This window comes from Mesorhizobium sp. LNJC405B00, from assembly GCF_000502615.1.
Taxonomy (GTDB): Bacteria; Pseudomonadota; Alphaproteobacteria; order Rhizobiales; family Rhizobiaceae; genus Mesorhizobium.
In genome coordinates, this window is sequence record NZ_AYWC01000006.1 from 55881 (window position 1) to 110036 (window position 54156).

Annotated in this window: 65 protein-coding genes and 1 tRNA gene (2 of these 66 running past the window's edge); 33 read left to right on the forward strand and 33 right to left on the reverse strand. The window is 61.9% G+C overall.

Translation table 11 applies throughout. From position 1 onward, the window contains the following. Positions 1–84, reverse strand: the beginning of a protein-coding gene (locus X756_RS152195) for a CBS domain-containing protein (protein ID WP_023667498.1). It extends 348 nt beyond the left edge of the window; the window shows 84 of its 432 coding nt (coding positions 1–84); it begins with the start codon at positions 82–84; the stop codon falls past the left edge of the window. Between the two features lie 138 nt (positions 85–222). Continuing rightward, complete coding sequence (locus X756_RS152190; RefSeq protein ID WP_023706620.1) at positions 223–990, reverse strand: rhomboid family intramembrane serine protease; 768 nt, start codon at positions 988–990, stop codon at positions 223–225. 400 nt (positions 991–1390) lie between these two features. Between X756_RS152190 and X756_RS152185 the strand changes: the two genes are divergently transcribed. From X756_RS152185 to X756_RS152175, 3 genes are all read left to right on the forward strand, one after another. Beyond that, positions 1391–2026, forward strand: coding sequence for a PAS domain-containing protein (locus X756_RS152185; protein ID WP_023729810.1), 636 nt, complete (start codon positions 1391–1393; stop codon positions 2024–2026). Between the two features lie 124 nt (positions 2027–2150). Further along, entirely contained in the window at positions 2151–2768 is a 618-nt protein-coding gene (locus tag X756_RS152180; protein ID WP_023667501.1) for a PilZ domain-containing protein, read from the forward strand. Between the two features lie 288 nt (positions 2769–3056). Next, positions 3057–3665, forward strand: a complete 609-nt coding sequence (locus tag X756_RS152175) for a transglutaminase-like cysteine peptidase (RefSeq protein ID WP_023729811.1) — start codon at positions 3057–3059, stop codon at positions 3663–3665. A 244-nt stretch (positions 3666–3909) separates the two neighbouring features. Here X756_RS152175 and X756_RS152170 read toward each other — a convergent pair whose 3' ends face one another. Next, positions 3910–4437 (reverse strand): gamma carbonic anhydrase family protein, encoded by a 528-nt coding sequence (locus tag X756_RS152170; protein ID WP_023667503.1) that lies wholly within the window; start codon positions 4435–4437, stop codon positions 3910–3912. 165 nt (positions 4438–4602) lie between these two features. Further along, positions 4603–4890: a hypothetical protein gene (locus X756_RS01000000165465; RefSeq protein WP_050589252.1), complete on the reverse strand. Its 288-nt coding sequence runs from the start codon at positions 4888–4890 to the stop codon at positions 4603–4605. Between the two features lie 110 nt (positions 4891–5000). On the opposite strand from X756_RS01000000165465, the gene X756_RS152165 reads away from it, so the two are divergent. Next, positions 5001–5726, forward strand: a complete 726-nt coding sequence (locus tag X756_RS152165; protein WP_023729812.1) for a hypothetical protein — start codon at positions 5001–5003, stop codon at positions 5724–5726. A gap of 255 nt (positions 5727–5981) precedes the next feature. Here X756_RS152165 and X756_RS152160 read toward each other — a convergent pair whose 3' ends face one another. Then, a complete protein-coding gene (locus tag X756_RS152160) occupies positions 5982–6185 on the reverse strand; it encodes a DUF3126 family protein (RefSeq protein WP_006200852.1) in 204 nt (67 codons plus the stop codon). A gap of 255 nt (positions 6186–6440) precedes the next feature. Further along, positions 6441–7289, reverse strand: coding sequence for a serine O-acetyltransferase (gene cysE / locus X756_RS152155; protein WP_023695384.1), 849 nt, complete (start codon positions 7287–7289; stop codon positions 6441–6443). Between the two features lie 133 nt (positions 7290–7422). Here cysE and X756_RS152150 point away from each other — a divergent pair, with 133 nt between their 5' ends. Next, complete coding sequence (locus X756_RS152150) at positions 7423–8037, forward strand: hypothetical protein (protein ID WP_023695385.1); 615 nt, start codon at positions 7423–7425, stop codon at positions 8035–8037. Here the strand turns inward: X756_RS152150 and X756_RS152145 are convergent. The 4 genes from X756_RS152145 to X756_RS0134255 all read right to left on the reverse strand — a co-directional run bounded on the left by X756_RS152145 (position 8034) and on the right by X756_RS0134255 (position 11437). Continuing rightward, positions 8034–8510, reverse strand: coding sequence for a GNAT family N-acetyltransferase (locus tag X756_RS152145; protein ID WP_023710586.1), 477 nt, complete (start codon positions 8508–8510; stop codon positions 8034–8036). The two genes, X756_RS152150 and X756_RS152145, sit on opposite strands and share 4 nt — an antisense overlap. Positions 8511–9380: 870 nt before the next feature. Further along, positions 9381–10148: an alpha/beta hydrolase gene (locus X756_RS152135; RefSeq protein ID WP_023729814.1), complete on the reverse strand. Its 768-nt coding sequence runs from the start codon at positions 10146–10148 to the stop codon at positions 9381–9383. 10 nt (positions 10149–10158) lie between these two features. Next, the gene (locus X756_RS152130; RefSeq protein ID WP_023691205.1) at positions 10159–10731 is read right to left on the reverse strand and encodes a DUF192 domain-containing protein; all 573 of its coding nucleotides are present in this window, start codon (positions 10729–10731) and stop codon (positions 10159–10161) included. A 109-nt stretch (positions 10732–10840) separates the two neighbouring features. Beyond that, a complete protein-coding gene (locus tag X756_RS0134255; protein WP_031238544.1) occupies positions 10841–11437 on the reverse strand; it encodes a cold-shock protein in 597 nt (198 codons plus the stop codon). A gap of 356 nt (positions 11438–11793) precedes the next feature. Here X756_RS0134255 and X756_RS152125 point away from each other — a divergent pair, with 356 nt between their 5' ends. Then, positions 11794–12234, forward strand: a complete 441-nt coding sequence (locus X756_RS152125) for a VOC family protein (RefSeq protein WP_023667513.1) — start codon at positions 11794–11796, stop codon at positions 12232–12234. A gap of 132 nt (positions 12235–12366) precedes the next feature. Continuing rightward, positions 12367–12660 carry a DUF2218 domain-containing protein gene (locus X756_RS152120; protein ID WP_023702485.1) on the forward strand — a complete coding sequence of 98 codons (294 nt, stop codon included), beginning with the start codon at positions 12367–12369 and terminating at the stop codon, positions 12658–12660. A 111-nt stretch (positions 12661–12771) separates the two neighbouring features. Here the strand turns inward: X756_RS152120 and X756_RS152115 are convergent, their stop codons facing one another. From X756_RS152115 to ilvA, 3 genes are all read right to left on the reverse strand, one after another. Continuing rightward, complete coding sequence (locus X756_RS152115) at positions 12772–13470, reverse strand: outer membrane protein (RefSeq protein WP_023702486.1); 699 nt, start codon at positions 13468–13470, stop codon at positions 12772–12774. A 150-nt stretch (positions 13471–13620) separates the two neighbouring features. Further along, positions 13621–14199, reverse strand: a complete 579-nt coding sequence (locus X756_RS152110; RefSeq protein WP_050589253.1) for a DUF1697 domain-containing protein — start codon at positions 14197–14199, stop codon at positions 13621–13623. After that, positions 14196–15452 (reverse strand): threonine ammonia-lyase IlvA, encoded by a 1257-nt coding sequence (gene ilvA, locus X756_RS152105; RefSeq protein ID WP_023729816.1) that lies wholly within the window; start codon positions 15450–15452, stop codon positions 14196–14198. The genes X756_RS152110 and ilvA overlap by 4 nt, the downstream gene beginning before the upstream one ends. Before the next feature lie 123 nt (positions 15453–15575). Between ilvA and X756_RS152100 the strand changes: the two genes are divergently transcribed. From X756_RS152100 to X756_RS152090, 3 genes are all read left to right on the forward strand, one after another. Next, on the forward strand, positions 15576–16979 hold the full coding sequence (locus tag X756_RS152100; protein WP_023729818.1) for an aminopeptidase P family N-terminal domain-containing protein: 1404 nt from the start codon (positions 15576–15578) through the stop codon (positions 16977–16979). 100 nt (positions 16980–17079) lie between these two features. Continuing rightward, on the forward strand, positions 17080–18153 hold the full coding sequence (locus X756_RS152095) for an alpha/beta hydrolase (RefSeq protein WP_023706608.1): 1074 nt from the start codon (positions 17080–17082) through the stop codon (positions 18151–18153). 133 nt (positions 18154–18286) lie between these two features. Further along, on the forward strand, positions 18287–19450 hold the full coding sequence (locus X756_RS152090) for an alpha/beta hydrolase (RefSeq protein ID WP_031238546.1): 1164 nt from the start codon (positions 18287–18289) through the stop codon (positions 19448–19450). 22 nt (positions 19451–19472) lie between these two features. On the opposite strand, the gene ade is transcribed toward X756_RS152090, so the two are convergent. Then, positions 19473–21284, reverse strand: a complete 1812-nt coding sequence (gene ade, locus X756_RS152085) for an adenine deaminase (RefSeq protein ID WP_023729820.1) — start codon at positions 21282–21284, stop codon at positions 19473–19475. A gap of 263 nt (positions 21285–21547) precedes the next feature. On the opposite strand from ade, the gene X756_RS152080 reads away from it, so the two are divergent. The 5 genes from X756_RS152080 (at position 21548) to X756_RS152060 (ending at position 25841) form a co-directional block, all read left to right on the forward strand. Continuing rightward, on the forward strand, positions 21548–22399 hold the full coding sequence (locus X756_RS152080; RefSeq protein WP_023729821.1) for an alpha/beta hydrolase: 852 nt from the start codon (positions 21548–21550) through the stop codon (positions 22397–22399). Positions 22400–22527: 128 nt separating this feature from the next. Next, on the forward strand, positions 22528–23190 hold the full coding sequence (locus tag X756_RS152075) for an outer membrane protein (RefSeq protein WP_023729822.1): 663 nt from the start codon (positions 22528–22530) through the stop codon (positions 23188–23190). A gap of 128 nt (positions 23191–23318) precedes the next feature. Beyond that, positions 23319–23404: transfer RNA gene (locus X756_RS152070), tRNA-Leu, on the forward strand. A gap of 1097 nt (positions 23405–24501) precedes the next feature. Further along, a complete protein-coding gene (locus X756_RS152065; protein WP_023667524.1) occupies positions 24502–24693 on the forward strand; it encodes a hypothetical protein in 192 nt (63 codons plus the stop codon). An 899-nt stretch (positions 24694–25592) separates the two neighbouring features. Then, positions 25593–25841, forward strand: a complete 249-nt coding sequence (locus tag X756_RS152060) for a hypothetical protein (protein ID WP_023729824.1) — start codon at positions 25593–25595, stop codon at positions 25839–25841. Here the strand turns inward: X756_RS152060 and X756_RS152055 are convergent. After that, a complete protein-coding gene (locus tag X756_RS152055; protein ID WP_023667527.1) occupies positions 25838–26701 on the reverse strand; it encodes an ATP-dependent DNA ligase in 864 nt (287 codons plus the stop codon). The two genes, X756_RS152060 and X756_RS152055, sit on opposite strands and share 4 nt — an antisense overlap. Before the next feature lie 86 nt (positions 26702–26787). On the opposite strand from X756_RS152055, the gene X756_RS152050 reads away from it, so the two are divergent. Next, positions 26788–27009 (forward strand): hypothetical protein, encoded by a 222-nt coding sequence (locus X756_RS152050; protein WP_023681532.1) that lies wholly within the window; start codon positions 26788–26790, stop codon positions 27007–27009. Between the two features lie 723 nt (positions 27010–27732). Further along, positions 27733–27921: a hypothetical protein gene (locus X756_RS152045; protein ID WP_023688348.1), complete on the forward strand. Its 189-nt coding sequence runs from the start codon at positions 27733–27735 to the stop codon at positions 27919–27921. 372 nt (positions 27922–28293) lie between these two features. Here X756_RS152045 and X756_RS152040 read toward each other — a convergent pair whose 3' ends face one another. Beyond that, the gene (locus tag X756_RS152040; protein ID WP_023729826.1) at positions 28294–29265 is read right to left on the reverse strand and encodes an ATP-grasp fold amidoligase family protein; all 972 of its coding nucleotides are present in this window, start codon (positions 29263–29265) and stop codon (positions 28294–28296) included. Positions 29266–29354: 89 nt separating this feature from the next. Further along, on the reverse strand, positions 29355–29933 hold the full coding sequence (locus tag X756_RS152035; RefSeq protein ID WP_023729827.1) for an NUDIX domain-containing protein: 579 nt from the start codon (positions 29931–29933) through the stop codon (positions 29355–29357). A 144-nt stretch (positions 29934–30077) separates the two neighbouring features. On the opposite strand from X756_RS152035, the gene X756_RS152030 reads away from it, so the two are divergent. The 4 genes from X756_RS152030 (at position 30078) to X756_RS152015 (ending at position 32129) form a co-directional block, all read left to right on the forward strand. Continuing rightward, positions 30078–31175, forward strand: a complete 1098-nt coding sequence (locus tag X756_RS152030) for an NADH:flavin oxidoreductase/NADH oxidase (RefSeq protein ID WP_023729828.1) — start codon at positions 30078–30080, stop codon at positions 31173–31175. Positions 31176–31191: 16 nt separating this feature from the next. After that, positions 31192–31467 carry an SH3 domain-containing protein gene (locus X756_RS152025; RefSeq protein WP_023688344.1) on the forward strand — a complete coding sequence of 92 codons (276 nt, stop codon included), beginning with the start codon at positions 31192–31194 and terminating at the stop codon, positions 31465–31467. An 84-nt stretch (positions 31468–31551) separates the two neighbouring features. Beyond that, positions 31552–31830: a DUF982 domain-containing protein gene (locus tag X756_RS152020; RefSeq protein WP_032891817.1), complete on the forward strand. Its 279-nt coding sequence runs from the start codon at positions 31552–31554 to the stop codon at positions 31828–31830. 59 nt (positions 31831–31889) lie between these two features. After that, positions 31890–32129 carry a DUF2188 domain-containing protein gene (locus X756_RS152015; protein ID WP_023729829.1) on the forward strand — a complete coding sequence of 80 codons (240 nt, stop codon included), beginning with the start codon at positions 31890–31892 and terminating at the stop codon, positions 32127–32129. A gap of 119 nt (positions 32130–32248) precedes the next feature. Here X756_RS152015 and X756_RS152010 read toward each other — a convergent pair whose 3' ends face one another. Beyond that, complete coding sequence (locus X756_RS152010; RefSeq protein ID WP_023688343.1) at positions 32249–32521, reverse strand: hypothetical protein; 273 nt, start codon at positions 32519–32521, stop codon at positions 32249–32251. Between the two features lie 65 nt (positions 32522–32586). After that, on the reverse strand, positions 32587–33588 hold the full coding sequence (locus tag X756_RS15885; protein WP_050589254.1) for an alpha/beta hydrolase: 1002 nt from the start codon (positions 33586–33588) through the stop codon (positions 32587–32589). 175 nt (positions 33589–33763) lie between these two features. Between X756_RS15885 and X756_RS152005 the strand changes: the two genes are divergently transcribed. The 4 genes from X756_RS152005 to X756_RS151990 all read left to right on the forward strand — a co-directional run bounded on the left by X756_RS152005 (position 33764) and on the right by X756_RS151990 (position 36728). Next, a complete protein-coding gene (locus tag X756_RS152005; protein ID WP_023667538.1) occupies positions 33764–34504 on the forward strand; it encodes a competence/damage-inducible protein A in 741 nt (246 codons plus the stop codon). A gap of 98 nt (positions 34505–34602) precedes the next feature. Then, positions 34603–35436, forward strand: a complete 834-nt coding sequence (locus X756_RS152000; protein WP_023729831.1) for a universal stress protein — start codon at positions 34603–34605, stop codon at positions 35434–35436. An 87-nt stretch (positions 35437–35523) separates the two neighbouring features. Beyond that, positions 35524–36024 (forward strand): xanthine phosphoribosyltransferase, encoded by a 501-nt coding sequence (gpt, locus tag X756_RS151995; protein WP_023667540.1) that lies wholly within the window; start codon positions 35524–35526, stop codon positions 36022–36024. A 206-nt stretch (positions 36025–36230) separates the two neighbouring features. Next, on the forward strand, positions 36231–36728 hold the full coding sequence (locus X756_RS151990) for an NUDIX hydrolase (protein WP_023667541.1): 498 nt from the start codon (positions 36231–36233) through the stop codon (positions 36726–36728). A 133-nt stretch (positions 36729–36861) separates the two neighbouring features. Here X756_RS151990 and X756_RS151985 read toward each other — a convergent pair whose 3' ends face one another. Next, positions 36862–37452, reverse strand: a complete 591-nt coding sequence (locus X756_RS151985; RefSeq protein ID WP_023805291.1) for a flavodoxin family protein — start codon at positions 37450–37452, stop codon at positions 36862–36864. 339 nt (positions 37453–37791) lie between these two features. Here X756_RS151985 and X756_RS151980 point away from each other — a divergent pair, with 339 nt between their 5' ends. From X756_RS151980 to X756_RS151970, 3 genes are read left to right on the forward strand one after another with little or no spacing between them, the layout of a single operon-like run. Beyond that, a complete protein-coding gene (locus X756_RS151980; protein ID WP_023688340.1) occupies positions 37792–38112 on the forward strand; it encodes a helix-turn-helix domain-containing protein in 321 nt (106 codons plus the stop codon). Continuing rightward, entirely contained in the window at positions 38109–38573 is a 465-nt protein-coding gene (locus tag X756_RS151975; protein WP_023688339.1) for an SRPBCC family protein, read from the forward strand. Before X756_RS151980 ends, X756_RS151975 begins: the two co-directional genes overlap by 4 nt. A gap of 19 nt (positions 38574–38592) precedes the next feature. Beyond that, complete coding sequence (locus X756_RS151970) at positions 38593–39006, forward strand: GFA family protein (protein ID WP_023729833.1); 414 nt, start codon at positions 38593–38595, stop codon at positions 39004–39006. A gap of 43 nt (positions 39007–39049) precedes the next feature. Here X756_RS151970 and X756_RS151965 read toward each other — a convergent pair whose 3' ends face one another. From X756_RS151965 to X756_RS151940, 6 genes are all read right to left on the reverse strand, one after another. Beyond that, a complete protein-coding gene (locus tag X756_RS151965; protein WP_023729834.1) occupies positions 39050–40855 on the reverse strand; it encodes an ABC transporter ATP-binding protein in 1806 nt (601 codons plus the stop codon). A gap of 388 nt (positions 40856–41243) precedes the next feature. Continuing rightward, positions 41244–41654, reverse strand: coding sequence for a GNAT family N-acetyltransferase (locus tag X756_RS151960; RefSeq protein ID WP_023729835.1), 411 nt, complete (start codon positions 41652–41654; stop codon positions 41244–41246). 70 nt (positions 41655–41724) lie between these two features. Next, positions 41725–42675 (reverse strand): sugar kinase, encoded by a 951-nt coding sequence (locus X756_RS151955; protein ID WP_023729836.1) that lies wholly within the window; start codon positions 42673–42675, stop codon positions 41725–41727. Between the two features lie 13 nt (positions 42676–42688). Continuing rightward, the gene (locus X756_RS151950) at positions 42689–43573 is read right to left on the reverse strand and encodes an SPFH domain-containing protein (protein ID WP_023729837.1); all 885 of its coding nucleotides are present in this window, start codon (positions 43571–43573) and stop codon (positions 42689–42691) included. Between the two features lie 34 nt (positions 43574–43607). Next, a complete protein-coding gene (locus tag X756_RS151945) occupies positions 43608–45323 on the reverse strand; it encodes an NAD+ synthase (protein WP_023729838.1) in 1716 nt (571 codons plus the stop codon). A 62-nt stretch (positions 45324–45385) separates the two neighbouring features. Continuing rightward, a complete protein-coding gene (locus X756_RS151940; protein ID WP_023729839.1) occupies positions 45386–46102 on the reverse strand; it encodes a DNA-3-methyladenine glycosylase I in 717 nt (238 codons plus the stop codon). A gap of 91 nt (positions 46103–46193) precedes the next feature. Here X756_RS151940 and X756_RS151935 point away from each other — a divergent pair, with 91 nt between their 5' ends. Then, positions 46194–46757, forward strand: coding sequence for a DUF1003 domain-containing protein (locus X756_RS151935; RefSeq protein WP_023729840.1), 564 nt, complete (start codon positions 46194–46196; stop codon positions 46755–46757). Continuing rightward, complete coding sequence (locus X756_RS151930; RefSeq protein ID WP_023729841.1) at positions 46754–47362, forward strand: DedA family protein; 609 nt, start codon at positions 46754–46756, stop codon at positions 47360–47362. Before X756_RS151935 ends, X756_RS151930 begins: the two co-directional genes overlap by 4 nt. Before the next feature lie 260 nt (positions 47363–47622). Here the strand turns inward: X756_RS151930 and X756_RS1000000170550 are convergent, their stop codons facing one another. The 3 genes from X756_RS1000000170550 to X756_RS151920 all read right to left on the reverse strand — a co-directional run bounded on the left by X756_RS1000000170550 (position 47623) and on the right by X756_RS151920 (position 48850). Then, positions 47623–47952: a hypothetical protein gene (locus X756_RS1000000170550; RefSeq protein ID WP_348529824.1), complete on the reverse strand. Its 330-nt coding sequence runs from the start codon at positions 47950–47952 to the stop codon at positions 47623–47625. A gap of 43 nt (positions 47953–47995) precedes the next feature. Continuing rightward, positions 47996–48355, reverse strand: coding sequence for a diacylglycerol kinase (locus tag X756_RS151925; RefSeq protein WP_023681553.1), 360 nt, complete (start codon positions 48353–48355; stop codon positions 47996–47998). A 75-nt stretch (positions 48356–48430) separates the two neighbouring features. Beyond that, positions 48431–48850, reverse strand: a complete 420-nt coding sequence (locus tag X756_RS151920; protein WP_023667555.1) for a GFA family protein — start codon at positions 48848–48850, stop codon at positions 48431–48433. 338 nt (positions 48851–49188) lie between these two features. On the opposite strand from X756_RS151920, the gene X756_RS151915 reads away from it, so the two are divergent. The 3 genes from X756_RS151915 to X756_RS151905 all read left to right on the forward strand — a co-directional run bounded on the left by X756_RS151915 (position 49189) and on the right by X756_RS151905 (position 51490). Next, complete coding sequence (locus X756_RS151915) at positions 49189–50259, forward strand: GGDEF domain-containing protein (protein ID WP_023681555.1); 1071 nt, start codon at positions 49189–49191, stop codon at positions 50257–50259. Between the two features lie 105 nt (positions 50260–50364). Further along, positions 50365–50760 (forward strand): MbcA/ParS/Xre antitoxin family protein, encoded by a 396-nt coding sequence (locus X756_RS151910; RefSeq protein ID WP_023667557.1) that lies wholly within the window; start codon positions 50365–50367, stop codon positions 50758–50760. Then, on the forward strand, positions 50720–51490 hold the full coding sequence (locus tag X756_RS151905) for an RES family NAD+ phosphorylase (RefSeq protein WP_023729842.1): 771 nt from the start codon (positions 50720–50722) through the stop codon (positions 51488–51490). Before X756_RS151910 ends, X756_RS151905 begins: the two co-directional genes overlap by 41 nt. 62 nt (positions 51491–51552) lie before the next feature. On the opposite strand, the gene X756_RS151900 is transcribed toward X756_RS151905, so the two are convergent. From X756_RS151900 to mfd, 4 genes are all read right to left on the reverse strand, one after another. Beyond that, positions 51553–52926 carry a 3-deoxy-7-phosphoheptulonate synthase class II gene (locus X756_RS151900; RefSeq protein WP_023729843.1) on the reverse strand — a complete coding sequence of 458 codons (1374 nt, stop codon included), beginning with the start codon at positions 52924–52926 and terminating at the stop codon, positions 51553–51555. 136 nt (positions 52927–53062) lie between these two features. Next, a complete protein-coding gene (locus X756_RS0134275; RefSeq protein WP_050589255.1) occupies positions 53063–53497 on the reverse strand; it encodes a DUF3995 domain-containing protein in 435 nt (144 codons plus the stop codon). A gap of 1 nt (position 53498) precedes the next feature. Beyond that, entirely contained in the window at positions 53499–53831 is a 333-nt protein-coding gene (locus X756_RS151895) for a DUF962 domain-containing protein (RefSeq protein WP_023729845.1), read from the reverse strand. Positions 53832–53966: 135 nt separating this feature from the next. Continuing rightward, a protein-coding gene (gene mfd / locus X756_RS151890; protein WP_023729846.1) for a transcription-repair coupling factor crosses the window boundary here: on the reverse strand, positions 53967–54156 show its final stretch. The gene runs 3308 nt beyond the window's last position; 190 of the gene's 3498 nt are visible here — the last part of the coding sequence; the start codon falls outside the window, past its right edge; its stop codon occupies positions 53967–53969.

The window sequence follows — 54156 nt, forward strand, 5'->3', positions numbered from 1 at the left end:
TCGAATGGCCTCGCTGAGCTTTACATTCGGCCCGAGCGTGAACACGTCATGGCCTTTTCTCTCGAGAATTGCCTTAACCGTCATGGCGTCCTCCTCCTCCTGCTTGGCTAGCCAGCTCCCGCCCTGACCGGCTTCACATAAGAGTGAACATCGTGCGCCGTGATCGGTTGCTTTTCAAGTGTGCCAGTGGGGTGTGCCAGTGGGGTGCGCCAATAGAGTGCGCTAGTGGGGGGTGCGCTGGTCGTCGGGGATCTCCCATTCAGGCGCCCGCCAGCGCCGGTCGAACCAGCGCAATCCGAAGAAGCCTGCGACGAGGCCGCCAATGTGCGCTTCCCAGGCGATCTGGCCGGGTTCTCCGAGCCCGAGACCGTAAAGGCCGGTGGCGAGATTGATGACCATCCAGGCGCCGAGAAAATTGACGACGCCGCGCATGCGCAAAACGACTGCGATCGGCAGCACGGGACCGGCAAAGGCCGCCCTGCCGGAGGAGCGGTCGGTACGGAACCCGAAGCGAGCCGCCGCACCCATCATGCCCGATATCGCCCCGGAAGCGCCGACCAGCGGTGCTTCGCCGTATGGATGGACCGCCCAGAACAGCACCACCGCGGCCAGCCCGGTGGCGGCGAAAAACAAGGCGAACCAGAACCAGCCGAGACGGTTGGCCAGCGGCGACCCGAAGGCGGCCAGCGCAACCATGTTGATGGCAATGTGGGCAACGCCACCATGCATGAAGGCATAGGTGAAAGGACGGGTGAAAAGGAACCAGTCGAAACCGTATTGGCCGGTGTAGAGGACCGGAATGAAGGCGCCGTCGGTGAGCAATGTTATCTGCTGCTCTTCGGTCAGCACATATTGCTGCAGCAGGAAGACGGCAACGCAGATGCCGATCACCGCCAGCACCGCCGGTGGCAGGTTGAACACCGGCTCGCGGCGCGGCGGCGGCGCCTCCGCGGTCTGTTCGGTCTCCAGGGGGCCGGCCGGTTCGCTCATATGCTCTGATCCAGGGATTTGCGTGTCGCGAGCATCTAGGCCATGCCCGGACAAATCACAAACTACGAATCACAAAGCGCGAATCACAAACCGCGAATCAAAAAGAAGCCGTCCAAGGTTTCCCTTGAACGGCTGGTCGAGCCCCCTGCTCCCCTAAAACTATTGACCGAAGTGCTGTTGGTCGTCGCGAAACGACCGCTTCTGGAGTGGTTTTGGTGTGCCATGGCAAGCCTGCGCGCGCAACGTAAACCACTTGTTAACCTTAACGCCCCCGACCCGTGAACAAGTCTTAACGACGCTGGCACGCATCCTGCTCCGGAACGCATGTAGGTCATCGGAGGGCGCCCTTTCTGTTCACCGATGGGACCATCAGACGGCAGAATGCGCGGAGTTTAATAGCATGAACCAGAACGGATCAATCGCGCTGTTCCATTATTGGAATCGCCTGCGTCATGGACGTCCTGCCCCAAAGCGTTCGGAAGTCGAACCGGCCGACATCAAGGCGCTTTTGGCCGACACCTTCATCCTGGAAAGGGATACGCGCGGCGAAGCGGTGTTCCGGCTCGCCGGCACCAGGCTTTGCGCCGGCTACGGCCGCGAGCTCAAGGGATTTTCGTTCCCCTCGCTTTGGCGTGACAAGGACCAGCGGCTGGTGTCGCGCCTCATTCATGGCGTTTTCGAGCAGAAATCCGTTGTGCTGATCACTTACGAGGGGTTCAGCCGCAACGGCCGTTCCAACCACTTCGAACTGCTTGCGCTGCCGCTCGATGGCGGCGTCGAGAACCCGCGCTGCCTCGGCGTCATCAGCGCCGTGGAAAAGCCGTTCTGGCTGGGCGCCGACCCGATCACCGACGCGCTGATCGATGCCATCCGCGTCATCGATCCCGACAAGGACCCGATGTTCCTGAAAAACCGGCCGGAAATATCCGTTCCGTCGTTGGCTCCCGAACTCGAAGCGCCGGAGACCATCTCGGCGCTCGGTCGGTCGCGCCGTATCCGCCACCTCGTCGTGTTCGACGGCGGGCGCGAGCAATAGTCTCCAAGCCGGCGCTAATCTTAACTATCGGGGGCCCACTTTTCCCCTTTGTTAACCTGCTTGGCTGTAGTTTTTGCCGAGATTCCACGCACGACGCGGGAATGCCAACGGGGTGTAGGCAGTCATGAGGTCAGCGGCGGTCGAATACGCACCGTCCCGCGCCGAAAGGCGTAATTTTCAGCGCGTCCGGGTCAAGATCTACGGGCGCTTCATGCTGGAGGACCGCACCGAGCACCCCTGCCAGGTCGTCGATATGTCGCCGGGCAATGTCGCGTTGCGCACCGAGCGCGTCGGCATGCCGGGCGAAAAAATCATTGCCTATATCGATCATATCGGCCGCATCGAGGGCGTGGTGACGCGCACCTCGCAGGACGGCTTCGCCATGACCGTCATTGCTTCGGATCGCAAGAAGGACAAGCTTGCCGCGCAGTTGACCTGGCTCGCCAACAAGCATGAACTCGACCTGCCGGAAGACCGCCGCCACGAACGCGTGGCGCCGCGCAATCCGACAAGCGTGCTGCAGCTCACCGACGGGCGCCAGTATCAGTGCCGCATCATCGACCTGTCGCTGTCGGGCGCGGCGGTCGAGATCGACGTCAAGCCGGCGCTCGGCATCCAGGTGATGCTGGGCACCATGCGTGGCCAGGTGGTGCGTCATTTCGAGGATGGCGTCGCCATCGAATTCGCCGTCATCCAGCGCCCGGAAACGCTCGATTCCGAGTTCAACGCCCCGCGCGCCTGAACGATCGGCAACAGGCAGCAAAAACGAACCGGCCCTGCGCGGCCGGTTTTTTGTTGCCGGCGTTCCGCCTGCCTCTCCAGCTTGTAGCGGCACGCAGCAAATCCACGGCTCCACCCGGAAATCCGCGCCCCGACACCGCGGTTTTACGCCGAGACCTGAACGATTTTATTTTAAAATAGGTCAAATTTTACGCGTATTCTATTGAGCTTTTACTCAATGTCTACTTCGGGTTTTTGCGTCAAATAAATCCAGCGCTGTCATTGTCTCCTCAAACGGGGAGACTGACCAATGGCGAAGATTTGGGGCAAGCTGTTGCTCTTGGCAATGGCGATGCAGCTTTCCGCTTGGGGAACGGCGCAAGCAGCAGGACCGGCCTACATGCACACTGGCGGCCGCACGACACAGCCGGTCGGTCACTACGAATTCTGCCAGAAGCTGCCGCAGGAGTGCGCTCAGCGCACGCCGAAGCAGGCACCGGTCGAACTGACCCGCAAGCTGTGGGCGGCGATCGTCGACGTCAACAATTCGGTCAACACCCGGATCGTGCCGCGCACCGATATGGAAATGTGGGGTAAGGAAGAGGTCTGGTCCTATCCCGACAGCGGCTTCGGCGACTGCGAGGACTATGCGCTGGAGAAGCGCCGCGAATTGATGGCGCTCGGCGTTCCCGCCGGCAATCTCTTGATGACCGTGGCGCGCCAACAAAATGGCGACGGCCACGCGGTGCTGACCGTGCGCACCAGCCTCGGCGAGTTCATCCTCGACAATCTGGACTCCAAGGTGCTGTCCTGGACCGACACCGACTACACCTACCTGAAGCGCCAGTCCGACCAGAATTCCGGCGTGTGGGTGACGATCAATGACGGTCGCGCCGACGCGGTTGCCAGCGTCCGCTAGGACGCCATCACAGAGGTCAAGCACATCGAATAATGCGACGTGCCTAACGAGAAAGCCCGGTCGAGTCCCCACCCTCCCCGTCCCCAACGACCGGGTTTTAAGGAGCCGGCCCCGTCCCCGGGCCGGCTCCACCATTTCAGACCATGATCCCGAACCGAAGGACCGCGGCAGCGAAAAGTGAGAACCGGTTTTTGCTGCGCTGACCCGCCGTTCGGAAAAGATCATCGCCAAACAGGAATAGAGTTCAGGCCTTCTTCAGCCCCGCCTTGAAGCGCTTGCCGTTGGCGACGTAGTGCGCGGCCGAGGCGCGCAGCCTGGCGACCGCGGCGTCGTCCAGCGTCCTGATCACCCGCGCGGGCGAGCCGACGATCAGGCAATTGTCGGGGAACTCCTTGCCTTCGGTGACCAGCGCGCCGGCGCCGACCAGACAATTCTTGCCGATCCTGGCGCCGTTGAGGACTATGACGCCCATGCCGATCAGGCTGTTGTCGCCGATCGTGCAGCCATGCAGCAAGGCGCGGTGGCCGATCGTGCAGCCCTGCCCGATCGTCAGGGAAAAACCGGGATCGGTGTGCATCACCGTGTGTTCCTGGACATTGCTGTCGGCGCCGATGACGATCGCCTCGTTGTCGCCGCGGATGACCACGCCAAACCAGAAGCCGGCATTGCGGCCGACGCTGATGTCGCCGATCAACGTAGCGTCCGGCGCGATCCAGTTGCTGTCGGCATCCTCGAAACGGGGCGCTTTTCCGTCGATTGCGTAGGTCGGCATTTGCAGTCTCCGATTCGTCGCAGGCCGGGACAAACCCTAGAACAATCCGAGGAAAACCGCGTGCCGGTTTTCTCCCGCATTTGCCTCAAGGCAAATACCGCGCCAGCGATTCCACCAAAAGCAGAAGCGCACCAGGAGAGCTGATGCCCCAGGAGGCAATGGCGATCAGCACGATGCCCAGCACAGCGCCCAGGCGATCACCGTGCAGCCGCAGGACATCAGCATGAGCGTGGAAATGCGGCCTTCGCGCCGCGCATCGAGCGCATCGTTGGCGAGCATGAACGGCCCGGCGCAAGCGGTCGTGGCCAGCGAGCGCAGGATGTACGCCGGCGACACATAAGGCTCGGCAAAGGCAAGCCGGCGGCCCGCCGCCAGTTCCATCACGGACCCAGCGAGCCCGCAGGCGGTGAGCGCGACGGCAAAAGCGAAGAGAACGGGTAGCAGCAGGCTCATCTTTACCTTCCGTTTACCATGAAATCGCACAGTCGCGTCCAGCGCAGCAAGAGCCATGCCGCGGCATGTGTGCCGCCTAGGGACAGAGGGCGGCGACTATGGGGATTGCGATGAAGCAGGCAGCGACCGCAGAAGAGTTCAACGTCGTCGATTCCGTGCTGATGAAGCGGGTGTTCTATGCTTTTGCCGCACTGGCGCTGCTGTCGCTGGCGATCAGCCTTGGCGGAAAATGGTTCGGCCGCTCGATCGCCATGGCCGGCTACACCGACGACATCACGGTCCACAGGGTAGTGATCGGCAACAATGTCATTGCCGTACCGGCCAACGCCATCCGCTTCCTGCAGGCGCGCCGCGACGGCATCGCTTCGCGGCTCGACCTCTATCTGCGCTATCCCGAAATGGACGGCTACAGCGAAGCCGCCCGCGACGATTTCAACCACACGGGGGCCGCCAAAAACATCATCTTCCTGTCGTTCGAGCCGCAGATGATGTCGCGCGACATGAGCGGCCGTTTCGCACCGATCTACAGCGCGCTCATCAGCCAGCCCGGCGTGCCCGGCCCCGGCGGCACGACGATTTACGGTTTTACGGAAAAATCAGGCTATCTCAACGAGGTGCTTGCGGTCGCCGGCCGGCCCGGCAAGGACCCGTTCGTCGCCCGCTGCCTGAGCGGACCGAGCGCTGAGGAATCGCTGGCGCCCTGCGAGCGCGACATCCAGGTCGGCGACAGCCTCAGCCTGACCTACCGCTTTCCCCGGGAGTTGCTGGGCAACTGGCCGGCGCTTGACGCCGCTATCGTCGCCGAGGCCACGCGCGTCTTAAAGACCGCACGGTAGCGGCCCTCTGCTTTTGTCATACACGGGCGCGAAGCCGCGCGGACCCGAGGATCCGTTCCATGCCCTTGAGGCAGCGAAGCGGTGCAGAATTACTGTTGGGAAGCAGCAGAGGCAGTTCTGGACCGCCACATTCCTGAGCCGAGGGCCGGAATGTATCCCAGCGTCTCAGCGACGCCGCTGTGCGGCTGCTTCTCCCCGGGATGACGATGGCGCAGCTGGCTGCCGCCAATCGCCGAAGTCCGTAGCCGTCTGGGCTCAGGCCAGATCGATGTCGAGGATCGCCATCGAGAAATTATAGTCGCCGTCGTCCTCGTCCTTGAAGACGATGCCGAGGAACTCGTCGCCGACATAGACCTCGGCCGAATCTTCCTTGCGCGGCCGCGCCTTCACCTCGAGTTTGGGATTCTGGAAGACGCGCTTGAAATAGGCGTCCAGCTTTCTGATTTCGTCCGGCTTCAAAAGTCTTCTCCGATCGTCGGGCTTGCTCGTTGGAACGCGCTTCTGGCACGTCGACAATGGCGATGTAAAGGCAAGCCGGTTGGATAGAACGCGAACCCTGGAGCCGGATGATTTCAGGTCGAATCCAAATCCGCCTCTAAATCAAGGAGGTAGAGCATGATGTCGTCCGAAAACCGCTTCACACTTTTCGGCATCATGCTCCAGAGGCAACGGCGCCGGCAACCGGACTCAGTCCGGCACGCCGGGTGTTGCAAATCAGATGTCGAAGCTGACGACCTGGTCCATCGACTGCGACGGCAAAAGCTGGTCCATCTGCCGCGAAGGCTGGTCGCAGCCGGTCTCGCCGACGACGCGGGCCGGTACGCCGGCAACCGTCTTGTTGTGCGGCACCGGCGACAGCACGACCGAGCCTGCCGCGATCTTCGAGCAATGGCCGATCTCGATATTGCCGAGAATCTTGGCGCCGGCGCCGATCAGCACGCCGTAACGGATCTTGGGGTGACGGTCGCCGCCGGCTTTGCCGGTGCCGCCCAGCGTCACGCCGTGCAGGATCGACACATCGTCCTCGATCACCGCCGTCTCGCCGACGACGAGGCCGGTGGCGTGGTCGATGAAGATGCCCTTGCCGATGCGGGCGGCCGGGTTGATGTCGGTCTGGAACACCGAGGACGAGCGGCTCTGCAGATAGAGCGCGAAATCCTTGCGGCCCTGATTCCACAGCCAATGTGCCAGCCTGTGCGTCTGGATGGCATGGAAACCCTTGAAATAGAGCACTGGCATGATGAAGCGGTCGCAGGCCGGATCGCGGTCGTAATAGGCCTGGATGTCGACACGAACGATCGACGACCATTCCTTGTCGTCGGCCAGCATCGACTTGAACGTCTGGCGGATGAGGTCGGAGCCGATGTCCTGATGCGCGAGCCGCTCGGCGAGCCGATGGATGACAGCTTCCTCCAGGCTCTCCTGGTTGAGGATGGTCGAATAGAGGAACGCCGCCAGAAGCGGGTCGCGGTTGACCGCTTCCATCGCCTCGTCGCGGACCGAACGCCAGATCGGATCGACCGGCTGCACCTTTGTGGGGCGGGAAATGCTGATGCTGTTCATCGACGTCTTGTCCTGCGTCCTGGCCGCTTGCCTATTCTCCGGCGGCACATATAAGCCAGATCATAGCACGATTGAACTCAATTTTCCTTAGTGCTCGGTGAAATGGATTTGGTTCACGGAAATTCAAGCCGCCATGGAAAACGAACCCTTGATCGACGCCCCGCTGAAACGCGCGCTTTGCCGGCTCTATCAAGCTCCGGATCGCCACTATCACAACCTCGCCCATATAGAGGCGTTGCTGGCGCTGGCGGACGAATATCGAGCATCGCTGCATGATTCCGGCGCCGTCGAAGCCGCAATCTGGTTCCATGACGCCATCTATGACAGCCGCGCCAAAGACAACGAGGCCAGGAGTGCGGCACTTGCTCAGGACAAACTTGGCGCCCGCACCGATCCGGAGCGCCTCGGCCGCATAGCGGCGATGATCGTCGCCACCGCCACGCATGAGCTGCCCAGCCTTCAACCACGGGGCCTTGCCGATGAGAACGCCCTCCGCGACGCAGCGCTTTTCCTCGACATGGACCTGGCGATCCTGGGTGCGTCACCCGACGCTTTCGACGCCTACGAACAAGCGGTCCGCCGCGAATATGGCTGGGTCGAGGAGCCGATGTGGCGCGCCGGCCGCGGCGTGATTCTCAAGACTTTCCTCGCGCGCCAGCATATTTTTCACTCGCAGGAATTCCGCCAGAGGTTCGAGCCCCAAGCCAGGCAAAACATGGCGCGGTCGCTCGAAACGCTCAAACCCTAATCCGGAAAGGTCTCCATGCGCTGCGCATAGGCTTTGAAACCGGCGCGCCGGTAAACCGCTTGCGCGCCAGGGTGATCGAAGGTGTCGGTGTGAAGCCAGACCCTTTGCGGCGCATGCAACCAGACGGCGCGAAGCGGCTGGTCGAGCAGGAATGGCCCAAACCTGCGGCGGTGGAAGACGGGGATCAGCCCGAAATGAACCAGCTCGACCTCAGGCTGGCCGACGCCGTTGAATTCGCACAGGCCAGCGGCCACGCCCTCGACGCGCAGCACGTGGATATGTGTCGAGGGCAGCGCCAGCAGGCGCTCGAGGTCTTCCGCCGGCATGCGCAGCCGCTGGTCCCATTGCACGGGCTCGCCGACCGCGTGGTAGAGGCTGATATAGTCGGCCACATCAAGTGTTTCACGCGCCACCGTGGCGCCCGATAGCGGGCAGTCGAAAGCCGGCGCCGAATTCGGTTCGCGCATGTCCATATAGGTGACAAAAGCGGCACCGCCTCCGGCTGCAAGCCAGACGAAGATCGATCACCTGAAGGCGCCAACGGACTTGGTGGCCGCCCAAACAAAGAACAGGCCGATCACCAACGACAGCCCGTTGAGGATGATACCAACGATGCCGAGGACACGATTGTCGTTTGAACGTCCCAGTGCCATCAAGCCAAAAACCACGCCGGTGATGTGCGCCAGCGGCGCCGCAACGAGAAACACCACCAGAAAAACCCCGCCGAGGACGTTTTGAGCGGCCAGCGACGCCTCGCCTGGCATCAACGCCAGCGTGACCACCGCCGCAAAATCCATTGCGAACGCCAGCAGGGCCAGGATCACCGAGCGTTTGCCCAAGCTGCTCCGCCCCGCCACGCCGGGCATTGCTATCGTGCTTCTTCCCCATCCGGCCATTACTCGTCCCCGATCAGGTGAAAGCGCCGATCGTCGATGCCATTGCCACAAGCAGCAGGAANGGAAGCCAACCGCCAGGGAGCCGCCGTTGAGCAGGATGCCGACGACCCCAAGCACGCGGCTATCGTTCGAACGCACCAGCGCCATCAGCCCGAAAATCAATCCGGCAATATGCGCCAACGGCCCTGCCAGCAGGAAAACCGCCATGAAGAAAGCCGTGGCGATGTTCTGGGCACGCTCGGATGCGTGGGCCGGCAGCGCCACCATTGTGGTCAGCGCTATCACACCGGCACCGAAGGCGAGCAGCGCCAGGATGACGGAACGCTTGCCGAACATGCTTGTCACGACGGCGCCCGGCAGAGCGTCGGCGCTTCTTCCCCATTGAGCCATTGTTTGCCACCCCTCGCCGGCCGCCCAATCCATATCGCCCGAAAAATCGCTTACCGGTTAAAGCGGATTTTCGGCATAAAACTCCAAAACCCGCTGCTTGAAGGTCTTGTCGCCCACAGCCAGCATATGGTCGCGGCCGTCTATGTGAAACACCTTGGCGTTCGGCATCAGCGCGGCGAGCTCGTCGGGCGAGCCGCCGATATCGTCTGTCGTCCCGACCGCAATCAGCGTCGGTTGGGCGATGCGCGTCATGTCGTGTTCGCTGAGCAGTTCGCGCGACGTGGCGATGCAGGCAGCCAATGCCCGGCGGTCGCTGCGCGTCTGATCGGCAAAGGCGCGAAAGGAGCGACCGCGCGGATGGCTGGTGGCGGCCGGATCGTCGGCCAGCAGCGCCTCGGCGATCGGATCCCAGTCGCCGACGCCGTCGACCATGCCGATGCCGAGGCCGCCGAAGACCAGCGTCGCCACCTTGTCGGGATCGGACAGCGCCAGGAACGCCGCGATGCGCGCGCCCATCGAATAGCCCATGACATGCGCGCGGCCGATGCCGAGATGGTCGAGCAGGGCCGCCGCGTCCGAAGCCATTTTGGCCGGGGTGTAGTCGGCCTCGTCATAGCTTTTCGACGACGAGCCGTGGCCGCGATTGTCGAAGGCGATGGCGCGATAGCCGGCATCGTTCAGCGTCTTGAACCAGCCGGGCGATACCCAGTTGACATAGTGGCTGGAGGCAAAGCCGTGGATCATCAGCACCGGATCGCCCGCCCCCGACGCCGGCCGGCGGTCGAGGAAGGCGAAGTCGAACCCGTCATGGGAGAAGAATTGCATCGGGAGCGGCTCAGCCGGCGCCGGGCGTGGGCGCGTTGCCCTTGTCCGATGGCGGCATGCCGGGGCCGGACACCGTGCCGACGGCCGGATGGCGCAGCAGATCGCCATGGTCGATGCCGTTTTTGGCGGCGGTGCCGGCCTTGAGCTCCAGCACGAAGCGCACTGGCACACCCGGCGAGATGACTGCATCGGACAATGGAGTGCCGTGCTTGACGGCCCGCACCTTGCCGTCCTGTCCAACAAAGATCAGGTCGAGCGGCATCGGCGTGTTGTGCATCCAGAAGCCGACCTGCTTCTGCATCTCGAAGACGAACAGCATGCCATGATTGTCGGCCATATCCTGGCGATACATCAGGCCGGCCTCGCGTTCCGAGTCGGTGTCGGCGACTTCGATCGAAAAGGATTTATCGCCCCCTTTCGTCGCCACGACCAAGGGTGTCGGATCGACGGGAAGGATCATCGCCTGACCGCCGGCGATCGTCTGCTGGGATGCGGTCGGCTGCCCGGAATAGAAGTAAGCGCCTGCGGCTACCGCAACGATGACGCAGAGCGCGCCCGCTGTCAGCCAGTTCCTGTACGCCATTGGAAATCCTCGACCAAAGAGATCCCTAAAAGTGGTCTCAGGTATTCGGATAAGATCGTGGTGAAACCAAGAAAAACGCCGTCCTGACTTCCTCAGGAAGGCTCGCGTCCTAATGCGCGACCGGCAAGGTGCCCATATCGGGGTGAATCTCGGCAGCCATGAGGCCCTTGTCACCGCGTCCGAATCGCACCAGCACGACCTGTCCGGGCCTGAGCTCGGTGATGCCATAGCGGCGCAGCGTCTCCATATGGACGAAGATATCCTCGGTGCCCTCGCCGCGCGTCAGAAAGCCGAAGCCCTTGGTGCGGTTGAACCACTTGACCAGCGCCCGCTCGAGCCCGCTTTCCGGCGTCACCGCCACATGGGTGCGCTGTTCCTGCATCTCGGCCGGATGGACCGCCGTAGTGGTGTCCATGGACAGCACCCGGAACGCCTGCAAACCACGGTCGCCGTGCTTGACAAGGCACACGACACGCGCGCCCTCCAATGCAGTATGAAAACCGTCCTTTCGAAGGCAGGTGACATGGAGGAGGATGTCGCCCGAAGAACCGTCATCGGGAAGTATGAAACCGTAGCCCTTGGCCACGTCGAACCATTTGATGGCGCCGGCGATTTCGACAAGGTCGGCGCTATCGCCGCCACTGTCACTCTTCAGGGCGTCGTCAAGGTTCTCATCCCGCCTCGTGAAAGAGGCCTTATCCCCCATAAGAACGCCCCCTTTTTTTCAAGAAAACCGCAAGTGATTCTTGACATTAGATTAACACCGCCGCTTCCGGGGTGTGCAAGACCTGCCGTGCCTTTTTTCGCGGTTGAATACAGGAATAGCTGACTTGTTGTTTGCCGGCGTCGCTGCCGACAGCAATGACGATCCATCAAGGCGGTCAACCGGTCGGCAATTTGCAAGGGATTTCGCCGAAATCGGCAACCACTTGTGTCCGGCGCTTTTGTCAGAGCCATCTGATTTTTCCAAAACCGGTGACCACTTTCAGTCCGATGCTCGTTGCCCTTCGGCGGGGTGGACCTTATGTTGCCTCGCAACCCAAACATCCCCGAGGAAATCCCATGCGCTACCTCCACACAATGGTCCGTGTCGCCGACGTCGATGTCTCGCTCGATTTCTACTGCAACAAGCTCGGCCTTAAGGAAGTGCGCCGCTACGAAAACGAGCAGGGCCGATTCACGCTGATCTTCCTCGCCGCCTCCGAGGATGTAGAAAGCGGCATCACTGAGAAGGCGCCGCTGATCGAACTGACCTACAATTGGGACCCGGAGGAGTACAAGGGCGGACGCAATTTCGGCCACCTCGCCTATGAGGTCGACGACATCTACGCCACCTGTCAGCATCTGATGGACAATGGCGTCATCATCAACCGGCCGCCGCGCGACGGCAACATGGCCTTCGTCAAGTCGCCGGACGGCATCTCCTTCGAACTGCTGCAGAAGGGCCCGGCCAAGCCCAAGGCTGAGCCGTGGGCATCGATGCCGAACACCGGCACCTGGTAGCGATCACGCCATCTTGAGCGAGGCGGCCGCGCCGACAAGCCGGCCCCTTTGCCATTTCGAGCAACGGCACCTATTTACCTGCCTGTCGCGCCAGCCAAGCAAAGCCAGTGCCTCACCCAGGAGAATTCATTTATGCCGACCAGCCGTGCCGATGTCTCCACCGCGTATGCCAGCCGCTATTTGCAGCAGTTGTGCAAGCACTGGGCGCACAAATTTCCCGTCGAGTTCGATCCGAACCACGGCACCATCGATCTGTCACTCGGCCGCACGGTTCTCGATGCCGATGCGGCAGCGCTGCATATCACGGTGTCGACGGATGAAAGCGGATCGCTGGAGCGCATGGAGAGCGTCGTTGCCGATCACATCAAGCGCTTCGCCTTCCGCGAGGAGCTGACTTTCGAGTGGAAGCAGGCTCCGGCGACCTGATCTGCGGTCAGCCGCAACGCCGAACGCCGGAAGCTGCCAGCCCCAGATCCAAATAAAGCTATGGCGTCGCATGGTAGCGACGCCATCTGAACTTTCGGAGCGGCCGATCGATCAGAACTTGTAATTTAGGCCGATCTTGATCGTATGGGCGTCGATCTTCACTTTCGCCTTGTCGCCATCGTTGTCGGTCAGACCAACCTTGCCGAAATCGAAGTACTGATATTCCAGCTTGGTGGTCCATTTATCGGAAAAGGCCCATTCGACACCGCCGCCGATCGTGTACCCGACACGACCGCCGCTTTTCGATGCATTGCTGTCTGGGTCAATATCACCGCCGTCGAGGTCGCCGTAGCTCAATTTGTAGTGGGTCGCCGCGACACCGCCTTTGGCATAGATCAGCAGGCTGTCGGTCGCAAAGCCCAGGCGTGCGGTCAGATCGCCGTAGACGCCCAGTTTCGTCGATCCGAAGTTATCGGGGTCCTCAACGACAAAGTTGTCACCTTTGACCCCGAGATAGCCCAAATCCGCTTCAACGCCATAGACGAATGCACCGGACTGCCAGTTGTAACCAGCCTGGACGCCACCCAGAAACCCGTCAGTATCGACGTCCAACGTCTGGCCGGCATCTTCTTCGAAGAAATCGCCGGTCGGGTCGACGGCGTTCCCGCGTCCCCAGCCGTAGCCGGCGTTGATGCCGACATAGCCGCCGGACCAGACAAATCCCGCTGGTGCTGTCTCGATCACGTCGGCGGCGAAAGTCCCGCCGCAGGCTGCCGCCAGAAAAGTCGATGCAAGAAGCAGTCGTTTCATGAAATTTCCCCGAAATGCCCGTACCTGTCTTGAGCTACCAACGGGGCGAGAGATAGATCAATAGAAAATGTTGAAACCACCACAACAGGGCAGCCAAAAATCAGATCGTTGTTGCAAAACGGCGACATCCACCAGCACGGGGGAGAAAGATTAAGGGTTCTGCATCATCTGCAGCAGCGCCAGCACCGACCGCCAGTTGCGCGCGGTGCCCGGCACTTTCAGCATGCGCGGGATCAGCCCGGCGAACACCGATTTGCCGAGCCCGTCCGGCGCCTTGAGGTAAAGCACGTCGCCCTTGACCTCAAAGCTTTCCGGGCCGGTGCATTTTTCGGCAAGCCTGGCGATCTCGTCCGCCGTCGGCTGGCGCTCCAGCGTGTAGGCGTGAAGCTTGGTCGGATCGCTGGCGACTTCCGGATACGGATTCTCCTTCACCAACCGTTCGAACCAGGAGAGATCGCGCACCATGATGCGCGAATGAAAGCCCCATTTCTTCTCGAAAGCGGCTTCGATCTGTTTCGTCAGCGTGGCGGCGTCGCCCTTCCTGGCCCGGAACACGACATTGCCGCTCTGTACATAGCTGGCGACGTCCGAGAAACCGAACTCTTCGAAAAACGCTCGCAACTCCGCCATCTTGACGATGCGGTTGCCGCCGACGTTGATGCCGGAAAACAGCGCGACGAAGACCACCCTTCGCTCTTCGAGCTTCGGGTGGCAGGCTGTACCGCTCATATGATGAACCCGGCCAGGGTCTCGTTGTCGGTGATGTCCTGATAGTGCACGCCCTCGGCCTCGAAATTTGCCCTCAGCAGATCGAAGTTACGCCGGTCTTTGGTTTCGATGCCGATAAGCACAGAGCCGAAATTGCGTGCCGATTTCTTCAGATATTCGAAGCGGGCGATATCATCGTCGGGACCGAGCAGTTCGAGGAAGTCGCGCAGCGCGCCCGGCCGCTGCGGAAAGCGGATGATGAAGTATTTCTTCAGCCCCTCGAAGCGCAGCGCCCGCTCCTTCACGTCGGGCAGCCGCTCGAAATCGAAATTGCCGCCCGACACCACCGCGACGATGGTCTTGCCGCGGATTTCCTTGCGCGAAAAATCCTTCAACGCGTCGATCGCCAAGGCACCGGCCGGCTCCAGCACCACACCTTCGATGTTGAGCATCTCGATCATGGTGGCGCAGAGCCGGTTCTCAGGGATCAGCCGCACCGCCTGAGCGGCGAACTCCTTGAGGTGGCGCAACGGCTCGCGGCCGATCTCGGCCACCGCCGCGCCGTCGACGAAATTGTCGACATTGGCGAGCCGGACGCGCTTGCCGCTGGCGAGGCTCTGATGCAGGCTCGGCGCACCGGCCGGTTCGCAAAAGACGTAGCGCGCGTCACGTTGCTGATCGGCGAAATAGTGCGTCACCCCCGCGGCCAGGCCACCGCCGCCGACCGGCAGCATGATGATGTCGGGCATGCGCGCGCCTGGCATCTGGTCGGCGATCTCATAGGCGACCGTCGCCTGCCCCTCGATAATATCCTTGTGGTCGAAGGGCGGCACCATATGCGCGCCGGAACTTTCGGTGAATTCGAAGGCGGCGCGGTAGCAGTCGTCGAAGAAGTCGCCGACCAGCCTGATCTCGACGAAATCGCCGCCGAACAGCCGCGTCTTGTCTATCTTTTGCTGCGGCGTCGTCACCGGCATGAAGACCACGCCCCTTTTGCCGAAATGGCGGCAGACGAAGGCAAAGCCTTGCGCATGGTTGCCGGCCGAGGCGCAGACGAACAGCTCGGCCTCGTTGCCGGCGGCAAGCGCCTTGCGGAAAAAGTTGAAGGCGCCGCGGATCTTGTAGGAGCGCACCGGCGAAAGATCCTCGCGCTTCAACAGCACCCGAGCCCCCGTCTTCTTCGACAGATAGTCGTTTTCCTGCAGCGGCGTTTCGGGAAAGATCTCGCGGATCGCGGCTGCGGCGGTGGCGACACGGGAGGAGAAACTGTTCATGGCGCCGTCACCTCTGGATCGAATGGTTCGAAGGCGAAGCCTATTGCACAATTCGCCGTTTGCAGCCACCGATGCGGCGCGGCCGCTTTGACGCGCCAGCAGGAATCCATTGGAGCCATCTTCATGCCTGTTTCGGCTGTCGCCCTGAAGACCGTAGACCTTCCTGAATTCGGCGAACCAACAGTGATGCCGCTAGTTCAGCGGCGGACCTACGAAGCGCGCATCGAGGCTCTGCTGGCGCGCGGCGCCGAGGCCGGGCTCGACGCCTTTGCCGTCTATGGCGACCGCGAGCACGCGGCCAATGTCGCCTATCTCAGTGGTTACGATCCGCGTTTCGAGGAGACGCTGCTGGTCATCGTTCCCGGCAGCCAGCCAAAACTTCTCGTCGGCAATGAGGGTTGGGGCTATGCCGAAATCTGCGACGGGCCTTACGAGCGCGTCCTCTACCAGACCTTCTCGCTGCCGGCGCAGCCACGCGACCGCTCGGCCTCTCTATCCGACACGCTTGCCGCCTGCGGCCTGAAAGCCGGCCAGAAGATCGGCGCCATCGGCTGGAAGCCGTTCGGGCCCGGCGATGGCGGCTTTGGCGAGACGACGCTCGACCTGCCGTCCTTCATCGCCGATACGCTGCGCACACTGGCCGGCGACAGAGGCGCGGTGGTCAACGCCGCCAACCTGTTGATGAACCCATCCGACGGCCTACGCGCCATCAACGAGGCAGACCAATTGGCGTCCTTCGAATTCGCCGCGACCTTTTCCTCGCAGGGCCTGCGCAACGTGCTTGGGAATATTGAGCCCGGCATGAGCGAATTGCAGGCCGCGCGGCTGATGGGGATCAACGGCCTGCCCCTGTGCTGCCACCCGATGCTGTCCGCCGGCAGGCGTGCGCCCTACGGCTTGCCTAGCCCGCGCCTCGACATCATCAAGCGCGGCGATCCCGTCACCATGGCCTATGGCGTCCAGGGCTCGCTCAACGCCCGCGCCGGCTTCCTTGTCGAGAGCGCCGCGGAACTGCCGCGCGAGATAAGCGACTATGTCGAACAGCTGGTAGCGCCCTATTTCGCCGCCGTCGTCGACTGGTACGAGACCATCGGCATAGGCGTTGCCGGCGGAGCGCTTTGGAAAGCCGTGCATGACCGCATAGGCGACCCGTTCTTCGGCGTCTCGCTCAATCCCGGCCATCTCGTCCATATCGACGAATGGATGCATTCGCCGGTGTTTTCCGGCTCGGACATCAAGCTGCAATCGGGCATGGCGCTGCAGGTCGACATCATTCCGGCGACCGGAACCAGCTATTTCACCACCAACATCGAAGACGGTATCGCGCTTGCCGATGAGTCCCTGCGCGAGGAGATCGCGGCCCGCTATCCCGAGGCATGGCGCCGCATCGAGGCGCGCCGCGCCTTCATGGGCGATGTGCTCGGCATCAGGCTCAAGCCCGAGGTATTGCCCTTCTCCAACATCCCTGCGTTCCTGCCGCCATTCTGGCTTTCGCGCAACAGTGCGATGACCGTGGCTCGACGCTGACCACATTTCGGCTGGACACGACTTACTTCTGCCGCACTCTCACTGTCCGGGAGGTGCCGCGGGGGTATATGGGCCTTTTGGCCGGAGTGGAATTTTTGACGTGCGTTTGAAGACGATTTGCATTCTTGCACTTGCCCTGTTGATCGCCGGCTGCGGCGGCCGCAAAACCGAGGAACTGCTCGGCAGCGCCGTCATGTCCACGCCGGTGACCGAAATCTCGGGCAATCACTCGATCTTCATTGCCACCACACGCAAGAAATCCGACGATCCCAACAAAGTTTTCGACGGCGAACGCTCGGCGACGCTGAACTACGCCCGCGTCACCGTCACCGTTCCCGGCATCCACCAGACCGGCCAGATCGAGCGCCGCTCGCGCGGCAGGTCCAACGACCCAGCGAAGTACTTCATGGCCTCCGAGGTCGTCGGCTACGATGCGCAGCCGAAATTCTCCAGTGCGCTCAATGCCGACATTGCCGCGCGCGGCGGCCGCGTCATGGTCTTCGTGCATGGCTACAACACCGGCTTCGACGACGCGGTCTACCGCCTGACCCAGATCGTCCACGATTCCGGCTATCCCGGCACGCCGGTGCTGTTTTCCTGGGCATCCGGCGCCAGAACCACCGACTATGTCTATGACAAGGAAAGCGCCAGCGCCGCCCGCGATCAGCTGGAGGTGACATTGCGCATGCTGCAGCAGTCCGGCGCGCGGCGCATCGACATCGTCGCCCACTCGCTCGGAACCTGGGTGACCATGGAAACGCTGCGCCAGATGGCCATCACCGGCGACCGCGATCTCGGCGGCAAGCTCGGCGATGTCGTGCTGGCCTCTCCGGACATCGACGTCGACGTCTTCAAGAGCCAGATGCGCCGCTACGGCAAGCCGGACAAGCCGTTCATCCTGCTGCTCTCCGACGACGACCGTGCGCTGCGGCTCTCAGGCCTGATTGCCGGCTCGCGGCCACGCGTCGGCGACTACAAGGATGCCGCCGACCTCGCCGCTTATGGCGTCACCGTGGTCGACCTCTCCAAGGTCAAGGGAGGCGACAGCTTCAACCACACCAAGTTCGCCGACAATCCCGAACTGGTGAAGATGATCGGCCAGCGGCTGCGCGAGGATGACGGCTTTGCCAGCGACCAGACGGTGACCGACCGCATCAGCGCGCTCGGACAATAAGGCTGTTGCCTTGCGGCGACCGTCGCCGCGTGAGGTCGCGAATGCCGCTCGGCCCGATCACTTTCAACTGGACCGGGCCGGTCTCTGCCTCTACGACATTGAAATCGGCGCCAATGCGCCAGCGGGAGCCCGCGTGAACGAGCGTTGGAAGACTGTCCTGGTCCTTGCGTTCGCGCTCGCTGCCGCCGGCTGCGCCGGCCCGAACACCCATGACCTGTTGAACAAGACGACGGTTTCGGTGCCTGCCTCCGACATCGCGGCCACCCACGAAATCTTCGTCGCCACCACCCGCAAGCAGGCGACCAAGGACCCACGCCAGGTGTTCGATGGCGATCGCTCGCTGACCACCAGCTACGCCCGTGTCGACGTCACCGTGCCGAAGGTCCACCAGGTCGGCGCCATCGAGCGCGCCAAGGGCTCGGCCAATTCGAACCCGGCCAAGCAATTCACCGTCACCGATGTCGTCCACTATGGCGACGCCTCGCAATTCGCCAAGGCCGTCGGCGCCAACATCACCATGAATGGCGACCGCGCGCTGGTCTTCGTCCACGGCTTCAACAACGGCTTCGACGATGGGGTCTACCGGCTGACGCAGATCGCCCACGACACCGAATATCCCGGCACGCCGATCTTGTTTTCGTGGGCTTCGAGCGGCAAGACCACGGGCTATATCTACGACAAGGACAGTGCCAACGCCGCGCGCGACGACCTCGAGGCGACGCTCAGGATGCTCGCCAAGACAAAGGTCAAGAGCATCGACATCATCGCGCATTCGATGGGAACCTGGGTGACGATGGAAGCGCTGCGCCAGCTCGCCATCACCGGCGACCGCGATCTCGACGGCAAGCTCGGCCGTGTTGTCCTGGCATCGCCCGATATCGATGTCGACGTCTTCAAGAAGCAGATGATCCGCTACGGCAAGCCCGACAGGCCGTTCGTCATCCTGCTTTCCGCCGACGACCGTGCTCTGAGACTGTCCAGCCTGCTATCCGGCGACAAGCCGCGCGTCGGCGACTACGGCAACGCCGCCGACATTGCCAGTTACGGCGTCGTTGTGGCCGACCTCAGCCAGATCAAGGGCGGCGACCGCCTGAACCACGCCAAATTCGCCGACAACCCGTTCCTGGTGCAATTGCTCGGCGACCGTCTGCGCGCTCCAGCCGGCCTGGCATCGGACGAACCCACGCAGGGCCAGATCGACAATCTCGGCCGAGGCCTCGGCAAGGCAGTCGGATCCGTCGCCGAGATCATCATCACCACGCCATTCAAGGTGCTGACCATCGCCACCGGCGGATGAGAGCCAAGCACCGGGGCTGATCTCAGATAAACAAACCTACCTTCTGGAACGTCGTCACGTCGATCAGGCCGACATCGGAAATCCTGAGTTCCGGGATGACGACCAGCGCCAGCAGCGAGTGCTGCATGTAGGCGTTGTTGAGCGAGCAGCCCATCTTGCGCATCGCCTCGGTCAGTTTCTCCGCCTTGGCCGCCACGATTTCCGCCCGCTCGTCCGACATCAGCCCGGCGATCGGCATTTCGACCAGCGCAAGCTCCTTGCCCTTCGAAAACAGCACCACGCCCCCGCCGACCTCGCCCAGCCGGTTGACGGCCAGGGCCATGTCTTCCTTGTTGGTGCCGACGCAGATGATGTGGTGGGCATCATGTGCGACGCTCGACGCCATGGCGCAGTCGCCCATATAGCCGAAGCCTGAGACGAAGGCATTGGTGACGCCGCCGGTGCCGCGGTGGCGCTCGACCAGCGCGATCTGGCAGATGTCGTTGCGGCGGTCCATGGCGACCAGCCCGTCCTCGACCGGCAGGTCGGCCTCCAGCGCCCGCGTCGGCGCCTGGTTTTCGATCACGCCGATGACCCGCACCCGCACCTCGTTGGCGCCCTTGGGCGCCGCAATGTCGAAGTCGCCTGGCTTCAGCTTCTTGCCGAGCTTGACGGTGTTCTTCGCCGATTTGGGGTAATCATAGGCCGGAATGTCGATCTCGAGCTTGCCGCCCTTGGCCAGCCTGACGCCGCGGCCATAGACCTCGTCGATGGTCATGGCGGCGAGATCGGAGACGATCAGCAGATCGGCCAGCCGTCCCGGCGCGATCGAGCCGATCTCGCGCTCCAGCTTGAAATGCTGGGCGGTATTCAGCGTCGCCATCTGGATCGCCGTCACCGGCTTCAATCCCTGTTGGATGGCGTGGCGCACCACCCGGTCCATATGGCCTTCATGCACCAGCGTGCCGGAATGGCTGTCGTCGGTGCACAGGATGAAGTTGCGCGGGTCGAGCCCGCTCTCGGTCACCGCCTTGATCTGCGAGGCAACATCGTACCAGGCCGAGCCCAGCCGCAGCATTGCCTTCATACCCTGGCGCACACGGGCGATTGCGTCCTCGGCGCGTGTGCCTTCATGGTCGTCCTCCGGCCCGCCGGCGACATAGCCATGGAACGGCAGGCCGAGATCGCGCGACGCATAGTGGCCGCCGACCGTCTTGCCCGCTCGCACCGTGGCGGCGATCTCGCCCGACATCACCGTATCGTTGGCCACGACACCGGGAAAATTCATCACTTCGCCGAGCCCGATGATGTTTTCCCAGGTCATCGCCTCGGTGACATCGGCGACCGTCAGTTCGGCCCCGGCATGCTCCAGACCCGGCGCCGACGGCACGCAGGACGGCATCTGAACGTGCACGTTGATCGGCATGGCGACGGCCTCGTCATGCATCAGCCGCACGCCGGGCAGGCCCAGCACGTTGGCGATCTCATGCGGATCGATGAACATCGAGGTGGTGCCGTGCGGGATGACGGCGCGACAGAACTCGGTGACGGTCACCATGCCGCTCTCGACATGCATGTGCGCGTCGCACAGGCCGGGCACGAGATAGCGGCCGCCGGCGTCGACCACCTTGGTGCCCTGGCCGATGGCATGACTGGCATTCGGCCCGCAATAGGCGAAGCGGCCGCCGGCAACGGCGATGTCGGTGCCGGCTATGATTTCGCCGGAGTGCACGTTCACCCAGCGGCCGTTGCGAATGACGAGATCGGCAGGCTTGCGCCCCGTCGCGACGTCGACCAGATGCGTCGCCATCTCGGTCCAGGGCTTGGGTTTCGTCGCCGACGGCTGCTTGGCCATGAAAGACTCCTGTTTGCCCGACTGTGCCAAGCCGGCAACGTTTTGACCAGCGATTGCGGACGAAATCCGGTCGATGAGAACTCGCCCGGGCGGATGCGCCGCACCTGCTCACCCCCGAGGGCAGGCATCAGCGGTGCGGTCATTCAGTTTGGCTTGTGCCGCCACTTATGCTACCATTCTGGCTATGGTGCTGATTTGCGCCGACGACCCGCCGCGAGGCGGGTTTTTGTTGTGATGAGCCCGAAACCTCCTGAGGTGAAGTCATGATCCGGTTCCTGAAAGCACTCGCCTTCGTCACCCTGTTCCTGATCTCGGCCGGCTTTGTATCCGCCGAGGAACGTTGGCAGACCTTGCCGGAGCCGGCGGCGATGCCCAAACCGGATCAGAGCGGATATGCGCCGGTCAACGGCATTCAGATGTACTATGCCGTTTTCGGCGCCGGTGATCCGATTCTCCTGATTCATGGCGGCCTTGGCCATGGCGACATCTGGGCAAGCCAGGTGGCGACCATGTCCAAGACGCACAAGGTTATCATCGCCGACAGCCGCGGCCATGGCCGCTCTGCCCGCACCGAGCAGCCTTACGGCTATGACCTCATGGCGTCGGACTATCTTGCGCTGCTCGACTATCTCAAGATCGACAAGACCGCTCTTGTCGGCTGGAGCGACGGCGGCATTATCGGCATCGACATCGCGCTGCATCATCCGGAGCGGCTGACACGGCTCTTTGCGCAGGCCGCCAACGTCACCACCGATGGCGTCGATCCGGGTGTGCTGACCAACAAGACCTTTGCCGCCTATATCGACCGCTCGGGCCGCGACTACAAGAAACTGTCGAAGACTCCCGACCAGTACGATGCCTTCGTGGCGCAGATCAGCCACATGTGGGAGTCGGAGCCGGCCTGGACCAAGGAACAGCTCGGCAAGATAACCACGCCGACCGCGATCGTTGCCGGCGACCATGACGAGGCGATCAAGCGCGAACACACCGAATACATGGCCTCCGTCATTCCGGGCGCCAAGCTCATCATCCTGCCCAACGCCAGTCATTTCGCCATGCTGCAGGCGCCGGACGAATATAGTCAGGCGGCGCTGGACTTCATTGACGCCAAATAGCGCCCCCAGCTAGAGCACCCAGCGCAGCAACGGGTGCATTCCGATTGTTGAACAATGGGTTCCGTTTTGCGGCGAATAGGATTACCTTCCGACAAGGCGCCTTCTGAACCGCCTTTTCGGAGAACTCGATGCGCTGTCTGACGATTGCCAGTGCCGGATTTCTGATTGCTCTGGCCGCGCCGGCATTCGCCGCCGACCCGATGGCGGTGCCGATGACCGAACCAGGCTTCGACTGGACCGGCTACTATGCCGGCCTGCAGGCCGGCTACGGCTGGGGCCAGTCCGACATATCAGTGACGGAAGGCGCGCCGTTTTCCATCTCGCCCGACATTGACGGCGGTTTCGTCGGGGCCCATGTCGCCGGCCTGTGGCAGTTCGACCAGGCAGTGCTCGGCGCCGAGGCGGAGCTCAATTATTCCGCCGTCGACGGTACGGCCGTATCAGGCCTTGGAAGCACATTCCGCACGGACATCAAGTGGTTCGGATCTGTCGACGCCAAAGCGGGCTTCGCCATGGACCGCGTGCTGGTCTACGGCGTCGGCGGCGTCGCCTTTGCCGGCATCGAAACTTCGCAAGTCTCGGGCGCGTCGTTCGCCGGCACACGCACCAATGTCGGCTGGACCTTGGGTGCCGGCGTCGACTACGCGCTGACCGACAAATTCATCGTCGGCGCGCAATATCGCTATTACGATTTCGGCTCCGAGCACTATGACGTGGCGGAACCCTTCAACGATCGCGATCAGGATGTGAAGCTGAACGCGGTCGGTATCAATCTCAGCTACAAATTCTGAGCGTTCTCGGCGACTGAGATTTTCGCCACAACCAATTGTTTTGAAATCACGAACCACCTTTCATGAGTTCGACACTCGGCAAAAGATGGCTTGACGGGTTTTCGCTGGCGTCTGAAAAGGGCTGGCCTGCGGACGTGGCGGAATTGGTAGACGCAAGGGACTTAAAATCCCTCGATCTCTGATCGTACGGGTTCGATTCCCGTCGTCCGCACCAAATTGAAATGCTTAGGATTCGTTCTGTAAGAACTCACTGGCTACCACAGAAAAGGCTGACGCGGGTAGCCGTAGAGCCGGGATACAAAGCCGGGAACTGCCATGCTGGAGTTTTGGTGTTCGGTATTGGCTGCCGTAAGAACAGTGACGGGGCTGACGGCGCAACTGCGCTTGAGCCAAATCCCGAACCTGTAGCCCCTTCGGTCGTAAGCTCGGCAGTTGGGGATCTACTGCATCCGAAAAACGACGGTATCCGTGTCGCTGGATTTGCATCGAATGCCGACCAAAACGCCGAGTTCATAGTCATCGACGTGCCACGGTCGGAACGTCGACCACATCGCAGCGATCAAAAGCAATATTACAAGCGTGCTGGTAGCTCTTCATACCTATGGAGCATGTCGACATCGAGGATGCCTTCCGAAGTACCGGAACTTACAATGAAGGCCGACATGAGAAATACCCGTCGTCCGGCCTTGACGGTCATTATGAGATCAGGATGTGGCCGCAGAACGGGAGCCGGCTGGGGCCGCAGCGGCCTCAACCCGGTGGGCATGCCCCGTCGCGATTTTAAGAAGAGTTGCAGCCGTTTCCTGTGGCGTCCAACCTTGCGCTTCTGACGCAGTCACCAAGGCCGCAAACGCGGCTTCTAATGCGACTTCACAGTTCACCTCACGGTCTGGGCTATCCTCTGGCAATATCGGGGGTTCGACGGATTGGGACATCGTGACTTCTTTCAAAGGGGAAAAACCCGCCGCCCCAGCCTTTTGCCACTCAAACATTTCAGCAAAGGATCATTCCAGCTATCAGCAGCGTGATTAGAACTGACAACGGCACGGCCAGAAGACCGACCAACTCAACATTTCTTGTGTTTTGTCGCTTGTCCATCTTCGTCGCCCGCATGTCGTTGGCTTTGGCATCTTGCCGTCAACGTGCAGCTGTTGGAACCAACCACAAGTGCCGCTGATCGGAGATTCAGTCGGTGCTGCATATTAGCAACACATTGTGGAACGATCGGGCGGCATCAGCCAATTGCTTTTGAATGCCCTTGCACTTGCTTCGTACGATTCCGTACAGTTTCCCCCATTGGGGGAGCTGCCGATGGACCATGACGAGGAAGGCTACAGCATTGACGCCTTCGATTTCGATGTGGTGTGCGAGACCTTCAGGAGATCCGTTCGGGAGCTGAACCTGGCTGAAGAGCATTGGGTAGACCACGCGAAGGCGCTCCTACGGGAATTCACCGACAGCGCACCTGACGACGACATGATTAGCCGGATCGTCGGGCGCTAGTGGCCTATACAGCCCTAGTTGGTTAGAATCGTACCCCGGTCCTGCCACGGAAACCTTTTCCAAGGTTTGCCGCGTCATAGAGGCATCACAGAAGCTCTCGGAACAGATTGCCCAGCGCGGAGGCCTATTAACGAAAAAGCTCGCCACCTTGAGGCAACGGGCATCGCCAATGCCCTCAGAGAGCCCTGCCTGGACGTGTGGCGTCCTGTCCGGCCCTCGCCATTGATTTCGTCGGCAAGCTTGTCTTTGGCCTCGTGATAGGTCTTGAAGTTGGCATCGGGATCGCAATCGCCGGCTGCCAAGGATGCCGGGCCGCTGGCCGACCTATCAGTCAGGCGTCCGAAGCCAGAGCGTTATAAAGCAGCAAACACGCCAGGATAGAAACGGCGCTGCCTAGCAGCTGGTCTGCCGTCAGGCCGGAAAAATAGACAAGATGAAACGTCACCATCGCTCTACCAATCACGGTTCGGAACACTGCCGAATTAACCGTTAGCCGACGCTAATGTTCCGCTCTGGACTCACTACCGCTTTGGAAGAATCCTGCCGCAGCGATCAGCGCCCCGCCCGACCTTGATCTCAACGTCGGTGCCACAAGGCTTTCCTTCGTTCGCATGGTTCGCAGAGATTAGCACGATCGCATACTCTCATCTCATCCGGCGTCGTCTCCCTCACAAAGCAGCGCCGGTAAGGCTCGGCGACCTTCTTGTTTGTCCCGTGTGCCAAAGGAGGTCGCCGGGCCTGCCGTTGCTCATCTTTGCTGGTGGTTGCTCCTGATGGCTGCGCTTGACGCCGTCGCCCTACTGCTACCTGCGGGGTAAGGCCGGCGAGCCCTCTTGTCAGGCAGTCCGGCATGTAGGATTATAGTCCTCGTTGCGGCGACCCCTCAATGGAGAGCGCCAATGGCCAGAACCAAACCTTCGGAACAACTTTCCCGGGCTGAAATCGAGCGCTTCCTGGCGGCAGCCGAAGCGCTGCACAAGAGCATCGTCGGGCCGCTCCTGGCGTACCACGGCGAGCACTACCAAGCTCTACGTAAGGTCCATGGACCCCTGTTGAAGTCGATCGAGACCATCACCGGCCAGAAGGCGAGGTTCATCCAGTGGAACGGGACAGGACCGGCACAGCCCCGGGACAAGCCTCCGGGCTAAGTCTCCTCCCGGAAATCCAGCAGCTTGGCATGGCGAAGCTTCTCCTCGCCCTTTAGGAACCGCACGCGGCCGACCAGGCCCGGCTTTAGCCATTCGGCCTTGTCACTCTTGAGCCCTTTCGGCGCCGGCCCGCCAATCTTGCCTTGCACGCGGTCCCATAGGCGCTGGCGCTTGTCCGCCTTGAAGGTGACGAAGGCGCCGCCGGCATAGTGGCCTTTGTCGGCCATCAGCACCATGGCAGGCTTGCCGGCCTCGCGCTGCACGCCGATGATGTCCATCTCCTTTTCGGCATAGCACTTGATCTTGCGCCAGTTCGTCGTCGGACCCGACCGATACTTGCTGCCCTTCCGCTTTGAAACGATACCTTCAAGCCCAGCCTGGTCGACCAGATGAAAGACGGCGTCGCCAGTGCCCGGCATCGCTTCGCTGAACTGGATTCGGCCGCCGTCCGGGATCAACGCCCGGAGGATCTCGCGACGGTCTTCCACCGGCGTGTTCCGCAAGTCATGCCCGTTCAGATGCAAGAGGTCGAATGCTAGCAGATACAGATCGCGCGACGGCTTGCGGCTGGTCGCGGCTGATTGATGCGCATGGAAGTCGGATAGGCCAGCCTCATTGATCGTAATGGTCTCGCCGTCGATGATGAAGTCTTTCGCCTCGATCGCTTCCGCCTCACCGGCAAGTTGGATGTAGCGGCCCGTCCAATCATAACCGTTCTTGGTGATCAGCCGAATCCCGTCATCATCCTTGATGACCTGGGTGCGGTAGCCATCGAATTTGATCTCATGAATCCAATCATCGCCCATCGGCGGCGTGTCGACCAGTTCGGGTTCCATAGGCTTGATGAATTTCAGACGCATGCACTGACTCGCAGAACCACGACTTCAATTAGCTATCGCTAAATTAGTTCCGGAACATTTTAGACGAATTGGATGTTTGAAGGGCTATGAAGATCGAAGCCGACCAATGCCGGGCAGCGCTGACGCTCATCCGGCGCACAATGGAAGAGCACTGTCCTCCTGGCGTGCTGCCGAGCGAAGAGATGGTCAATGGGCTCTATGGTCCGGAACTGATCCATGAGGCGGAAGCCATTGCCGCCGGCATCGTCGCAACCATTGACCAGCTGCAATTGCCCGTGATGAAACCGCCCTCCCCTAGTATCAAATAGAGACCGACACAGGGAAGGTCGCTTGGCCGCGCGATCGTGGGCTCGCAACGACCGGCGAGGCGATGCCGGCCTCACCAAGGGTTACAGCCCCTCGACCAGCAGCGAAGGCGGCTCGCGGCAGTGCAACGCCCGAAGTGTTTCGAGACGACGATGTCCACCGAGCGTAGCCAGCGCGCGTCGTGCTGCACAAGGACCGAGGCAGCGGCACGGCCGCCCGGGTTACTCCAAAGGCGGCTCTTCGCTCTGTGGAGCCAAAACGGTGATATCCATCCTGGCGATTGTCGATGCGGCGCGCCCCTGGGCGCCAGAATCCGTGTCGCCACTTTCTGCCGCCATTGCCTTGGCGCGATGTCCTACGCTGTCTGCGCTTTTGCCTGGCGCAAATCCTTCGCCCGGTTCTGTCTTTGCGGGTTTCGGTCGAGTTTCAGCTGCCTGCCGATGTTGGTTTCCAATCGCCGAGACCATTGATACCTCCCCTTGATGAGGCCGCGACTGTACCTGTCAAGGCTGTAGCGAGGCTGATCACTAAGTGGTCGGGTTGCGCCCGCTCGTAGTGGCCCTCCGATTACTGGGCTCTCGATGCCTTGGCGCTCGCGGACGTCTGGTCGGGTGGGAAGTTCAAACTCAGCCGCCCTTTGCGGCACCGGCTTCGCCCGACAACTAGGAACGATTTCGGCCGCCATGTGTTACGCAATCATGAATCTCGCGGATCCCGGATCAACAATGGCAACCGATCTTTTCACGATGCAACTCGCTGATGCTCAGCAGCGCATCAAACAGACCGAGTTCGCGCTGGTACTCAGCGAGAAAATGGTGGCTGAGAACCTCGCTTTATCCAGCAGGATACGATCGGCGAGGCGGCGTGTCCTGAAGGCCGGAAGGCCTCTGGCGACAGTCGACTCAACAAGCTGAAAGAGTTCTTCAAATGATCTCGACCCAGTCCGGACGTGGGAGAGCTTGCCGGTAACCTTAGCGGTAATCGGCCGAGTCGCAGCAGGAAGCGCGCTGAAAACTTGCTCGATGAAGACTGCGGCGTCGCTATGAATCTCGCCTTGTGTTGCCGAATCCGATCTGCGCAAAGGCGCGTGGTCGAGACCAGGCAGCGGCTCACGAAGATTGATCCCAGCAGGGCAAATTGACCGCTACGGCTCAGTTGAGGCAGCACTTCGAAATCACGGCTATTGACCTGCTGAGCTATCAGTTTCCCTCGATCTCTAATCGTATGGGTTCTCCGCACCACCCTTCGCTCTTCGAGCTTCGGGGTGGCAGGCCACCGAGTAGCCGTCAAACGTCGAGATAGCCGGCGGCGACCAGCGTTGCCTTATATCGCCGGGCAAATCGGCTGGGCAAACGACTGAGGTAAGCTGACGCGCCAATATCCCAATGCGCGCCCAGTTCGCGGTCGAAGGCAGCCGGGTCGAATTGCAGCAAGCCGCTGCGTGGGTAGACCGTGAATTCTCCGAAGATCGGCTCCCCCTCCTCCTCGTAGAAATCGACACGCACCATGTCGAACTCGCTGCCGAGCGCCTCGGCTGCCTCGATCATCCGCGCCAGGCTCTTGGGACGGGGAATTTCCAGGCTCGAGTCGATCGCGCCCTGGACGATGTTCAGCGGGCGCCAATCGCGATCCAGGTGGGCGGTATTCTTGACCGTGGAACGGAAGGCAACGACGACAATGTAGGTGACGCGGCCAGCCAGCACACAGAATTTGTAGTCGACCGGGTCATAATCCTGGTCCTTGCCCACAAGTGCTTCGACGAAAACCCGCCGCTCTATGTGCGCATAGCTGCGCTCCAGCTTGCGGGCGCCATAGGTTTGGCCAAGGTATTCCGTCATCTCGGCAATGATCGCCTCCCGGTCGGCGTTGGCCGGATCGCGAACGATGACATTCATGGCGCAACCGTGGTTGCATTTGACGGCGTAGGGGATTTTCAGGTCATCGAAGGGGATCTGGCGCGGATCGTCGCCCTGCCACAGTACCTCAGGGATGGCGAGCCCGGGAAGCCGCTCCCTGACGATTTCCTTGGACTTGAGCTTGTCGAGAAGACCGGTAAAGCGAGGATCGTCATCGAAAATCTTGCGCCAGTGGATCTTTTCCGTGAACGTCACCGGGGCTGCAAAATTCGGCAGATGCCGCATCCGCTCAAGGAAACGCTGGGTCAACCGGCGGTAGCGGACAAGCAGCGCGGCGTTCAGCAACAGGAGAGATGCCCGCGCGCTGTTTCGCTTCAGCCATGCCTTTGCGCCACGCGCCATTCCGGTGTCCTTGCAACCTGCGCAACTTCATCCGCGAAGTGGACGTGCCACCCTGCCCGCAGCAGTGAGGCACGTCGAGCTTCGCCGAGCTAGCCCTTCATCGGGTACAGTTTCAAATGCTGGATCAGGATGATCGTCTTGGCGTCGATGATGCGGCCGTCTGAAATGCCGGCCAGCGCTTCATCAAGAGGCATTTCCAGAACATCGATGTCCTCGCCCTCGTCGGCCGCGCCGCCGCCGGCCGAGATGCGGTCGGCGGGTGAATAGCGCGCCACGAAGAACCACAGCCGTTCGGTGACGCTGCCTGGGCTCATATAGGGGGAAAACAGCCGCTCGATGTTCTGTAAGCGATAGCCGAGCTCTTCCTCGGCCTCCTTGAGGATGGCGGTTTCGGGATCGTTTTTGTCGAGCAGGCCGGCGCAGGCCTCGATCAGCGGTTCGCGGTGGCCGGTGACGTAGGCGGGGTAGCGGAACTGCCGCACCAGAAGCACCGTCTGACGCTCGGGATCGAAAGGCAGGATCACCGCGCCGTCGCCACGATCGTAGGTCTGGCGAATCTGCGTCTCCCACTGCCCGTCGCGCCGGCGGTAATCGAGGACGGTCTTCTTCAGAACCGCCCAGTCGTCGGACAGGACTTCCTCCGAGCGGATGCGGATACGATCTTCCATGATGAGCTCCAAGCTGTCGGCGCCATGGCGTAACCGCGAACGGTTTTGCGCGCAACCGAAACGGCGAAGCTTTCACCGCCTCGTGTCTGGTGCCGGCAACTGCCATCGCCTAAATAGCTGCAGTCCCTCTCCGGAGTTTTTTTGATGACCGCAGCGCTTTTCCAGCCGATCGCCCTCGATGGCCTGACCTTTCCGAATCGTATCGCGGTGGCGCCGATGTGCCAGTATTCCGCCGAAGACGGCTCGGCCAGCGACTGGCATCTCTATCACTGGATGAACCTGGCGATGTCGGGCGCCGGCATGGTCACCGTCGAGATGACCGACGTCGAACGGCGCGGCCGCATCACCCATGGCTGCCTCGGCCTCTATTCCGACGACAACGAGGCGGCCGCCCGGCGCACGCTGGATGCAGCGAGGCGCGTGGCCGCGCCGGAAACGAAATTCGGCATTCAGCTTGCTCATGCGGGCCGCAAGGCCTCCAACCGAAAGCCCTGGGAAGGTGGCGGCCCATTGCAGCCGGGCGAGGATCCCTGGCAGACCGTCTCGGCCTCGGCCATCGCCTATGACACCGGCTGGAATGTGCCGCATGCGCTGGAGGAGGATGAAATCCTGCAGCTCATCGAGCGCTTCACTCAAGCCGCAAGGCGGGCCGAGCGCGCCGGCTTCGACTTCCTCGAACTGCACGCCGCGCACGGCTATCTGATCTTCCAGTTCCTGTCGCCGCTTTCCAACCAGCGCACCGACAGCTGGGGCGGCTCGCTGGAAAACCGCATGCGTTTCCTCATCGAGATCGCCAAATCGGTGAGGAAGGCAGTTCCAAACCTGATGCTTGGCGCCCGCCTCTCGGTGAAGGACTGGGTCGATGGCGGCTTCGAGGTCGACGAGGCGATCGAGGTGGCCAAAGCCTTGAAGGCGCTTAATGTTGCCTATATCTGCTGTTCGAGCGGCGGCAATTCGCCGTTGCAGAAGCTGCCGACCGGCGCCGGCTATCAGGTGCATCTGGCCGAAGCGGTGCGCAAGGGCGCCGGCATCCCGACACGGGCTGTCGGCCTGATCGACGATCCCTCGCAGGCAGAGGCGATCGTCGCCGACGGCCGCGCCGACATGGTCGCGCTGGCCCGCGCCTTCCTCGCCGATCCGCGCTGGGGCTGGCGCGCCGCCGCCACCTTCAGCGAGAAAATCCATCCCGCGCCACAGCTCGCCCGCTCGGTGACCACGATGCAGCACTGGATGAGGGGCTGAACAGGCTGCGCCGACGGTGGTTGCGCTGTCGTTCGCCGCGTCGTCTCCGGTCGGCGCGCAATATTGCGAAGGCACGGTGCACGGCCTGTCCAGGCACTACGATCTCGATACCGGCAGCGGGTTTCTCGCCGTGCGGGCGCGGCCGAACTCGTCGTCGCGCATGATCGGGCAATTGTTCAATGGCGACCACACCGAGATTTTCGACCGCCGGGGCAACTGGTACCAGGTCGAAATCGGCGGACGGACCGGCTGGGCCAACGCCCACTGGCTGCGCAACGACTGCGGTTACTGAGACCAACGATTGCGGTTGGTGAGACGTTTGGGCGCAGGCTGACGGCCATTTTTGCAACCATATTGGCTGCTTTGCGTTGCGGCCATCATGGATAACAAACCTTTTGAAACCCCGGTCGTGGTCGAACTCGGCCATGTCGGCAAATATCGCCAGATCCGCAGCACCCAGGAAGCGGCAGAGTGCCTGATGACGGTGTGGCCGCTCAATCGCGGCCCGCGCCATCGTGATGCTCTCGACACTTGCCTCAAAGTGCTGGAAGGTTATCGTTCGACGGCCGATGCACGCAGGGCTTTGATCGAAGCGGCCAAGGAATCGGAAGTGCTGGTTCCCGAAGACCGGCTGCCAGACGCCAAGTTGCATTGAAGCCCAGATGGCATTGAATAACGGGCCGCATTGAGCGGACGGACGAACCGGAGGATTTCATGGCGAAGCTGACTTACAAGATCGTCGAGCATGACGGGGGCTGGGCCTACAAGGTCGGTTCGACATTCTCGGAGACATTCCCGACCCACCAGGATGCGCTGCGCGCCGCCGAGATCGCCTCGGCCGAACAGCAGATCGCCGGCGCCACGGACGGCATCCAGTATGAGGATGCCGAAGGCAAGTGGCACGACGAACTGGCCGACGGCCGCGACCGGCCGCAGACCAAAGTTTCCGACTGATCCTTGCCCCTCAGCTTTCGCTGCCGGCCATGGATGCTCGCCTAAGCAATTCCCTTGGGAATTGCGTGTCAAAACAAACAGGCGGGACATCCTGCCGGTCAGTCGAAGCCGCGGCTTGATCACTTGCCGCAATATTGATCGTTCACGTTGGGCCTCACATTTCCATAGGGTCCTGACGGGTCGGAGGCGCACGGCCCCGTAGCGCCGCCATAGCCTTGGCTGCCGTCGGCATTGATGCTGCCGGTGGTGCTCTGGTCGACGGTCGATGACTGCTCGTTCCCGAACGGCCACCAGCTGTGATGGTTGGAATACGTGCTGTCCGATGACTGGGCCATCGCCGATGTGGCAAGACCGATCGTCAGCACGGATGCTGCAAAAACTTTCCTGTACATTGAATTACTCCGTATCCGCCGCCTTGGGTGCGACACGGGGTAAAACCGGATATCAGCCGAATGGTTCAGTGAAATTGTTGTGAGGCTGTGGTGAGGTCTTGGCCGGCGAATGTCCGCTCGGCAATGCGCTTGATGAAGGCGATGACGCGGTCCGGCTCGACGAATTGCGGCATGTGGCCGAGGCCTTCGACCGTCTCGAAATCGAGCCCTTCGATCCTGTCCTTCATCGGCTCCCCATGTATGCGCATGGCGATGACGCGATCGGCTGTCCCGAAGAAAATGCCGGCCGGCATGGCGATCTCTTCATAGCGCTCTTCGATGCGGCCAAGATCCTGTTCGACCGCTACGAAATCGGTGGAGGTTGCATGGAAATGGCTTGGCCTCAGCCCGAGCCATCCGCCGCCATCGATCATGTAGTCGGCGGGAACGGCCTGCGGCGCGAAGATGAACTCCAGTGTCTGCCGCGCATATCTGAGGCTTGTCGGTATCGCGACGGTGTAGGCCATGATCCAGCGCCAAAGCCGCGAACGGATATAGAGCAGGCCCGCTTTCTCGCGGGCGCCGGCTTCCAGATGCGTCAGCGGCGCCAGCAAAGCGATGCCGGAAATCGCGCCGGGATGCTCCAAGGCCAGGGTCAGCGCGACGGCGCCCCCCAGCGAGTGCCCGACCACGAGCGGCCTTTCCAGCCCGAGCGTTTCGATGAAGCGCCTGATGATCTCGACCTGTTCAGGCAGACCGCCGGTGGCTCCTCGCGCGCGAACAGAATAGCCCGATCCCGGCCGGTCGAGTGCAATGAGGCGGTAGCCAGGGCCAAAGCGCTCAAACAGCGTGTGGCGAAACTGGTGGAGCTGCGCGCCAAGTCCGTGCACGAACAGGATCGGCCGTCCCTCGCCCGTTTCGACATAATGGATGCGGCTGCCGTCGATCTCGACGAAGTTTCCGCTGGCCGGCACCAGCCTTTCGGCCTTGGCGGCAATCCAGAGCGTAGCGGCCACCAGACAGGCCACGATGACGAGAGCCAGCACGGACAGGCCGGCGACAAGCCAAAGCAGAATCGATACCAGCATGTTTTCACCCGGGAAGCGGACCGGCGCGCACCATCACCCACTGACGAACGCTCGGCAAGGCAGATGGCGGCTTGTGTCGGCATTGCCGCCAGTTCGATGGCGCGCTATCTCAGGCGACCTTCTTTCTGCCTCAGGCGACCTTGTCTGCCAACGGGCCTGTTTGCCGGAGCCTTCCATGCCTGAAATCGTCACTGCCGCCATGCTTGTCATCGGCGACGAGATTCTGTCCGGCCGCACCAAGGATAAAAATATCGGCCACCTCGCCGACATCATGACGGCCATCGGCATCGACCTGAAGGAAGTGCGCATCGTTCCCGACGAGGAGGACGAGATTGTCGCTGCGGTGAATGCCGTACGCGCCCGCTACACCTATGTCTTTACCACCGGTGGCATCGGCCCAACGCATGACGACATCACCGCCGATTCCATTTCCAAGGCTTTTGGGGTGCCCTGCGAATACGACGCCAAGGCCTATGCCATGCTGGGCGAGAGCTATGCCGCGCGCGGCATCGAATACACCGAGGCCCGCAAGCGCATGTCGCGCATGCCGCGCGGCGCCGACCATATCGACAATCCGGTCTCCGTCGCGCCCGGATTTCGCATCGGCAACGTCCATGTCATGGCCGGCGTGCCGGCGATTTTCCAGGCCATGCTCGACAATGTCGTGCCGACGCTGAAGGCCGGCACAAAAATGCTGTCGGCCACCGTCCATTGCCCGTTCGGTGAAGGTCTGATCGGCGGTCCCCTGGGCGACATCCAGAAGGCGCATCCCGATACCATCATCGGCTCGTATCCGAAATATGGCGACGGCAAGTTCTGGACGGAGCTGGTGGTCCGCGCCCGCAGCCAGGAGGCGCTGGATTCGGCACGCAAGGACGTCGAGGCGATGGTGGCCGGCTTCACCGCCGCCAATTGACCCTGGGTTCGCGGCCCATCGCCGGGCCGGAACCAAGCACCGCACTCCCACGTTTTCCCTCGGGCGCAGCACGCGCCGGCAGATTTGAGGGATTTCGCATGCGCTTCAAGACCATCGTCGCCATATTGCAGAACGAACAGGACGCCGAACGCGTGCTCGACTGCGCCATCCCGCTTGCCGACCGGTTCGAGAGCCATCTCATCGGCATCCATGCCGAAGCGCTGCCCGTTCCCTACACCTCGGCAACCGGCTTCCCCGACACCGAGTTCCTGCAGGTCTCGGCCGACATGAACCGCGAGCGCGCCGAGAAATTGCAGGCGCTTTTCGTTCGGCAGATCGAGAATTCCGGCCTTTCCTTCGAATGGCGCAGCCTCGAGAGCTTTTCCGGCGACAGCGCGCTGACGGGTATTTCCAGCGTGCGCGCCGCCGACCTGATCATTGCCGCGCAGCGCGAGACCGGGGGCGACACGAGCGCCGATGTCGACACGCTGGTTTACGATGCCGGCCGGCCAGTGCTGGTGGTGCCGCATGAGGGGCCGTTGGTCACCACATTCAAACATGTGCTGCTGGCCTGGAACGGCAGCAAGGAGGCGGCGCGTGCCGCCTTCGACGCGCTGCCCTTCATCATCGAGGCCGAGAAGACCGACATTCTGGTCATCGATCCGCCGGATACGCTGGATGACAACCCGGAAGCCGCCGGCGCCGAGATCGCCGCGGCACTCTCCAGGCATGGCGCAACGGTCAGCGTGTCGGTGCAGAAATCGGGCAACGCCTCGGTCGATGACGTCATCCAGACCCGGATCGCCGAGACCGGAGCCGACCTTCTGGTGCTCGGCGCCTACAGCCATTCCTGGCTGCGTCAGCTTTTGTTCGGCGGCGTCACGCGCACCGTGTTGCGCAGCGTGCCGGTTGCGGCCTTTTTGTCGCGGTAACTCCACAGACTGGCCCCGCCCTTGCCAATGCCCTGACTTTCCAGTTAATTCCGCGCGCATTCCACAATGTTGCGCGCGGAGTGCAGAATGTCCCTTCCCGAAAAAGCCTTTCCGGTCTCCTGGGACCAGTTCCACCGCGATGCCCGGGCGCTCGCCTGGCGGCTTGCCGGCGCCAACAAGGGTCAGTGGAAGGCCATCGTCTGCATCACCCGTGGCGGCCTGGTTCCCGCTGCCATCATCTCGCGCGAACTCGGCATACGCGTCATCGAGACGGTCTGCGTCGCCTCCTATCACGACTACACCAGCCAGGGGCAGTTGCAGGTGCTGAAGGAGATCACGCCGGCGCTGCTCGCCGATGATGGCGCGGGCGTGCTGATCATCGACGACCTCACCGACACCGGCAAGACGGCAGGCATCGTGCGCGCCATGATGCCCAAGGCGCATTTCGCCACCGTCTACGCCAAGCCGAAAGGCCGGCCGCTGGTCGACACCTTCATCACCGAAGTCAGCCAGGACACCTGGATCTACTTTCCCTGGGACATGGGTTTCACCTACCAGAAGCCGATCGCCGACGATCACGCCGGCTGATTCGCGCCAGCCCCATTTCTGCCCAGACGGCCAAACCCGCCCCGTCTGCTATGAAAACAGACACTGGAAGGCACATTATTCTGTCGAATCGACGCCTGTTGGCGGATTGGACGGTTGGTGTGATGTTTTTTACTTTTAAGACTTACACTTGTCGGTAAGATTCATACGGCGGCTAACGATTCTGAGGGCTGGGGTAGCTTTCACTGATGCTGACGACACCGGCGACACACGACCATCTGGCTGAAAGGGTCCGCAAGCTCTTCGGCACTTCGCCTTGTCGCCTGCAGGTTGCCGCTTTGCCATGGCGCAATAACGAAGACGGCGTCGAGATCATGCTGATCACCAGCCGAGACACCGGGCGTTGGGTGCTGCCGAAGGGCTGGCCCGAGGCCAGGGAGCCGCTCTGCGAGGCAGCGGCGCGCGAGGCGGGCGAGGAAGCCGGATTGCGTGGCAAGATTTCGCTTTTCGAGGCCGGTCGTTACTTCTACGCCAAGGCCCTCGCGTCCGGCGAGGAAGTCCCTTGCGAAGTGCTGGTGTTTCCGCTGCAGGTCGAGCACGTTGCCGACCGCTGGAAGGAAAAGCGCGCGCGCACCCGCAAATGGGTCAATGGGGCCGAGGCCGTACGCATGGTCAACGAGCCGGACCTCTGCCAGATCATCGCCCATTTCTGCGCCGATCCCGACAAGTTCGTCGTTAGAGCCTAGTCACAACTCCGCAGCGACCGCGCCACATTCCCATGCGCCCGCAGGTCTTGCCCATCAATACCATTCGACGTATCGCCCGCAGCGCCCATTGATCCGACTCCATCCGACATCGACGACAAGAGATGTGCCGGTATCACCTGCCCCCGACCCACTGCCGGATCTCGTCAGCCAATTGCTCGAGAACGCCTGCCGTCCCGGCGGGGAGCGGGTCCGGAAACCGTTGCTCGGGATACGCGAGCGTTCCCCCCAAATGGACCGGCTGGACACAAGGCATCTCGTGCTGTTCGAAAAGCTTGACCATGTTGTCCGCGCATTGGCGCACACTCGGATCGTCCGCGGGATCGCTGGCGCCGTTGACGATGACCGCTCCGAGTTTTCCTTTGAGCTGTTGTCCGTCGCGCCACAGGGGATCGGATCTGTCGAGCAAGACGACGCCCAGGGCCGGCGGCATTCCGAAGCAGGTGGGAGTAGCCATCAGAATCACGTCCGACTCTTTCATGAGTGACAGAACACGATCGATCCCGTCGCAGTGGTATCCGAACGTTTGATAACACTGCTCGCACCCGAGACAGTCGATACGCTCATCGGCCAGGCGCACCTGTTCCACGACCTTCACCCGCCGCTCTCTCTCCAGCGAGCGAAGAACCTCGCCGAGCATCCGCCCTGAGTTACTGGACGCGCGCGGGCTGCAGTCTATTCCAATGATGGTCGTCGCTTTGTCCATGTGAGAATCCCTAGTAAGGCGTGTCAGCTCGATGCCGAACGGCACGGGCGAAGTTTTGAGTATCCCCAACGATGGCTTCAAAGTCGACGATACTGCTCTTTACGGCTGAATTCTCCGGATCACTCCCGATACGTGACACCAAAGCCATCCCCAAATCCCCAGCCATGGCCCTTTACCCCAAACGAAATGAGCTCTTGGGCAGAGTCTAACGGAAGCAGCCGTTGAAGTTCGCGACTTGTCGTACAATCGGACAGACCCTCCCCTTTCAGGTTACGATTGGTTGCGGCTTGACATGCAGGTATTTACCTGCATATTGTGTCTTCAAGATGAGTGAGACCGATGGACGCCGACAAGGTTTTCAAAGCGCTGGGCGACCCGACCCGGAGAAGGCTGCTCGATCTTCTGTGTGAGAAGAACGGCCAGACGCTCGGCGAGCTTTGCCAAAACCTCGACATGGCAAGGCAATCCGCGACCCAGCACATCGATCTTCTGGAGGCGGCCAATCTGATCAGCACGGTCAAGCGTGGCCGAGAGAAGCTGCATTTCATCAACCCCGTGCCGCTGCACGAAGTCTACGAGCGGTGGGTGCGAAAATTCGAACGGCAGCGGCTGAGCCTGCTGCACGACCTGAAACAAGAACTCGAAGGAGACGACCAATGACCCGGGAAACTACCAGTTTTGTCTACGTGACCTACATCAGATCGACGCCACAAAAGGTGTTCGAAGCCATCACCAGGCCCGATATCGCCAAGCGCTACTGGGGCCACGAAAACGTCTCCGACTGGAAGCCCGGCTCGAAATGGGAACACATCCGCGCCAATGACGAACGGACCGTCGAACTCGTTGGCAAGGTCGTCGAAATCTCGCCGCCAACCCGGCTGGTCATGAGCTGGGCCAACGCCTCGCAGGCCGACGATCCGACCAAGCACAGCCAGGTGACGTTCGCCATCGAGGAATACGACACCATGGTCAAGCTGACCGTCAGCCATGACGAGCTCGAAGCCGGGAGCGGCATGGCCAAGGGCATCAGCCAGGGTTGGCCGGCCGTGCTGTCCAGCATGAAATCCTTCCTCGAAACCGGCACAGGCATCGACCTGTTCGCCAAGCCGAAATCGGCCTGAAGCACCGCGGAGAACGATGATGACCAAGCACTTTACCGGCGGCTGCGCCTGCGGCGCGATCCGCTATGAGGCCAGCGGCGAGCCGATCTTTCAGAACCACTGCCAATGCCTCGATTGCCAAAAGCGCAGCGGTACTGGCCATTGTTCCTATGTGACCTTCGGCCGGCGCGCTGACGTAACGATCACCGGCGAGCCGAGCACATGGCGGATGATCGCCGACAGCGGCAATGAAAAAGCCCAGGCCTTTTGCCCGACCTGCGGCACGCCGGTCTACGTAACGTTCGTCGCCATGCCGGAGGTGACGGCGATCCAGGCCACGAGCCTCGACGATCCCGGCCAGTTCGACCCGCAGGCGGTCACCTACACCGTGCGCGGCCACGTCTGGGACACGATCGACCCAGCGCTTCAGCCATTCGAGCGAATGCCTGGATGAACCAGGCAGAGCCCTATCCCTCGGATAGGGCTCTGCGTTCAGCTCAGATCACCAGGCCCTTGGTCAGTTCCAGCGCCTGCCGCTCGAACAGGCGGCGGTAGATGCCGCCCTTCAGCCGGATCAGCTCGTCATGCGAGCCTTCCTCGACGATCTTGCCACGGTCGAACACGAGCAGCCTGTCCAGCGCCCGCACCGTCGACAGACGGTGCGCGATGACCAGCGTCGTGCGGCCAACCATCAGCCGCTCCATCGCCTGCTGGATCAGCACTTCCGATTCCGAATCGAGGCTCGATGTCGCCTCGTCCAGGATCAGGATGCGCACATCCGCCAGGAAGGCGCGCGCGATCGCCACCCGCTGGCGCTCGCCGCCCGACAGTTTCACGCCGCGTTCACCGACCAGCGTGCCGTAGCCCTTCGGCAGGCTGGTGATGAAGTCGTGCGCGCTGGCGAGCTTGGCGGCATGCTCGATCTCGGCCTGCGTGGCGTCCGGACGGGCATAGGCGATGTTTTCCGCCAGCGAGCGGTGGAACAGGATGGGCTCCTGCTGGACGATGGCAATCTGCGCGCGCAGCGACGCCTGTGCAACCTGGGAGATGTCTTGGCCATCGATCAGGATCCTGCCGCCGCTGACATCATAGAGACGCTGGATCAGCTTCACGAAGGTCGTCTTGCCCGAGCCGGAATGGCCGACCAGTCCGACCCGCTCGCCCGCCGCTATCTCCACCGAAAAGTCGCGGTAGAGCGGCAAGCGATGGCTGCCATAGTGGAAGGTGACGTTATCGAAGGCGATGTGGCCATGCGTGATCCGGATCGGCTTGGCGCCGGGCCGGTCCTCGACGCCGAGCGGTTGCGACTGGAAATCGACCAGTTCCTCCATGTCGTTGACCGAACGCTGCAAATTGCGGATATGCGTGCCGATGTCCCTGAGGTAGCCCTGCAGCACGAAGAACGAGGTCAGCACGAAGGCGACATCGCCCGCACTTGCCTGGCCCCAGGCCCACAGCATCAGCGACAGGCCGATTACTGCCGTCCGCAGCACCAGCAGCATGGCGCCTTGCGTCGTGCCGTTGATGGTGCCGCGCACCCAGGTGCGGCTGGTCCGCGCGCGCCATTTGGCGACGACCTTGGCAAGCCGCGTTTCCTCGCGCGTCTCGGCGCCGAAACCCTTGACCACGGCATTGCAGCTCACCGCATCGGCTAGCGAGCCGCCAAGCCGCGTATCCCAGCTGTTGGCGAGCCGTGCCGCGGGCGCGACATAGCCGAGCGACAGCAGCGCCGTCACCGTGATGAACAGCAGCGAGCCGACTGCCACGACCAGCCCCATCAGCGGCCAGAACCAGCCGAGCAGCAACGTCGAGCCGACCAGCATGGCGACCGACGGTAACAACGCAATCAGGATGGTGTCATTGAGCAGGTCGAGAGCCCACATGCCGCGCGTAACCTTGCGCACCGTCGATCCGGCAAAGCTGTTGGCGTGCCAGTCGGTTGAGAAGCGCTGCACGCGATGGAACGCGTCGGCGGCGATGTCGGCCATCATCTTCAGCGTCAGCTCGACAATGCCCATGAAAGCCAGGTTGCGCAGCACCACGCCGGTCAGCGCCAAAGCGATGAGCGCGAAGAACGCCGCCATTGCCGCATTCCACGCGACATCGTCAGCCAAGGCACTGCTGGCGACGGCGTCGACCAGCCGGCCGGAATAGAGCGGCGTCAAGACGTCGGCCAGGGTCGACAGCAGGAAGCTGCCCATGATCAGCGATAGCCGCCACGGCTGGCGCCGCCAGTGGCTGAGCGTGAAGCCAAGAACGCTGCGAAAGGCGCTTGCACGCAGATCGATTCGAAAACGAGCCATCATGTCATCCGGGCGCAAATCTGCCCGGTCCCGGTAAGGTCTGAAAATTGAAAACCGCGTTGGGCAATTCGCCCGAGGCTGCGGAGGTTCGGCATAGGTGGCGGCGCGCCCCGGTTTGTCGGGTGGCGACCGGCATCGGCAGAAGTCTGCACTCGACCCGGCATCGGCGAAGGACAAACCTTCGCCGGACGCCAGGTGAGACCTAGGCTTCGCGGCCTCGCATTACCATGTGAAATACTGCCATTCGGACCTCCCGCAAGACACTTGCGGAGCGGTCCTTATAGAGACGCCATGAAGGATCGCCAAGGCCGGGCACGTGGCAAAGCATAACTGGTCCAACCAGTGAGGTTATTTTGCAACAACAGCCGGCCAACCCCTCGCCTGTGCCTCATTCCGGATTGCGATCGAGGCGCATGTAGCGGCCGTCGATCGATGCCTTGAAGCCCAGCTTCTCATAAAGGCCATGCGCGTCACTGGTCGACAGGCTCCAGTGCGAGACCGTGCTGAGTTCAGGGTGGTCGATGAGCGCCCGCACCAGTTGCGTGCCAATGCCTTGGCCGCGATGCTGCGGCCAGATGATGATGTCGGCGAGATAGGCAAACACCGTACGGTCGGTGATAGCCCGGCCAAAACCGACTTGGTTCCTGTCGATATAGGCCGCGGTGCAGAACGAGTTGGCAAAGGCGCGGCGATGAAAGTCATCGCTGCGGCCGGCGCCCCAATAACTCGCCATCAACAGATCGGAGGTCGCCCGGAAATCGATCCGTGACATGTCGAAGCTGATTTCACAGTCGGGCATGGTGCCTCGCAAAGAATGGAGGGCGGCCGAATTCAGTCCGGCCGGTGATTTGGCTGCCCACGTGGCGCGCTTATGGCACCACGAGATAGGCCTTCTGGTCGGCGATCGCGATGGTCACGTCGGTGCCGGAATTGAACTCGACGAAATCGAGCTCCATCCCGTCGCTGAAGATGACGCCGCCCTTGCTCTGCCGCGAAGAAACCACCAGCGGCCGGTCGCGGGTGATGACGCCATGCACAAGCGACACGCCGGTCGTGTTGCTCGGAAACGGTTCGCGCACCGAAAAGAACAGCTGTTCGCCTTCGCGGTCATAGCCTTGCGGCGGCACGGTCGGCACGGAGTTGTCACCATAGGCCGCGGCCAGTCCCGCGGCGCCCGCCATAACCGAGCGCAGCCAGCCGGTAGAGCCGGCGCCCGTGGAGATGATAATGCCGCTCGACGACTGGCGCTCGGTCCTGCCGCCATAGGTCAACTCGTAGCGCGCCGAGACATGCGTCGAGGCGCCAACGAACAGATCGTTGAAGGCGATCAGCCGGCGTCCGTCATTGGAGCGCGCTTCGGCCATCACCACCGCCTGGCGCTTCGCCTTGCCGGCGATCGTCAGGCCGAGGACCTTTTCGGTATCGTCGGCATTCCACGGCAGCAACACGCCGTCGAAAAGCGCCGGGTTCGGGTTGATGCCGATCAGCGGCTGGTACGGGAGGTACTTCGCGGTGTTGGACACCAGCCCGTCCTGACCGAGCGCGATCACCGCGTCGGAGCCGAATTCGAACTGCGGTACCAGTTCGCGGTCGAGCCGCAACTGTTTGAGGCCTTGGGGAAGCGAACCCATCACCCGGTCGAGCGCTTGGTGATAGGCATCATGCGCTGCCTTGACCGGGTCGAAATTCATGCCTGCCTGCCGGAGGTAAAAGCGCGCCTGTCCCTGCGTGTTGAAGCGCGTCGTCAGCTCCTCGAGCTCGGTCTTGCGGGTGACGACGATCACCCGGTCGATCGGCCTGCCGCTCTGGTCGCTTGCCACCCGTGCTTGCCTTTCAGGACCCGGCTTTCGGCGTGGAAAGCTGGCTGAGCGCGCTGGTGAGCATGTCAGGCGTGATCGACAGATTGCCGACCGAACCGCCCTTTTCCGCCCAGGCCTTGAAGGCCATCGCCGTCAGCACGTGGGCGGGCGCCGACGAATAGACGGTCAGTTCCAGCTGCTGCGCCTTGGCTTGCGCCTCGGCAAGCGTCAGCTTGTTGCGCGCTTCGGTGTCGACCAGCAGCTTGTTGCGTTCGGCAAGCTCGATTTCGGTCGCCAGTTCGCTCTGCTTGATCTCGCGCTCCTTCTCCACGCCCCAGGCACGGCGCCCATAGATCGCGGCATCGGCCTGGCGCTGCAGCGCCTCGCGATATTCGGTCTGGAGCGCCTTGCGGATCTCCGGCGTCGGCTGGACCGAGGTGATGTGGACCTCCTCAATCGACAGGCCGGCGGTTGCCGCAATCGGATCGTTGCGCAGGAGTTCGGCCAGATTGCCGCCGAGCTTGGTCACCTCGGCCAGCGCCTGTTCCAGCGTCATGCTCGAAACCACCGCGCGGGCGCGGCTCTGTATCGCCAGCACCAGGCGTTCGGCGATCTTCTCACGGCCGTCGCCAACAACGTCGGAACGGCTGAGCTTGGCGCTGAAATCAAAACCTTCGGCTGCCTTGAGCGGATCGATGATGCGGTAGCTGACCGACCCCTGGATTGCCAGATCCTGGAAATTCGCCGTCGTCTCGGTGAAGATGAAGGGGTTATCGAGCGACGTCACCGGCACCATCGCTATCGTGGTGCCTAACGTGCCGTACCAGAAGGAGATGCCGCGCCCCTGCTCCCTGATCTTGCCGTTCTTGAAGCGCAGGATGTGATACTCAGGCGTTCCCTTGAAATAGCTGATAAACATGCGCCCCCCAAGGTTCATCAATTTAATCAGATGTTTAGCCGCTATCCCTGAAACGGTTGGTGATGGGATAGCGGCGGTCGCGTCCAAAATTCTTACGGGTGATCTTCACACCCGGCGCCGCTTGCCGGCGTTTGTACTCGGCAATGTAGAGCAAATGTTCGACGCGCGTCACCGTCGCCCGGTCGTGGCCGCGCGCGACGATGTCGTCGACGCCCATTTCGTTCTCGACCAGGCATTCCAGAATGTCGTCCAGCACCGGATAGGGCGGCAGCGAATCCTGGTCGGTCTGGTTCTCGCGCAATTCCGCCGACGGCGCCTTGTCGATGATATTCCTGGGGATCACCTCGCCTGAGGGACCGAGCGCGCCCGGCGGCACATGGCTGTTGCGCCAGCGCGACAGCGCATAGACCTGCATCTTGTAGAGGTCTTTTATCGGGTTGAAGCCGCCATTCATGTCGCCATAAAGCGTGGCGTAGCCCACCGACATCTCGCTCTTGTTGCCCGTGGTGACGACCATCGAGCCGAACTTGTTGGAGATCGCCATCAGGATCGTGCCGCGCGCGCGGCTCTGCAAATTTTCCTCGGTAATGCCTTCCTTGGTGCCCTCGAAAAGCTGCGTCAGCGTATGCAGAAAACCCTCGACCGGTTCGAAGATCGGCACGATGTCATAGCGGCAGCCAAGCGCACGGGCGCAATCCTCGGCATCCTTCAGCGAATCCTCCGAGGTATAGCGGTAGGGCATCATCACCGCCCGCAGCCGCTCCTCGCCGAGCGCATCGACGGCCAATGCGGCGCAGATCGCCGAATCGATGCCGCCGGAGAGACCCAGCACGACGTTCTTGAAGCCGTTCTTGTTGACGTAGTCGCGCAGGCCGAGCATGCAGGCGCGGTAGTCCGCCTCCTCGCGCTCTGGGATTTTCGACATCGGCCCTTCCGAGCAGACCCAGCCGTCGAACTCTTCTGCGTTTTGCGCGCCTGCGGCGACGCGGTTGCGCTTCCAGGTGGTGACGTCGACAGTTTCCTCGAACTGGCTCATCTGGAAGGCGAGCGTCTTGTCGGCGCCGATGGCAAAAGAGGCGCCGTCGAAGATCAGCTCATCCTGGCCGCCGATCTGATTGGCATAGATCATCGGCAAACCGGTCTCGATGACCTGGCGGATAACGACCTGATGGCGCACGTCCATTTTGGCGCGGTAGTAGGGCGAGCCGTTCGGCACCAGCAGGATTTCCGCGCCGCTCTCGGCCAGGGTTTCACAGATGCCGACGTCGCCCCAGATGTCCTCGCAGATCGGAATTCCGATGCGCACACCGCGGAAATTGACGGGTCCCTGAGCCTCGGGGCCGGCCTGAAAGACGCGCTTCTCGTCGAACTCGCCATAGTTTGGCAAATCGAGCTTGTAGCGCTCGGCGAGGATCTTGCCGCCATCGGCGACGATGATCGAATTGTGGGTGCCGCTCTTGCGCTTCAGCGGCGTGCCGATGATGACGCCCGGCCCGCCATCGGAGGTATCCGCGGCGAAATCCTGAGCGGCCTTCTCGCAAACCTTGAGGAAGGCCGGCTTCAGCACCAGGTCCTCCGGCGGATAACCGGCAAGGAAAAGCTCGGTGTAGAGCACGATGTCGGCGCCCTGGCGGGCGGCATCCGCCCTCGCCTCGCGCGCCTTGGCAAGGTTGCCGGCGACATCGCCGACCGTCGGGTTGAGCTGGGCAACGGCGATGCGCAGAATATCGGGTGCGGTCTTCTGGGTCATCTGTGCGGTTTAGCGCGGCAAATTTGCCCGGGCAATGGCGTTCGTTTGGACCAATTCGGTGATCAGTCGTCGCCCATATATTCGCGCAGCGATTGCGGCGAATGGTTCTTTCCGATCGACATCGCCAGAATGCGCGAAATGTGCCGGCGCGGCAGGCCGGTTTCCTTCGCCCATTTGTTGATCTGCGCCTGAATCTTGTCGAGATCCCTCTTCGACGTCGGACTTTCGGCGATGTCGAGGCCGCCGTCGCGCAGTGCCGCCCCCATATCGGCTGAGATGACAAATGCGTCCCAGCCCAGCCAGCGCAGGAAATACTGGCCGGTGTTGCCGCCAAGCCGGCTGCCATGCTTGCCGAGATACGCCATCAGCCCGACCTGGTCGTCGTCAGGCCACTCCGCGAGGAATTTGCCGAAACCGCCATGTTCCTTCGACACACGCTCAACGAAGGCGGCGTTGTCGCGGACGGATTTGATCTTCTGCGGGTTGCGCACAATGCGTTGATCAGCCGTCAGGTCGTGCCAGAAGTCATCAGGTTGAAACAACAGCCGTTTCGGCTCGAAATGGAGAAAGGCTTCCTCGAAGCCCGGCCATTTCTGTTCGATGACGCGCCAGACGAAGCCGGCGGCAAACACCCGCTCGGCCATCGTCGACAGGATGCGATCGTCCGTAATGTCGGCAACAGCAGCATTGTCAGACGCCGGCCCGAGCAGCGACGTCAGCACCGCGTCGCCGCCTTTGCGTTTTGCAGCACGGGCGCGAATCTTCGCGAAATCGGGCATCCTGCATCCTCGCGCCGCGCTTTTGACGAAACGCCATCTTCCTATATGCAAACAAGGCTGCCAAGCCGACGCTTTTCCTATGGAGACATCCATGCACAAGACCGTGCCAGAACTTGCCAACCGCTGGTTGAGGCGAACGCCTGAAACCCTCAGCGAGCTCGAGCGGCGGGTGTTGCAGAGCACTGTCGACCGCAAGCCCATCTCGCAGGATATCGACGACAGCCTCACCGGCCTTCAGGGCGCCGGCGACCGGATCGCCGATGCCATTGCCCGCATCGGCGGCTCGTGGACGTTCATCCTGTCCTTCATTGCTTTCCTGGTGCTGTGGATCGGCGCCAATTGGTGGCTGCTCGGGCGAGACTCGTTCGACCCCTACCCCTTCATCTTCCTCAACCTGGTGCTGTCGATGATCGCCGCCTTGCAGGCGCCGGTGATCATGATGTCGCAGAACCGCCAGGCCGCGCGCGACCGCATCGACGCCGCGCATGACTATGAGGTCAACCTCAAGGCCGAGATCGAGATCATGGCTCTGCATGAAAAGCTGGACGAACTGCGCCACAGCCAGATCATCGGCGTGCGCGAGGACATCGCGCGCCTGGCCGAACAGGTGAACCGCATAGACGAAAAACTGTCGGGCCGGCAAACCTCTCAATGACCGGGATCGTCCATCACCTCATCGAGCAATATGGGTTGATCGCGGTTTTCATGGGCTGTGTCGCCGAAGGCGAAAGTGCGGCCATCCTCGGCGGCTTCTTCGCCCATCAGCATGTCTTCATCCTCTGGAAGGCTTTCCTCACGGCCGCCATTGGCGCCTTCGTCGGCGACACGTTTTTCTTCATTCTCGGCCGCAGCTTTGCCGACCATCCCAGGGTGCTGAAACTGAAGGCGAGGCCCGGCTTCAACCACGCCTACCGTCTCGTCTCGTCCCATCCCAACATATTCGTCCTGTCCAACCGCTACATCTATGGCCTGCGCCTGGTCGGCGGCATCGCGGCCGGTTTCGCCAGCATTTCGGTAGCGCGCTTCGTTATCCTCAACGCGGTGTCGTCGCTGGTCTGGGCGGCTTTGTTCTGCGGCATCGGCTACGTCTTCGGCCTCGGCGCCGAGCAGATGATAGGCAAGGCACTGCTCCATCACGAACGGCTGCTGATCGCGCTTGCCATAGGTCTGGGTGTCGCCATCCTTGCCTGGCTCATCGCCCGCACCGTCGCCGGCAAGGAGCGCGCCAAGGACGCCCGCGACAGCGAAACCACATCGTAAGGTTCAGTCGTCGTCCTCCACCAGAGCCCGGTCGCCGCGATCGAGGATCAGCGGGATGATGAGATCTTCCTCGTCGGCCAGATGCCGCTTCAGCATGGCGATCAGCCGGCTGTTCTCGTCCGCATAGGCGTCGGCGGCGAAGCGCTGCCTGTCCTCGCTCTCCTCGAGCGTGCGGATGAAGGCGTTCGCCGTCTCGGCGTTGCGCTCCAGCCCCTCATGAATGGTGTGATGGTCGGCATCGAGGATTTCGAAGCCGCGCTTCAGGCGCGGCTCCGCCTTGGCGAAAGCCGGGAAATATTGGTAGTCCTCGACATTGTGTGGCCGTCGAGATTGCCGAGAAAGTGGTTCAGCCGCGGCGCGAACCAGCGCGCGAAATCCGGCGCCGTCAGCCTGCCTTCGCGATAGTCGCCAATGCCGTTGGTGAGCATGCCGCCCAGCTCTCGGAACATGTCGTGCCGCTGCAGCCACATGTTTGCCATGCCGTGGATGTTGGCGTGGCCCTGCCATGTCTCGCGCGGATATTTTTCCGCCAGCCAGCGCAGGTCTTCCGGCAGGCCGGCTCTTTCAAGCAGCAGAAAATTGGCTTCCACGACGTCAGTCTCCTTTGGTGACTAACATATGGGAGCGTTCAGATCAGATCGGTAGTCCCGTGATGCGCTCGATGAGGGCGATTCCCCAGACGCCGGCGACGATAATAACCGAAATCAGCACCGCCAGCGAGCCGCAGTCCTTGGCGAGCTGGATGTCGACGTTGAACTCGCGACTGAAGGCATCGCAGGCTGCCTCGATGCCGGTGTTCAGCACTTCGACCATGATGAGCAGCAGCACCGCGCCGATCAACAGCGCGTAGCCGCGCCACGAGACCGAGACGAACCAGCCGAGCGGCAGCGCCAGCACCAGCAGCATCAGTTCCTGCTGAAATGCCCTTTCGCTGGCGGCGAGCTTGCGAAAGGCTCGCACAGAATTGAAGTAAGCACCGATCAGCCGCTGCATGCCGCATCCCCTTCGAATCACCGGCAGGGGATATCGCAATGGCTGGATCAAGGGAATAAGGCAGCCGCCGCAAAATCACTCCTCCGCAACCTTGATCGTCGGCGTCGACTTCTCGAACTGCGGCAGTCCATCGTCGATCGTATAGTAATCGCCCTTGTCGCCGACAAAGATGTGGCATTGGCCTTCGAGCCCGGTCGGGTTGTCGAACGATCCGGCCAGAACAGAGACATAGGCATCCTGACCCGGCTTCCAGAACAGCACCGAGCCGCAGATCTTGCAAAAGCCGCGCTTGGCAAAGGAAGACGATTCGTACCAGCTGATGTTGTCGGCCCCGGTTATCGTGATGTCGCCGTCGGCGACGTTGGTCGCGGCGTAAAAATGCCCGCTCTGCTTGCGGCACTGCGAACAGTGGCAATAAATGACGCCGCGCAACGGCCCTCGCGTCTGGAAACGCACGGCTCCACACAGGCAAGATCCGCTGTGGTTGTTGCTCATCCCTACCTCCACCAGCCATCGTCCACGGCTTCGCCGCTGGCCGAGAGGATTTCAGTTTTGCCGCAGCCGGGCACCGGCAAATGCGACATGGGGTGGGCGTGTTCGGACCTGACCTCAGGATCTTTGCAAACCATTTCTGCAGCCTGCGGTAGAACGGACGCGTTACCTGGCGGCACATTAAGGAAACTTTAGCGCCGGCGCATCTATGGTCGTTGCCAAGCGAATGTCGCGATTGGGGACGTGTCTTTCGCAGGATGATCCGAAATACGGCTGGCACTCTCCGGTCGGCGGCATCTCGCACGGTCTGCGATGGTTCCCAGAGGCAGAGTGAACAGAACATGCAGCCGGCAGCCGTCCAGACCGACCGAAACAGCGACATTGCAACAGCCGTTGTGGCGACCATGCGTCAGCTCGGCGTGCTTGGCCTGCCGCGCAATTACGAAATCTTCTACGAAGCACTGAAAGGCACCAATCGCGAACTCGGCCTGGCCGTCGTCGCGCTCGGCAACCAGCCGACGCAGGACGATCTCGACCGCATCGGCCGCGCTTTCTTTGCCCAGCATCACGGTCCCGGCATTGTCGAGCAGGCGCGCGACGTGCTGGCCAGGGAACTCGAGGACATCGCCTTGCTGCTGCGCAGCGAACGTAGCCATATCGAGAAATACGGCAAGATCCTCGATGAGACATCGAGTGGCCTCGCCAACCGCAGCCTGCTTTCGCAGGATCTGCTGCAGAAGGTCGCCAGCGCCATGGCGGCGGCCACCAACTCGACCCTCGACCACGGCAAGCAGGTTGCAACCACGCTGAGCGACAAGACGGCGGAACTGGAGAGCGTCAAGTCGAAGCTTGAGGAGTACAAGCGGCTCGCCGACACCGACCCCTTGACCCATATCTGGAACCGCCGCGCCTTCGACAAGCAAATCACGGCGATTTACACCTCCAACAAGGGGATCCTGTTCAACGCCCTGATCCTTGCCGACATCGACCATTTCAAGGGTGTCAACGATCGCTACGGCCACCCGGTCGGCGACAAGATCATCCAGATCGTCGCTGAAATCTTCCAGACCAGCATCCGTGAAGACATGTTCGTTGCCCGCACCGGCGGGGAGGAATTCGCGCTGATCGTCGAGGGCGCCAGCGAGGATACCACTTACGAGATCGCCGAACGCATCCGCGTGCTGATCGAACAGACGCCGTTCACCAGCAGCCAGACCGGCGCCAATTACGGCACGGTGACCGTTTCCATGGGCATCTGCATGGCTTCCGAAGCGGAAAGCCCGGAGGATCTTTACACCAAGGCGGACCGGGCGCTCTACCGCTCCAAGGTTGGCGGGCGCAACCGCGTCACCCGGCACTCGACAATGGCCGGCCGCACGGGCAAGAACTGGCTGCTATACAAGAAAGACTGACACTTCGGCGTGCAGCCAATTCCCGGGCACAGGCAAATTTATCGGATCCCGCCTCTTTCCATATGAATTTCAGTGGACTATATTTTCCATGGAAAGAGAGAGGCCATGTCTGTTACACAACCCAATGCCGCCCCTGATCTCACCGCGACGGCGGCCGAAAACGCGGTTCTGACCAAGGCCACGCTGCGCGCCGCCGAACTCTTGGATATAACCGCCAGGGTGCTTGCGTCGATCATCGGCGTCTCGGAAGCCACGGTTTCACGCATGCGCAGGCAGGAATTCCTGCTGGAGCGCGGCACCAAGCCGTTCGAACTCGCGGTGCTGTTCGTGCGGCTGTTCCGTTCGCTCGATGCCATTGTCGGCGGTGACGAGACGATAGCCCGGGCATGGCTGAAGAACGCCAACACGGCTTTCGATGGCAGCCCGCTTGAAAAGATCCTCACCATTACCGGGCTTGTCGATGTCATTGCCTATCTGGACTCCCGACGCGCTCTCGTCTGAAGCCGTCCGGCTCGACGGCAAATACTGGCGCATGGTCGAGGCGCAGCACCGCGTCTCGACGCTGAAGATCGTCGACACGCTGGACGAACAGGCGCTGCTCGAGGATCTGATCGAGGAGACCAAGCCGCAAATCCCCATGGAATGCCGGCATCTCCACTACCTCCTGGCGACGCCCTTCCGCTACGGCTCGATCTATCCCTACGGCTCGCGCTTCCGCCGCGCCGGCCGCACTCTGGGGGTCTACTACGCGGCGGAGACGATCATGACGGCGGTCGCCGAAATGGCCTTCTACCGCCTGCTGTTCTTCGCCGATTCGCCCGAGACGCCATGGCCGCACGACGCCGCCGAATACACCGCCTTCGCCGCCGCGATCCGTACCGACAATGCCATCGACCTGACGCGGCCGCCGCTCGACCGCGACCGGGCCCATTGGACGCATCCGACCGGCTATGCCGCCAGCCAGGCGATTGCCGATGTCGCGCGTGAGGCTGGGCTGGAGGCGATCCGTTACCGTTCGGCGCGCGACCCGAAGGGCGTCAATGTGGCGCTGCTGACATGCCGCGGCTTTACCAAGGCCAAGCCGCTGGAGCCGCACACATGGCGCATCCGGCTGGGCTCCCTCGGCGTCCAGGCCATCTCAGAATTTCCGGAGAAGCGGATCGAGTTTTCCAGAACTGCCTTTGCCAACGATCCCCGGCTCAACGGATTGCGCTGGGAACGCGGGCGTTGATCTAAACGAAAAAGCGCCGGATTTCTCCGGCGCTTATCATTTCAGTTTCTGAAAACAGGCTCTCAGCCGTTCACGGCCTGCTTGTGCCGGATCGGATGGGTCTTCTTCAAGAGGTCGGACACCAGGAACGCCAGCTCGATCGCCTGGTCGGCGTTGAGGCGCGGGTCGCAATGGGTGTGGTAGCGATCCTGCAGTTCCTCTGCGGTGATGGCGCGGGCGCCGCCGGTGCATTCGGTGACGTTCTTGCCGGTCATCTCGACATGGATGCCGCCCGGGTGCGTGCCCTCAGCGCGATGCACTTCGAAGAAGGTCTGTACTTCCTTGAGGATGCGGTCGAATGGCCGCGTCTTGTAGCCGGCTGCCTCGATGGTGTTGCCGTGCATCGGGTCGGACGACCACACGACGCTGCGGCCTTCCTTCTGCACCGCGCGCACCAGCTTCGGCAGATGGTCGGCGACCTTGTCGGAGCCGAAGCGGGCGATCAGCGTCAGCCGGCCCGGCTCGTTCTCCGGATTGAGCAGGTCGATGAGCTCCAGCAGGCCGTCAGTCGTTAGCGACGGGCCGCATTTGAGGCCGAGCGGGTTCTTGATGCCGCGGCAATATTCGACATGCGCATGGTCGGGCTGTCGGGTGCGGTCGCCGATCCAGATCATGTGGCCCGACGTTGCGTACCAGTCGCCGGAGGTCGAATCGACGCGGGTCAGCGCCTCTTCATAGCCGAGCAGCAGCGCCTCGTGACTGGTGTAAAAGTCGGTCTCGCGCAGCGCGTAGTTGGTCTCCGAGGTGATGCCGACGGCCTTCATGAAGTCCATCGTCTCGGTGATGCGGTTGGCGAGCATGCCATACTTCTCGCCCTGCGGGCTGTCGGAGACGAAACCCAGCATCCAGCTATGCACGTTCTCTAGGCTGGCATAGCCGCCCTGGGCGAAGGCGCGCAACAGGTTGAGCGTCGCCGCCGACTGGCGGTAAGCCATCTCCTGGCGGGCCGGGTCGGGAATGCGCGACTTCGGGTCGAACTCGATGCCGTTGATGATGTCGCCACGGTAGCTCGGCAGCGTCACTTCGCCCTTGGTCTCATTGTCGGACGAGCGCGGCTTGGCGAACTGGCCGGCAACACGGCCGACCTTCACCACCGGCTGTGCGCCGGCAAAGGTCAGCACCACCGACATCTGCAGGAAGACGCGGAAGAAGTCGCGGATGTTGTCCGCGCCATGCTCGGCGAAACTCTCGGCGCAATCGCCGCCCTGCAGAAGGAATGCGTCACCGGCAGCGACAGCTGCAAGTTGCTTCTTCAGCTTGCGCGCCTCACCTGCAAAAACCAGCGGCGGAAAGGTGGCGAGCTGGGCTTCCGTGCTCTTCAGCGCGGCAAGGTCCGGATAGGCAGGAACCTGCTTGATCGGCTTCGCTCTCCAAGAATTCGGCGACCATTTCGTCATCGCTGCACCCAAACGCCTTTTCCAGCAGGCTTTTGCCCGCCATTCCCGCCCCACATGGGGATCGCGGCTCCATACACGAAGCCGATTTCCTATTCTAGACCGGAATTCAAGCGCTGGCGAATGGGTGGCTGGCAGTTCACTCTGCCGTCTGTGACAAAGCGAGATAGAAAAGGCCCAGCCCCAGCAGCAGACATGACGGACTGTAGAACCAGCTGTCGTAGCTGGCAAAACGCGTGGTCCTGACCCGCTTGAACAGCCCGAAATACCGGGACCAGCTCAACGCCCGCGCGCTGAAGATGATCGCCCACAAGATGATGCCGGCCTTCAGCAACGGTTGTGGCAGCGGCAGGCGGACCGCGCCGGTCAAGCCGAGAACCAGCAGCAGCACCACCGCCAGGATCACCCCCACCGCCATCGCCCCAAAGGCCATCTCCTTGATGGCGGGAGTGCCGTCCTCGCGCTGCGGCAGCGCGACGCCGGCGCCAAGGCGCCCACCGAAACCCCAATAGAGATGAAAGCCGGCCCCGAGCAGCAGAATGGCCGAACAGAGAGCGACAACCGCTGTCGCCATGCTATCGGGCGACCTCGTCCAATCGCCTGAGCTGGCGACCGAGCCCACCTGTCAGATCAAGTGCAAGCATGCGCAGCAAGGCGATGGCGCTCCATAACGGCCGATCCGCAAACGGCTTGTTGCTGTTGTGCTCAAGGAAAGGGTGAGTGAGAAAAGCCGCGACATAGAAGAACGGAATGATGACCAGGAAAGCCCACCAGACGACGAGAAAGGAGGCCGCGATCCCGGCGAGCGGCGCGAAAAACAGGCCGATATAGTGGACAAACCGAGTCGAAGGTTTTGAATGGCCGGCAAGATAACCGAGCCAGTATTCATCGAAGGTCTGCGGGTTCATGGATTTCCCCGTTCAGCGATGAGTTGCAGGATCCATCTGATCCCTTGGGTCAAACTGATCCCTTGGGCCAAAATACTTCAATGGCTCCAATCGTCGCAGACCCAGAAGCGATCTTTGCTAAGCGAAGTCCCACAACTAGGCGGCCTTCTCCACCAGCCGCGCCAGTTGCGTCATGACGACGGCCGAGCCCGCCAGGCGCTTCTCCGCCGTTGGCCAGTCGCGGATGAAGACCACGCTGTGGTCGGTCCTGATCTTGGCCAGCGAACCCTGCTCGCCGATGTATTTGACCAGCCCGACCGGGTTGGAGAACTCGCGCTTGCGGAAG

Bases quoted from the DNA above. Each gene is read 5' to 3' on its own strand.
- X756_RS152190 (WP_023706620.1), bottom strand. From the start codon at position 990: ATGAGCGAACCGGCCGGCCCCCTGGAGACCGAACAGACCGCGGAGGCG.
- X756_RS152185 (WP_023729810.1), top strand. From the start codon at position 1,391: ATGAACCAGAACGGATCAATCGCGCTGTTCCATTATTGGAATCGCCTG.
- X756_RS152180 (WP_023667501.1), top strand. From the start codon at position 2,151: ATGAGGTCAGCGGCGGTCGAATACGCACCGTCCCGCGCCGAAAGGCGT.
- X756_RS152175 (WP_023729811.1), top strand. From the start codon at position 3,057: ATGGCGAAGATTTGGGGCAAGCTGTTGCTCTTGGCAATGGCGATGCAG.
- X756_RS152170 (WP_023667503.1), bottom strand. From the start codon at position 4,437: ATGCCGACCTACGCAATCGACGGAAAAGCGCCCCGTTTCGAGGATGCC.
- X756_RS01000000165465 (WP_050589252.1), bottom strand. From the start codon at position 4,890: ATGAGCCTGCTGCTACCCGTTCTCTTCGCTTTTGCCGTCGCGCTCACC.
- X756_RS152165 (WP_023729812.1), top strand. From the start codon at position 5,001: ATGAAGCAGGCAGCGACCGCAGAAGAGTTCAACGTCGTCGATTCCGTG.
- cysE (WP_023695384.1), bottom strand. From the start codon at position 7,289: ATGAACAGCATCAGCATTTCCCGCCCCACAAAGGTGCAGCCGGTCGAT.
- X756_RS152150 (WP_023695385.1), top strand. From the start codon at position 7,423: ATGGAAAACGAACCCTTGATCGACGCCCCGCTGAAACGCGCGCTTTGC.
- X756_RS152145 (WP_023710586.1), bottom strand. From the start codon at position 8,510: ATGGACATGCGCGAACCGAATTCGGCGCCGGCTTTCGACTGCCCGCTA.
- X756_RS152135 (WP_023729814.1), bottom strand. From the start codon at position 10,148: ATGCAATTCTTCTCCCATGACGGGTTCGACTTCGCCTTCCTCGACCGC.
- X756_RS152130 (WP_023691205.1), bottom strand. From the start codon at position 10,731: ATGGCGTACAGGAACTGGCTGACAGCGGGCGCGCTCTGCGTCATCGTT.
- X756_RS0134255 (WP_031238544.1), bottom strand. From the start codon at position 11,437: ATGGGGGATAAGGCCTCTTTCACGAGGCGGGATGAGAACCTTGACGAC.
- X756_RS152125 (WP_023667513.1), top strand. From the start codon at position 11,794: ATGCGCTACCTCCACACAATGGTCCGTGTCGCCGACGTCGATGTCTCG.
- X756_RS152120 (WP_023702485.1), top strand. From the start codon at position 12,367: ATGCCGACCAGCCGTGCCGATGTCTCCACCGCGTATGCCAGCCGCTAT.
- X756_RS152115 (WP_023702486.1), bottom strand. From the start codon at position 13,470: ATGAAACGACTGCTTCTTGCATCGACTTTTCTGGCGGCAGCCTGCGGC.
- X756_RS152110 (WP_050589253.1), bottom strand. From the start codon at position 14,199: ATGAGCGGTACAGCCTGCCACCCGAAGCTCGAAGAGCGAAGGGTGGTC.
- ilvA (WP_023729816.1), bottom strand. From the start codon at position 15,452: ATGAACAGTTTCTCCTCCCGTGTCGCCACCGCCGCAGCCGCGATCCGC.
- X756_RS152100 (WP_023729818.1), top strand. From the start codon at position 15,576: ATGCCTGTTTCGGCTGTCGCCCTGAAGACCGTAGACCTTCCTGAATTC.
- ade (WP_023729820.1), bottom strand. From the start codon at position 21,284: ATGGCCAAGCAGCCGTCGGCGACGAAACCCAAGCCCTGGACCGAGATG.
- X756_RS152080 (WP_023729821.1), top strand. From the start codon at position 21,548: ATGATCCGGTTCCTGAAAGCACTCGCCTTCGTCACCCTGTTCCTGATC.
- X756_RS152075 (WP_023729822.1), top strand. From the start codon at position 22,528: ATGCGCTGTCTGACGATTGCCAGTGCCGGATTTCTGATTGCTCTGGCC.
- X756_RS152065 (WP_023667524.1), top strand. From the start codon at position 24,502: ATGGACCATGACGAGGAAGGCTACAGCATTGACGCCTTCGATTTCGAT.
- X756_RS152060 (WP_023729824.1), top strand. From the start codon at position 25,593: ATGGCCAGAACCAAACCTTCGGAACAACTTTCCCGGGCTGAAATCGAG.
- X756_RS152055 (WP_023667527.1), bottom strand. From the start codon at position 26,701: ATGCGTCTGAAATTCATCAAGCCTATGGAACCCGAACTGGTCGACACG.
- X756_RS152050 (WP_023681532.1), top strand. From the start codon at position 26,788: ATGAAGATCGAAGCCGACCAATGCCGGGCAGCGCTGACGCTCATCCGG.
- X756_RS152045 (WP_023688348.1), top strand. From the start codon at position 27,733: ATGGCAACCGATCTTTTCACGATGCAACTCGCTGATGCTCAGCAGCGC.
- X756_RS152040 (WP_023729826.1), bottom strand. From the start codon at position 29,265: ATGGCGCGTGGCGCAAAGGCATGGCTGAAGCGAAACAGCGCGCGGGCA.
- X756_RS152035 (WP_023729827.1), bottom strand. From the start codon at position 29,933: ATGGAAGATCGTATCCGCATCCGCTCGGAGGAAGTCCTGTCCGACGAC.
- X756_RS152030 (WP_023729828.1), top strand. From the start codon at position 30,078: ATGACCGCAGCGCTTTTCCAGCCGATCGCCCTCGATGGCCTGACCTTT.
- X756_RS152015 (WP_023729829.1), top strand. From the start codon at position 31,890: ATGGCGAAGCTGACTTACAAGATCGTCGAGCATGACGGGGGCTGGGCC.
- X756_RS152010 (WP_023688343.1), bottom strand. From the start codon at position 32,521: ATGTACAGGAAAGTTTTTGCAGCATCCGTGCTGACGATCGGTCTTGCC.
- X756_RS15885 (WP_050589254.1), bottom strand. From the start codon at position 33,588: ATGCTGGTATCGATTCTGCTTTGGCTTGTCGCCGGCCTGTCCGTGCTG.
- X756_RS152005 (WP_023667538.1), top strand. From the start codon at position 33,764: ATGCCTGAAATCGTCACTGCCGCCATGCTTGTCATCGGCGACGAGATT.
- X756_RS152000 (WP_023729831.1), top strand. From the start codon at position 34,603: ATGCGCTTCAAGACCATCGTCGCCATATTGCAGAACGAACAGGACGCC.
- gpt (WP_023667540.1), top strand. From the start codon at position 35,524: ATGTCCCTTCCCGAAAAAGCCTTTCCGGTCTCCTGGGACCAGTTCCAC.
- X756_RS151990 (WP_023667541.1), top strand. From the start codon at position 36,231: ATGCTGACGACACCGGCGACACACGACCATCTGGCTGAAAGGGTCCGC.
- X756_RS151985 (WP_023805291.1), bottom strand. From the start codon at position 37,452: ATGGACAAAGCGACGACCATCATTGGAATAGACTGCAGCCCGCGCGCG.
- X756_RS151980 (WP_023688340.1), top strand. From the start codon at position 37,792: ATGGACGCCGACAAGGTTTTCAAAGCGCTGGGCGACCCGACCCGGAGA.
- X756_RS151975 (WP_023688339.1), top strand. From the start codon at position 38,109: ATGACCCGGGAAACTACCAGTTTTGTCTACGTGACCTACATCAGATCG.
- X756_RS151970 (WP_023729833.1), top strand. From the start codon at position 38,593: ATGACCAAGCACTTTACCGGCGGCTGCGCCTGCGGCGCGATCCGCTAT.
- X756_RS151965 (WP_023729834.1), bottom strand. From the start codon at position 40,855: ATGGCTCGTTTTCGAATCGATCTGCGTGCAAGCGCCTTTCGCAGCGTT.
- X756_RS151960 (WP_023729835.1), bottom strand. From the start codon at position 41,654: ATGCCCGACTGTGAAATCAGCTTCGACATGTCACGGATCGATTTCCGG.
- X756_RS151950 (WP_023729837.1), bottom strand. From the start codon at position 43,573: ATGTTTATCAGCTATTTCAAGGGAACGCCTGAGTATCACATCCTGCGC.
- X756_RS151945 (WP_023729838.1), bottom strand. From the start codon at position 45,323: ATGACCCAGAAGACCGCACCCGATATTCTGCGCATCGCCGTTGCCCAG.
- X756_RS151940 (WP_023729839.1), bottom strand. From the start codon at position 46,102: ATGCCCGATTTCGCGAAGATTCGCGCCCGTGCTGCAAAACGCAAAGGC.
- X756_RS151935 (WP_023729840.1), top strand. From the start codon at position 46,194: ATGCACAAGACCGTGCCAGAACTTGCCAACCGCTGGTTGAGGCGAACG.
- X756_RS151930 (WP_023729841.1), top strand. From the start codon at position 46,754: ATGACCGGGATCGTCCATCACCTCATCGAGCAATATGGGTTGATCGCG.
- X756_RS151925 (WP_023681553.1), bottom strand. From the start codon at position 48,355: ATGCAGCGGCTGATCGGTGCTTACTTCAATTCTGTGCGAGCCTTTCGC.
- X756_RS151920 (WP_023667555.1), bottom strand. From the start codon at position 48,850: ATGAGCAACAACCACAGCGGATCTTGCCTGTGTGGAGCCGTGCGTTTC.
- X756_RS151915 (WP_023681555.1), top strand. From the start codon at position 49,189: ATGCAGCCGGCAGCCGTCCAGACCGACCGAAACAGCGACATTGCAACA.
- X756_RS151910 (WP_023667557.1), top strand. From the start codon at position 50,365: ATGTCTGTTACACAACCCAATGCCGCCCCTGATCTCACCGCGACGGCG.
- X756_RS151905 (WP_023729842.1), top strand. From the start codon at position 50,720: ATGTCATTGCCTATCTGGACTCCCGACGCGCTCTCGTCTGAAGCCGTC.
- X756_RS151900 (WP_023729843.1), bottom strand. From the start codon at position 52,926: ATGACGAAATGGTCGCCGAATTCTTGGAGAGCGAAGCCGATCAAGCAG.
- X756_RS0134275 (WP_050589255.1), bottom strand. From the start codon at position 53,497: ATGGCGACAGCGGTTGTCGCTCTCTGTTCGGCCATTCTGCTGCTCGGG.
- X756_RS151895 (WP_023729845.1), bottom strand. From the start codon at position 53,831: ATGAACCCGCAGACCTTCGATGAATACTGGCTCGGTTATCTTGCCGGC.